The organism is Halorientalis regularis (genome assembly GCF_023698535.1).
Lineage (GTDB): Archaea > Halobacteriota > Halobacteria > Halobacteriales > Haloarculaceae > Halorientalis > Halorientalis regularis.
The window spans coordinates 115,344-168,593 of the sequence record NZ_JALJCL010000009.1 but is presented as its reverse complement, the minus strand read 5'-3'; the positions used below and the strand labels follow the sequence as shown (position 1 = coordinate 168,593).

The 53,250-nt window shown below is 67.1% G+C and carries 66 protein-coding genes (2 of these 66 running past the window's edge); 33 read left to right on the top strand and 33 right to left on the bottom strand.

Translation table 11 applies throughout. The features are described from left to right. Both MU521_RS13375 and MU521_RS13370 read left to right on the top strand, forming a co-directional pair. Positions 1–266 carry the 3' portion of a DUF7521 family protein gene (locus MU521_RS13375; RefSeq protein WP_092691045.1) on the top strand. It extends 37 nt beyond the left edge of the window, so only the last 266 of its 303 coding nucleotides appear in the window; its start codon lies beyond the left edge, outside the window; its stop codon occupies positions 264–266. 84 nt (positions 267–350) lie between these two features. Beyond that, positions 351–2,192: a UvrD-helicase domain-containing protein gene (locus MU521_RS13370; protein ID WP_092691048.1), complete on the top strand. Its 1,842-nt coding sequence runs from the start codon at positions 351–353 to the stop codon at positions 2,190–2,192. On the opposite strand, the gene MU521_RS13365 is transcribed toward MU521_RS13370, so the two are convergent. Beyond that, positions 2,193–2,438: a DUF7533 family protein gene (locus MU521_RS13365; protein ID WP_092691051.1), complete on the bottom strand. Its 246-nt coding sequence runs from the start codon at positions 2,436–2,438 to the stop codon at positions 2,193–2,195. Between the two features lie 89 nt (positions 2,439–2,527). Between MU521_RS13365 and MU521_RS13360 the strand changes: the two genes are divergently transcribed. Together MU521_RS13360 and MU521_RS13355 are read left to right on the top strand one after the other, a co-directional pair. After that, entirely contained in the window at positions 2,528–2,911 is a 384-nt protein-coding gene (locus MU521_RS13360; protein WP_092691053.1) for a hypothetical protein, read from the top strand. 34 nt (positions 2,912–2,945) lie between these two features. Continuing rightward, positions 2,946–3,578, top strand: a complete 633-nt coding sequence (locus MU521_RS13355; RefSeq protein WP_092691056.1) for a riboflavin synthase — start codon at positions 2,946–2,948, stop codon at positions 3,576–3,578. On the opposite strand, the gene MU521_RS13350 is transcribed toward MU521_RS13355, so the two are convergent. Further along, entirely contained in the window at positions 3,575–4,588 is a 1,014-nt protein-coding gene (locus tag MU521_RS13350) for a PrsW family intramembrane metalloprotease (RefSeq protein ID WP_092691058.1), read from the bottom strand. The two genes, MU521_RS13355 and MU521_RS13350, sit on opposite strands and share 4 nt — an antisense overlap. Positions 4,589–4,817: 229 nt before the next feature. Here MU521_RS13350 and MU521_RS21485 point away from each other — a divergent pair, with 229 nt between their 5' ends. The 4 genes from MU521_RS21485 to hisE all read left to right on the top strand — a co-directional run bounded on the left by MU521_RS21485 (position 4,818) and on the right by hisE (position 6,486). Beyond that, complete coding sequence (locus MU521_RS21485; protein WP_281187034.1) at positions 4,818–4,943, top strand: hypothetical protein; 126 nt, start codon at positions 4,818–4,820, stop codon at positions 4,941–4,943. Positions 4,944–5,073: 130 nt separating this feature from the next. Further along, entirely contained in the window at positions 5,074–5,658 is a 585-nt protein-coding gene (gene pdxT / locus MU521_RS13345; RefSeq protein WP_092691060.1) for a pyridoxal 5'-phosphate synthase glutaminase subunit PdxT, read from the top strand. A gap of 59 nt (positions 5,659–5,717) precedes the next feature. Continuing rightward, positions 5,718–6,164 carry a bifunctional nuclease family protein gene (locus tag MU521_RS13340; protein ID WP_092691062.1) on the top strand — a complete coding sequence of 149 codons (447 nt, stop codon included), beginning with the start codon at positions 5,718–5,720 and terminating at the stop codon, positions 6,162–6,164. Between the two features lie 22 nt (positions 6,165–6,186). Continuing rightward, positions 6,187–6,486: a phosphoribosyl-ATP diphosphatase gene (gene hisE / locus MU521_RS13335; protein ID WP_092691065.1), complete on the top strand. Its 300-nt coding sequence runs from the start codon at positions 6,187–6,189 to the stop codon at positions 6,484–6,486. A gap of 495 nt (positions 6,487–6,981) precedes the next feature. On the opposite strand, the gene MU521_RS13330 is transcribed toward hisE, so the two are convergent. After that, the gene (locus MU521_RS13330; protein ID WP_092691068.1) at positions 6,982–8,397 is read right to left on the bottom strand and encodes a hybrid sensor histidine kinase/response regulator; all 1,416 of its coding nucleotides are present in this window, start codon (positions 8,395–8,397) and stop codon (positions 6,982–6,984) included. 197 nt (positions 8,398–8,594) lie between these two features. Here MU521_RS13330 and MU521_RS13325 point away from each other — a divergent pair, with 197 nt between their 5' ends. Beyond that, entirely contained in the window at positions 8,595–9,557 is a 963-nt protein-coding gene (locus tag MU521_RS13325; RefSeq protein ID WP_092691416.1) for an NOG1 family protein, read from the top strand. Between the two features lies 1 nt (position 9,558). Here MU521_RS13325 and MU521_RS13320 read toward each other — a convergent pair whose 3' ends face one another. Further along, positions 9,559–10,854, bottom strand: a complete 1,296-nt coding sequence (locus MU521_RS13320) for a TIGR00341 family protein (RefSeq protein ID WP_092691071.1) — start codon at positions 10,852–10,854, stop codon at positions 9,559–9,561. A 110-nt stretch (positions 10,855–10,964) separates the two neighbouring features. Between MU521_RS13320 and engB the strand changes: the two genes are divergently transcribed. The 7 genes from engB (at position 10,965) to MU521_RS13285 (ending at position 14,419) form a co-directional block, all read left to right on the top strand. Next, positions 10,965–11,582, top strand: coding sequence for a GTP-binding protein EngB (gene engB, locus MU521_RS13315; protein ID WP_092691073.1), 618 nt, complete (start codon positions 10,965–10,967; stop codon positions 11,580–11,582). A 155-nt stretch (positions 11,583–11,737) separates the two neighbouring features. After that, positions 11,738–11,875 (top strand): hypothetical protein, encoded by a 138-nt coding sequence (locus tag MU521_RS13310; protein WP_175452828.1) that lies wholly within the window; start codon positions 11,738–11,740, stop codon positions 11,873–11,875. Positions 11,876–11,899: 24 nt separating this feature from the next. Next, entirely contained in the window at positions 11,900–12,373 is a 474-nt protein-coding gene (rimI, locus tag MU521_RS13305; RefSeq protein ID WP_092691076.1) for a ribosomal protein S18-alanine N-acetyltransferase, read from the top strand. 32 nt (positions 12,374–12,405) lie between these two features. Then, a complete protein-coding gene (locus MU521_RS13300; RefSeq protein WP_092691078.1) occupies positions 12,406–12,894 on the top strand; it encodes a DUF5810 domain-containing protein in 489 nt (162 codons plus the stop codon). Between the two features lie 24 nt (positions 12,895–12,918). Then, positions 12,919–13,347, top strand: a complete 429-nt coding sequence (locus MU521_RS13295; RefSeq protein WP_092691081.1) for a DUF5809 family protein — start codon at positions 12,919–12,921, stop codon at positions 13,345–13,347. Positions 13,348–13,388: 41 nt separating this feature from the next. Next, on the top strand, positions 13,389–13,805 hold the full coding sequence (locus tag MU521_RS13290) for a hypothetical protein (RefSeq protein ID WP_092691084.1): 417 nt from the start codon (positions 13,389–13,391) through the stop codon (positions 13,803–13,805). After that, complete coding sequence (locus tag MU521_RS13285; RefSeq protein WP_092691087.1) at positions 13,802–14,419, top strand: NUDIX hydrolase; 618 nt, start codon at positions 13,802–13,804, stop codon at positions 14,417–14,419. Before MU521_RS13290 ends, MU521_RS13285 begins: the two co-directional genes overlap by 4 nt. On the opposite strand, the gene MU521_RS13280 is transcribed toward MU521_RS13285, so the two are convergent. The 8 genes from MU521_RS13280 to MU521_RS13245 form a co-directional block, all read right to left on the bottom strand. Beyond that, entirely contained in the window at positions 14,416–14,733 is a 318-nt protein-coding gene (locus MU521_RS13280) for a hypothetical protein (RefSeq protein ID WP_092691090.1), read from the bottom strand. The genes MU521_RS13285 and MU521_RS13280 overlap by 4 nt on opposite strands. Positions 14,734–14,790: 57 nt before the next feature. Continuing rightward, the gene (locus MU521_RS13275; protein ID WP_092691093.1) at positions 14,791–14,985 is read right to left on the bottom strand and encodes a hypothetical protein; all 195 of its coding nucleotides are present in this window, start codon (positions 14,983–14,985) and stop codon (positions 14,791–14,793) included. A gap of 112 nt (positions 14,986–15,097) precedes the next feature. Further along, on the bottom strand, positions 15,098–15,349 hold the full coding sequence (locus tag MU521_RS13270; protein WP_092691095.1) for an ABC transporter permease: 252 nt from the start codon (positions 15,347–15,349) through the stop codon (positions 15,098–15,100). A 148-nt stretch (positions 15,350–15,497) separates the two neighbouring features. Then, positions 15,498–15,791, bottom strand: coding sequence for a stress response translation initiation inhibitor YciH (gene yciH, locus MU521_RS13265; RefSeq protein ID WP_092660804.1), 294 nt, complete (start codon positions 15,789–15,791; stop codon positions 15,498–15,500). Positions 15,792–15,871: 80 nt separating this feature from the next. Continuing rightward, entirely contained in the window at positions 15,872–18,055 is a 2,184-nt protein-coding gene (locus MU521_RS13260; RefSeq protein ID WP_092691098.1) for a transglutaminase TgpA family protein, read from the bottom strand. Further along, positions 18,052–19,095 (bottom strand): DUF58 domain-containing protein, encoded by a 1,044-nt coding sequence (locus MU521_RS13255; protein ID WP_092691100.1) that lies wholly within the window; start codon positions 19,093–19,095, stop codon positions 18,052–18,054. The genes MU521_RS13260 and MU521_RS13255 overlap by 4 nt, the downstream gene beginning before the upstream one ends. Further along, on the bottom strand, positions 19,092–20,054 hold the full coding sequence (locus MU521_RS13250) for an AAA family ATPase (protein ID WP_092691103.1): 963 nt from the start codon (positions 20,052–20,054) through the stop codon (positions 19,092–19,094). Before MU521_RS13250 ends, MU521_RS13255 begins: the two co-directional genes overlap by 4 nt. Positions 20,055–20,238: 184 nt before the next feature. Then, a complete protein-coding gene (locus MU521_RS13245; RefSeq protein ID WP_092691105.1) occupies positions 20,239–20,484 on the bottom strand; it encodes a DUF7573 domain-containing protein in 246 nt (81 codons plus the stop codon). 79 nt (positions 20,485–20,563) lie between these two features. On the opposite strand from MU521_RS13245, the gene MU521_RS13240 reads away from it, so the two are divergent. Then, the gene (locus MU521_RS13240; RefSeq protein ID WP_092691107.1) at positions 20,564–20,779 is read left to right on the top strand and encodes a DUF8024 family protein; all 216 of its coding nucleotides are present in this window, start codon (positions 20,564–20,566) and stop codon (positions 20,777–20,779) included. On the opposite strand, the gene MU521_RS13235 is transcribed toward MU521_RS13240, so the two are convergent. Both MU521_RS13235 and MU521_RS13230 read right to left on the bottom strand, forming a co-directional pair. Beyond that, positions 20,748–21,716 carry a 5,10-methylenetetrahydromethanopterin reductase gene (locus MU521_RS13235; protein WP_092691110.1) on the bottom strand — a complete coding sequence of 323 codons (969 nt, stop codon included), beginning with the start codon at positions 21,714–21,716 and terminating at the stop codon, positions 20,748–20,750. The genes MU521_RS13240 and MU521_RS13235 overlap by 32 nt on opposite strands. Continuing rightward, positions 21,713–22,465: a coenzyme F420-0:L-glutamate ligase gene (locus tag MU521_RS13230; protein WP_092691113.1), complete on the bottom strand. Its 753-nt coding sequence runs from the start codon at positions 22,463–22,465 to the stop codon at positions 21,713–21,715. Before MU521_RS13230 ends, MU521_RS13235 begins: the two co-directional genes overlap by 4 nt. Before the next feature lie 327 nt (positions 22,466–22,792). Here MU521_RS13230 and MU521_RS13225 point away from each other — a divergent pair, with 327 nt between their 5' ends. Further along, entirely contained in the window at positions 22,793–23,119 is a 327-nt protein-coding gene (locus MU521_RS13225) for a hypothetical protein (protein ID WP_139171086.1), read from the top strand. A 254-nt stretch (positions 23,120–23,373) separates the two neighbouring features. Here MU521_RS13225 and MU521_RS13220 read toward each other — a convergent pair whose 3' ends face one another. The 4 genes from MU521_RS13220 to MU521_RS13205 form a co-directional block, all read right to left on the bottom strand. After that, the gene (locus MU521_RS13220; RefSeq protein ID WP_217630130.1) at positions 23,374–25,011 is read right to left on the bottom strand and encodes a DUF4393 domain-containing protein; all 1,638 of its coding nucleotides are present in this window, start codon (positions 25,009–25,011) and stop codon (positions 23,374–23,376) included. After that, the gene (locus MU521_RS13215; RefSeq protein WP_092691118.1) at positions 25,008–26,324 is read right to left on the bottom strand and encodes a DUF445 domain-containing protein; all 1,317 of its coding nucleotides are present in this window, start codon (positions 26,322–26,324) and stop codon (positions 25,008–25,010) included. The genes MU521_RS13220 and MU521_RS13215 overlap by 4 nt, the downstream gene beginning before the upstream one ends. A 206-nt stretch (positions 26,325–26,530) precedes the next feature. Next, positions 26,531–27,199, bottom strand: coding sequence for a hypothetical protein (locus MU521_RS13210; protein WP_092691121.1), 669 nt, complete (start codon positions 27,197–27,199; stop codon positions 26,531–26,533). A gap of 346 nt (positions 27,200–27,545) precedes the next feature. Then, positions 27,546–28,043: a metallophosphoesterase family protein gene (locus MU521_RS13205; protein WP_092691124.1), complete on the bottom strand. Its 498-nt coding sequence runs from the start codon at positions 28,041–28,043 to the stop codon at positions 27,546–27,548. A gap of 78 nt (positions 28,044–28,121) precedes the next feature. On the opposite strand from MU521_RS13205, the gene MU521_RS13200 reads away from it, so the two are divergent. Further along, on the top strand, positions 28,122–29,408 hold the full coding sequence (locus MU521_RS13200) for an eIF2B alpha/beta/delta subunit family protein (protein WP_092691126.1): 1,287 nt from the start codon (positions 28,122–28,124) through the stop codon (positions 29,406–29,408). 330 nt (positions 29,409–29,738) lie between these two features. Next, positions 29,739–29,897: a hypothetical protein gene (locus tag MU521_RS13195; RefSeq protein ID WP_175452829.1), complete on the top strand. Its 159-nt coding sequence runs from the start codon at positions 29,739–29,741 to the stop codon at positions 29,895–29,897. A 12-nt stretch (positions 29,898–29,909) separates the two neighbouring features. Here the strand turns inward: MU521_RS13195 and MU521_RS13190 are convergent, their stop codons facing one another. Beyond that, a complete protein-coding gene (locus tag MU521_RS13190) occupies positions 29,910–30,569 on the bottom strand; it encodes a helix-turn-helix domain-containing protein (protein ID WP_175452830.1) in 660 nt (219 codons plus the stop codon). 207 nt (positions 30,570–30,776) lie between these two features. Between MU521_RS13190 and MU521_RS13185 the strand changes: the two genes are divergently transcribed. After that, the gene (locus MU521_RS13185) at positions 30,777–31,238 is read left to right on the top strand and encodes a PaaI family thioesterase (RefSeq protein ID WP_092691132.1); all 462 of its coding nucleotides are present in this window, start codon (positions 30,777–30,779) and stop codon (positions 31,236–31,238) included. On the opposite strand, the gene MU521_RS13180 is transcribed toward MU521_RS13185, so the two are convergent. The 5 genes from MU521_RS13180 to MU521_RS13160 all read right to left on the bottom strand — a co-directional run bounded on the left by MU521_RS13180 (position 31,239) and on the right by MU521_RS13160 (position 37,693). After that, positions 31,239–32,279, bottom strand: a complete 1,041-nt coding sequence (locus MU521_RS13180) for a DUF4352 domain-containing protein (protein WP_092691135.1) — start codon at positions 32,277–32,279, stop codon at positions 31,239–31,241. Positions 32,280–32,480: 201 nt separating this feature from the next. Next, the gene (locus MU521_RS13175) at positions 32,481–34,166 is read right to left on the bottom strand and encodes an aldehyde ferredoxin oxidoreductase C-terminal domain-containing protein (protein ID WP_092691138.1); all 1,686 of its coding nucleotides are present in this window, start codon (positions 34,164–34,166) and stop codon (positions 32,481–32,483) included. A gap of 121 nt (positions 34,167–34,287) precedes the next feature. Next, entirely contained in the window at positions 34,288–35,295 is a 1,008-nt protein-coding gene (locus tag MU521_RS13170; RefSeq protein WP_092691141.1) for a TIGR04024 family LLM class F420-dependent oxidoreductase, read from the bottom strand. Positions 35,296–35,362: 67 nt separating this feature from the next. Next, a complete protein-coding gene (locus tag MU521_RS13165) occupies positions 35,363–35,521 on the bottom strand; it encodes a DUF7331 family protein (protein ID WP_175452831.1) in 159 nt (52 codons plus the stop codon). Between the two features lie 180 nt (positions 35,522–35,701). Further along, a complete protein-coding gene (locus MU521_RS13160; protein ID WP_394327221.1) occupies positions 35,702–37,693 on the bottom strand; it encodes an NAD-binding protein in 1,992 nt (663 codons plus the stop codon). Positions 37,694–37,850: 157 nt separating this feature from the next. Between MU521_RS13160 and MU521_RS13155 the strand changes: the two genes are divergently transcribed. From MU521_RS13155 to MU521_RS13130, 6 genes are all read left to right on the top strand, one after another. Beyond that, positions 37,851–39,491, top strand: coding sequence for a methyl-accepting chemotaxis protein (locus MU521_RS13155; protein ID WP_175452832.1), 1,641 nt, complete (start codon positions 37,851–37,853; stop codon positions 39,489–39,491). 69 nt (positions 39,492–39,560) lie between these two features. Continuing rightward, the gene (locus MU521_RS13150; RefSeq protein WP_092691149.1) at positions 39,561–39,947 is read left to right on the top strand and encodes a hypothetical protein; all 387 of its coding nucleotides are present in this window, start codon (positions 39,561–39,563) and stop codon (positions 39,945–39,947) included. A gap of 82 nt (positions 39,948–40,029) precedes the next feature. After that, the gene (locus tag MU521_RS13145) at positions 40,030–40,416 is read left to right on the top strand and encodes a hypothetical protein (RefSeq protein WP_092691152.1); all 387 of its coding nucleotides are present in this window, start codon (positions 40,030–40,032) and stop codon (positions 40,414–40,416) included. An 84-nt stretch (positions 40,417–40,500) separates the two neighbouring features. Continuing rightward, complete coding sequence (locus MU521_RS13140; protein ID WP_092691155.1) at positions 40,501–40,890, top strand: hypothetical protein; 390 nt, start codon at positions 40,501–40,503, stop codon at positions 40,888–40,890. Between the two features lie 80 nt (positions 40,891–40,970). Further along, positions 40,971–41,354 carry a hypothetical protein gene (locus MU521_RS13135; protein WP_092691157.1) on the top strand — a complete coding sequence of 128 codons (384 nt, stop codon included), beginning with the start codon at positions 40,971–40,973 and terminating at the stop codon, positions 41,352–41,354. A gap of 3 nt (positions 41,355–41,357) precedes the next feature. Next, positions 41,358–41,738: a hypothetical protein gene (locus MU521_RS13130; RefSeq protein ID WP_092691160.1), complete on the top strand. Its 381-nt coding sequence runs from the start codon at positions 41,358–41,360 to the stop codon at positions 41,736–41,738. Here the strand turns inward: MU521_RS13130 and MU521_RS13125 are convergent, their stop codons facing one another. Continuing rightward, positions 41,739–42,650 (bottom strand): MBL fold metallo-hydrolase, encoded by a 912-nt coding sequence (locus MU521_RS13125; RefSeq protein WP_092691163.1) that lies wholly within the window; start codon positions 42,648–42,650, stop codon positions 41,739–41,741. A 106-nt stretch (positions 42,651–42,756) separates the two neighbouring features. On the opposite strand from MU521_RS13125, the gene MU521_RS13120 reads away from it, so the two are divergent. Further along, on the top strand, positions 42,757–42,951 hold the full coding sequence (locus MU521_RS13120) for a cold-shock protein (protein WP_077206686.1): 195 nt from the start codon (positions 42,757–42,759) through the stop codon (positions 42,949–42,951). 80 nt (positions 42,952–43,031) lie between these two features. On the opposite strand, the gene MU521_RS13115 is transcribed toward MU521_RS13120, so the two are convergent. Both MU521_RS13115 and MU521_RS13110 read right to left on the bottom strand, forming a co-directional pair. Continuing rightward, entirely contained in the window at positions 43,032–45,260 is a 2,229-nt protein-coding gene (locus tag MU521_RS13115) for a methyl-accepting chemotaxis protein (protein WP_092691165.1), read from the bottom strand. Positions 45,261–45,342: 82 nt separating this feature from the next. Next, entirely contained in the window at positions 45,343–45,987 is a 645-nt protein-coding gene (locus MU521_RS13110) for a hypothetical protein (RefSeq protein WP_349356961.1), read from the bottom strand. Positions 45,988–46,308: 321 nt separating this feature from the next. Between MU521_RS13110 and serS the strand changes: the two genes are divergently transcribed. Continuing rightward, positions 46,309–47,691, top strand: coding sequence for a serine--tRNA ligase (serS, locus tag MU521_RS13105; RefSeq protein ID WP_092691170.1), 1,383 nt, complete (start codon positions 46,309–46,311; stop codon positions 47,689–47,691). Here the strand turns inward: serS and MU521_RS13100 are convergent. Both MU521_RS13100 and MU521_RS13095 read right to left on the bottom strand, forming a co-directional pair. After that, positions 47,688–48,032: a nuclear transport factor 2 family protein gene (locus MU521_RS13100; RefSeq protein WP_092691173.1), complete on the bottom strand. Its 345-nt coding sequence runs from the start codon at positions 48,030–48,032 to the stop codon at positions 47,688–47,690. The genes serS and MU521_RS13100 overlap by 4 nt on opposite strands. A gap of 48 nt (positions 48,033–48,080) precedes the next feature. After that, positions 48,081–49,373: a redoxin domain-containing protein gene (locus MU521_RS13095; RefSeq protein ID WP_092691175.1), complete on the bottom strand. Its 1,293-nt coding sequence runs from the start codon at positions 49,371–49,373 to the stop codon at positions 48,081–48,083. 52 nt (positions 49,374–49,425) lie between these two features. Between MU521_RS13095 and MU521_RS13090 the strand changes: the two genes are divergently transcribed. Continuing rightward, positions 49,426–49,944 (top strand): DUF367 family protein, encoded by a 519-nt coding sequence (locus MU521_RS13090; protein WP_092691177.1) that lies wholly within the window; start codon positions 49,426–49,428, stop codon positions 49,942–49,944. Between the two features lies 1 nt (position 49,945). Here MU521_RS13090 and MU521_RS13085 read toward each other — a convergent pair whose 3' ends face one another. Both MU521_RS13085 and MU521_RS13080 read right to left on the bottom strand, forming a co-directional pair. After that, a complete protein-coding gene (locus MU521_RS13085; RefSeq protein WP_175452833.1) occupies positions 49,946–50,107 on the bottom strand; it encodes a hypothetical protein in 162 nt (53 codons plus the stop codon). A gap of 63 nt (positions 50,108–50,170) precedes the next feature. Further along, entirely contained in the window at positions 50,171–51,214 is a 1,044-nt protein-coding gene (locus MU521_RS13080) for an enolase-like domain-containing protein (RefSeq protein WP_092691180.1), read from the bottom strand. 83 nt (positions 51,215–51,297) lie between these two features. Here MU521_RS13080 and MU521_RS13075 point away from each other — a divergent pair, with 83 nt between their 5' ends. Beyond that, positions 51,298–51,447: a 50S ribosomal protein L40e gene (locus MU521_RS13075; RefSeq protein ID WP_092691184.1), complete on the top strand. Its 150-nt coding sequence runs from the start codon at positions 51,298–51,300 to the stop codon at positions 51,445–51,447. On the opposite strand, the gene MU521_RS13070 is transcribed toward MU521_RS13075, so the two are convergent. Together MU521_RS13070 and MU521_RS13065 are read right to left on the bottom strand one after the other, a co-directional pair. Further along, complete coding sequence (locus tag MU521_RS13070; RefSeq protein WP_092691186.1) at positions 51,444–51,989, bottom strand: hypothetical protein; 546 nt, start codon at positions 51,987–51,989, stop codon at positions 51,444–51,446. The genes MU521_RS13075 and MU521_RS13070 overlap by 4 nt on opposite strands. A gap of 91 nt (positions 51,990–52,080) precedes the next feature. Further along, positions 52,081–52,749 (bottom strand): MBL fold metallo-hydrolase, encoded by a 669-nt coding sequence (locus MU521_RS13065; RefSeq protein WP_092691189.1) that lies wholly within the window; start codon positions 52,747–52,749, stop codon positions 52,081–52,083. Between the two features lie 79 nt (positions 52,750–52,828). Here MU521_RS13065 and MU521_RS13060 point away from each other — a divergent pair, with 79 nt between their 5' ends. Continuing rightward, the gene (locus MU521_RS13060; RefSeq protein WP_092691192.1) at positions 52,829–53,020 is read left to right on the top strand and encodes a DUF5786 family protein; all 192 of its coding nucleotides are present in this window, start codon (positions 52,829–52,831) and stop codon (positions 53,018–53,020) included. Further along, positions 53,017–53,250 carry the 5' portion of an endonuclease dU gene (locus MU521_RS13055; protein WP_092691193.1) on the top strand. Its footprint extends 330 nt past the window's final position, so only the first 234 of its 564 coding nucleotides appear in the window; its start codon is at positions 53,017–53,019; its stop codon lies beyond the right edge, outside the window. The genes MU521_RS13060 and MU521_RS13055 overlap by 4 nt, the downstream gene beginning before the upstream one ends.

Here is a 53,250-nt window from a genome sequence, read left to right as displayed (position 1 = left end):
TTCTGCTGCGGCTCATCACGTTCGGGTTGACGCTGGGGATCACGCTGATCAGCTTTCAGGCGTACCGAAAGAAACAGTCCGAGAAACTCCAGTCGGCGTTCATCGGCTTCGCGTTCATCAGCATGGGTGTGGCGATCACCAACGTCATCACGCAACTGGGTGCCGGCGGCGGGACCTCTTCGCTCCAGTTCATCTTCCTCCAGATGACCGAGACGATCCCCTTCATCATCGGGTTCGCCATGCTCTATCTCTCGCTGTACCGGTAGCTACCGACGAAGGAAAATTCGTGTGCGGCCGGTTCGGAATCGAAGCCACGTTGCTTATGAGTGAGTAGGTTCATTAGTGGTCTAATGACCGACACGACGCCCGAAGTGGTCCGCCTGTTCGGGGGGCCGGGGAGCGGGAAGACCACGGCCTTGCTGGACCGGGTCGAACAGTTACAGGAGCAGGGGGCAGATGTCCGTGACATTCTCGTCGTCTCGTACACGCGCGCGGCGGCCGCGGAGATCCGCGAACGCCTCGCAGAACGACTGGACACGACGCCCCGGGCCCTCCGTGGCAACGTCTGTACGATGCACGCGAAGGCCTACGAACTCCTCAACCTCTCGCGAGGGGACGTGGTGGGCGAATCGGACAAAGAGGAGTTCTGCGAGGAGTACGGCATCGAGTACGAGGACGAGAACAAGGGTGCGCGCCGCCGGAGCGCCCGCTCGACGACCATCGGCAACAAAGTCATCGCGACCAGCCAGTGGCTCCAGCGTACCCGGCGCGACGTGGCCGACTGGTACGACGTACCATTCAAGTGGAACGTCGAGGAGGTACGGCTCCCGCCGGACGAGGACCCCAACTCACAGACGGGGAACAAGTACACGCCGACCTGGCCGTCCGACGACGACCGGATCGACGTGCCCGAGGCCATCCGCGCCTGGCGCGCCTACAAGGGCGAGAACGGGCTCGTCGGCTTCGCGGATATGCTCGAACGCGTCAAACAGCGCTCGCTCCTGCCCAACGTCGAGTACCTGGTGATCGACGAGTTTCAGGACATCACCACCCTCCAGTACGACGTGTACGAGGAGTGGAAACCCCACATGAAGCGGGTCCTGATCGCGGGTGACGACGACCAGGTCGTCTACGCCTGGCAGGGTGCCGACCCCGATCTCCTGCTGGACGAGGACGTGACCGAGGACGAAGTGTTGCCCAACTCCTACCGGCTTCCCTCGAAGATCCTCAACGTCGTCAACAGGGAGATCAGCCACATCGAGAAACGCCAGGAGAAAGACCTCGAACCGCGCAAGGAGGGGGGCCGCGTCGAGGCCCCGCCCCGCCCCTCGATGCTCGATCTCGTTCGGAACGTCCGGGCCACGCTCGAAGAGGACGAGGAGAGTACGTCGATGATCCTCTTCCGGGCGCGGTACCAGATGTTCCAGTTCATCGACGAGTTCATCGGTGAGGGGATCCCCTTCCAGTGTCTGACCGACCAGCGGATGTGGACCGACCGGCTGACTCAGTACGTCCGGGCGGTCGAGGCACTCGCCGAGGACGACCCCGTCACGGCCCTGCAGGCCCGGCGGCTGGCGGACATGCTCGCGGATTCGGCCTTCGGCACCGGTGAGCGCGACGACCTCTTCGACGCCATCGACGAGGTCCAGGAAGAAGCCGACACCGACGACCTCGCCGAGATCACGGTCGAACCAGACTTCGTGCGCGACCACGCGCCGTTCATGCCCGATCCGCGGTCGGCGGCGGACATGCTCCGGAAGGTCACCAACTTCCAGGAGCGGTCGGTCGACGCCTACTTCTCGGGCGAGTATCAGGGGATGGCCACCGACGCGGTGCGGGTCGGGACGATCCACTCCGCGAAGGGTCGCGAGGCCGATCACGTGTTCCTGGCGACCGACCTCACGGAGAAGGTCGTCGAGCAGATGGCCGCGACCGTCGAACAGGAGGGTCGCGAGGTCGCGGGCGTCGAGGAGTTCACCAAGCACACCGATCCGGTCCCGACGCTGACGGACAACGAGCGACGCGTGTTCTACGTCGGGATGTCCCGCGCCCGCGAACGGCTGGTCCTGCTGGAGAACCTCGTCGACGGCGCGCCGACACTGCCCATCGACGTGTTGCTGGAGAACGAGCCGTCCGACAAGACCGTCGACCAGTTGCTCGACGAAGCGAAAAACGCCATCGCGGTCCAGTAATCACTCGTCGTCGTCCTCGGGCGTCTCGACGACGGAACTGGCCACGTCCTGTGCGGCGTCGGCCGCCACGTCGGTCGGCTTGGTGACGTACTCCTCGGCGGCGATCATCAGCACGGCGACGAGGATGAACCCCCCGCCGACGAGCCGACTACCACTGAGAAACTTGTCCAGACCGAACAACGCGACCGGTGCGGCCAGTATCACCGCGCCCATCAGCCCGAACGTGTCGAGGATGCCCAGTCCCATCTCGTGGGCGACTTGGCCGTCACTGGACAAAAGCCATGTGTGTTCGCCCTCGCGGCAGGTTTTTGCGCCTGCTCCGTCTGGGTTCGAGCATGGTCACCCGTGAAAGCCGCGTCACCCTCGCCGCCCTCTCGGTCGCCGCCGCCGTCGTCGTCGTGAGTCTCGTCCTGAACCTCCAGCAGGCGGTCCCGTACGGGAGCGCGATCCTGTACCTGATCGCGTTCCCCGGACTCGCTTTGCTCGTCCCACAACTGTACCTGGCCCGGACGACCGACGATCCGGGGATGCGCAAGTGGCATCTCCGCGCCGGACTGGGGGCGGCCGGCGTCCTGACGCTGGCCGGGGCGAACGTCGATCCGACGGGCCGGACGGCGATGCAGGTGATCGGCGTGGGGCTACTGATCGCACTCTTCGTCGTCGAGGCCGTGCAGGGCTACTACGAGTCGTCGCTGTTCGAGGACGCCAGCGCGGAATGAAAACGGGTTTGCGGCCGCCCCGCCTAGGAGGGGTATGTTCACCGGTATCGTCGAGCGGACGGGCGAGATTACCGACGTGACCGACGACGAAGGAGGCCGCCGGCTGACGGTCGCGGCCGACCTCGACGACCTGCACCACGGCCAGAGCATCGCCATCAGCGGCGCGTGCCTGACCGTCGAGGAGTTCGGGGACGACTGGTTCTCCCTGTTTCTCTCCGCGGAGACGCTCGACAGAACCTACCTCGGCGAGTTGACCGAGGGCGACCTCGTGAACGTCGAGCGGGCACTGCCGGCCGACGGGCGCTTCGACGGCCACGTCGTGCAGGGCCACGTCGACGGCACCGCCGAGGTGACGGCGATAGAACAGATAGACGACGACTGGGAGTTTCGGTTCGCCGTTCCGGAGGATATGGAGCGCTATCTGGTCGAGAAGGGGTCGGTGACGGTCGACGGGATCAGTCTCACCGTCGCCAGCCTCTCCGATGAGGACTTCGGCGTCGCGGTCATCCCGGCGACCTACGACATCACGACGCTGTCCGAGAAGTCGGTGGGCGATCCGGCCCACCTTGAGGTGGACGTGGTGGCCAAGTACGTCGAACGGCTGCTGGCGGCCGACGCGGACCTGACGGCGACCCAGACCCCGTACGCCGAGCGGTTCGACGACTAGCCCAGGTCGGGACTGTCCGCCGGCTCGTCGTTGCGATTGGCTCGCCGGTAGGCGTCGTTGTACGTCGAGAGCTTCCGGAGCAGGAGGTAGACGAACAGGCCGTCGTAGAGGACGACGAAGCTCAGGAAGACGACGAACGTGTCGACGGCGGTCACGCTGGCGACGATGGGGACCAGGACGGTCGCACAGGTGTTGTACGTGGCGTGGACGAGCGTGGCGATGAGCAGCCCCTTCACGACGATGGGGCCGGCGTCGTCGGGGTTGAACTTCGCGAGGCCGAGGTAGTAGCCGGCGAAGGCCGAATAGATGACGTGGCCGGGACCGGCCAGCGCCCGAATTGTGGCGATGTCCGAGCCGGCCTGGATCAGGTTCATTCCCGGGGCGACCATCTGCAGCGTGTTGGTGATGTAGAGGGCGTTCTCGATGGTGGCGAAGCCCAGGCCGGCGACTGCGCCGTACACCGCGCCGTCGATCACCGCGTCGAACTCCGGCATGCGGTAGGCGTACATCCGGACGGCGAGCAGTTTCACGGCCTCCTCGACGGGACCGACGACGAGGAAGTACAGCGCGAGCAGGCCCAGGATCGGGACGAGGCCGAACCCGGAGCCGACCACGCGCACGACCTGGCCGACCGTGTCGTTGAGGATCCCCGCGAAGTTCGCGAACAGGATCCCGAGCAGGAAGGTGACGACCAGGATTTCGAGCGGTTCGCTGGTCGTCACGTCGGCCCGCCAGAGGTACGCCGCGAGGACGAACGCCGGTACGATCGAGAGCGCGACGAAGGTGCCGACACGGGGGTCGACCAGCAGTCCGAACCCGCCGAGCACCACCTGGAGGCCGAGGATGAGGACCGCGACGACGACGACGGTCCAGCGTACTCCGACGATGGCGGCGTGATAGAGTCCCTGCGCGAATCGGTCGAGTCCCGACCGCGTCTCCCACTCCGAGATCTCGTAGAGGTCCATCGAGCCGTCGTCCATCGACTGGACCGGGTCCCGTTCCTCGTCCATATCCTGGGCTCGTGAGGCTCGCACCTAACGCTTTGCCTCTCCTGCGATCACTCGGGCAGGTGTGGCCAGGTCGAGGCGACGGCCGTCTCGACGACCGCTGTCCGGGCGCGTCGGAGACGCTCGGACCGCGACGATGCTTGCTGGTAATCCTCCTACCACCCGGATAATTAAACAGTATAATTTCGTTTAAGGGGCACCGTTTTACGTGCGTATCGGTCACTGACCGGTAATGACACGCCATAGCGCCAGTCGGGGGATCATGTATTCGGCTCCGCCGACGGAGGAGGAAGACGAGGATGCGGTCGAAGCGGTGACGGCCGCCGAGAAGGAAGACGTGGCGACGGCGGACGACTGAGGGCGCGACCGGAGGGAGCGCCCTCGAACGCGTGAGCGGGGAGGAACGACTCGCGAGCGGCGCGACCGGAGGGAGTGCCCTCGAACGTGCGAACGCAGACGTTTTTCGGTGCAGGGCCTAACAATGAGTAATGACTGTGATTGCAGGCGTCGTCGCCGTGCAGGGCGACGTGACCGAACACGCCGCGGCCATCGAGCGCGCCGCCGCGTCCCACGGGCAGGACGCCGAGGTGCGGGAGATCAGGGAGTCGGGGATCGTTCCCGAGTGTGACCTGCTCCTGTTGCCCGGCGGCGAGTCGACGACGATCTCGCGGTTGCTCCACCAGGAGGGGATCGCGCCGGAGATCGTCGAGCACGTCGAGGCGGGCAAGCCGGTGCTGGCGACGTGTGCCGGACTGATCGTCCTGTCCACGGACGCCAACGACGACCGGGTCGAGACGCTGGGGCTGGTGGACGCGACCGTCGAGCGCAACGCTTTCGGCCGGCAGAAAGACAGCTTCGAGGCTCCGCTGGACGTGACTGGGCTCGACGACCCCTTCCACGCCGTGTTCATCCGCGCGCCGCTGATCGAGTCGGTCGGCGACGCCGCGGTGCTGGCCGAGTGGGACGGGCGGCCCGTCGCCGTGCAGGACGGGCCGGTCGTGGGGACCTCGTTCCATCCGGAACTGACCGACGACGCGCGGATTCACGATCTGGCCTTCTTCGCCGACGACTGATCCCAGTGGGGTTAGACGCCGGTACCGGGGTTTTTGACCACTCACGCCCTCGGGCCGGTATGGACGCAGCTATCGACGCGGTGCGGGTCGCCGGCACACCTACGGGGCCGGTGCCGGTCGTCTTGCTCGCGGTCGAGGGCGAGTCGGATCTGTTGCCGATCTTCGTCGGGTTCGACGAGGCCGCGAGCATCGCCCGCGGGCTCGATGCCGAGGACATCGGGCGGCCGCTCACCCACGACCTCACGCTGGATCTGGTCGAGGAACTCGGCGGGCGGATCGAGCGCGTCGTCGTCAGTGATGTCGAGGACGGCACGTACATCGCGGACCTCCACCTGGCGACGCCGCGGGAGTCGACAGTGATCGACGCGCGGCCGAGCGATTCGCTGGCGCTGGCCGCCCGGACGAACGCGCCCCTGGCGGTCGACGAGTCGGTCTTCGAGGAGGGGCGGCGCGACCCTGACGAGTTCGAGGACATGGACGACATCCGCGAAGTGATGGAAGTTTAGTCGCCCGGCGAGAAGGGCAGGCATGGACGATACCGACACCGACGCCGTCCTCGACGAACTGTTCGCGGTCATCGAGGACCGCAAAGAACGGTTGCCCGAGGATTCCTACACGGCCTCGCTGTTCACCCACGAGAAAGGCGAGAACGCCGTCCTCGAAAAACTCGGCGAGGAGACGACCGAACTCGTGTTGGCGGCCAAAGACGACGATCACGAGGAGATCGGTCACGAGGCCGCCGACATCGTCTACCATTTGCTGGTCTTGCTCGCGATGAAAGACATGGACGTGGCCGATTTGCGGTCGGAGTTGCGCGAGCGGCGGTAACGGTCAGGCGTTGCACCGCTCGCGACCGACGGGAGCGAGCGGCTTTTTCACCCACGTTTTTCGAGGCGGGGTTCGCGACCAGCGGGAGCGAACCCAACGAGAAAAAGGTGGTCACGAGATGGACGTGGCCGATTTGCGGTCGGAGTTGCGCGAGCGGCGGTAACGGTCAGGCGTCGCACCGCTCGCGACCGACGGGAGCGAGCGGCTTTTTCACCCACGTTTTTCGAGGCGAGGTTCGCGACCAGCGGGAGCGAACCCAACGAGAAAACGGTGGTCACGAGATGGACGTGGCCGATTTGCGGTCGGAGTTGCGCGAGCGGCGGTAACGGTCAGGCGTCGCACCGCTCGCGACCGACGGGAGCGAGCGGCTTTTTCACCCACGTTTTTCGAGGCGGGGTTCGCGACCAGCGGGAGCGAACCCAACGAGAAAACGGTGGTCACGAGATGGACGTGGCCGACTTGCGGTCGGAGTTGCGCGAGCGGCGGTAGTCGCTCTTACACCTTGTTGGCTTCCGGACACACGGTGACGCCGGTGAACTCGAAGCGGGTGCCGTCGGACCTGTCGGCCAGCGTCACGTCCCAGCCGTGGGCCTGGGCGATCTCTCTGACGATGGCCAGCCCCATGCCCGTTCCGTCGCCGGTCGTGTAGCCGTACTCGAACACGAGGTCCCGCTCGTCGGGCGGGATGCCGGGGCCGTCGTCTTCGACGTAGAACCCGTCGTCGAGCACGTCGAGTCGGATGGTCACGTTGGGGCCGGCGTGCCTGACGGCGTTCGAAAAGAGGTTCTGGAGGAGTTCAACCAGCCGGTCGGCGTCGGCCTCGATGGCATAGTCGGTCCGACACTGCAGCGTGGCCTCGGGAGCGTCGACGTGGGCCCACGCGGCGTGGGCACAGTCGTCGAGGGCCGTCTCTCCGAGGTCGCCGATGACCCGGCCGTCTCGGGCCAGGGTGAGGACATCGTCGATCAACGTCTCCATGCGGTCGACGGCGTCCTCGATGTGGTCGTGGTGGCCGCTCCGGCTCTCGGCCCGGGCGGCCTCGACGCGGGCGCGGATCACCTGGAGCGGGTTCCGGAGGTCGTGTGAGACGACGCTCGCGAACTTCTCCAGCCGTTCGTTCTGCCGTTCGAGCTCCCGCTGGTACTGCTCGCGCTCGGTCACGTCCCGAGAGTTGACGATCACGCCGGCCAGAGCGGGGTCTTTGAGCCTGTTGTGCCCCACCGATTCCAGGGTTCGCCACGCACCGGCCGCGGTCTGCATCCGGTAGGTGACCCGCCGTCGCTCGCCGAGCCAGTCATTCGGATCGGCGAAAAACGCCAGCACGTCGTCCTGATCGTCGGGGTGGATGCGGTCGATCGGGTTCTGATCGACGAACTCCGACGGGGCGTAACCCATGATGTCTTCGATGATCGGGTTGACGTAGCGGACCGTCCCGTCCTGGCGGTGGATGGTGAGCATATCAGTCGAGAACTCGACGAGTTGCTCGAACCGACCGGCCGGTCCTACCTCGCCGGTCAGGTCCGGTCGGACGCGGGCAAGCGCGTCGGCCAACCGGTCGGCCAGGATAGCCGCGTCCGGGTTCGATTCGACGGGCACGTACTCGGTCACGCCGACCGAGAGGGCCTCGCTGACGAGTCGCTCGTCGCCGTCACGGGAGAACAGGACGAACGGGACCGTCGGGCGCTCGCGTCGTGCCTCCTGAAGTAGCTCGATCCCGTCCATGTCGGCGAGGTCGGCGGCGCTCAGCACGGCACCGACGGCCTCGTCCTCCAACATCTCTAGAGCCGCCGCCCCGTGTGCGGCCGTCTCCACCGACGACACCTCGGTCTTTTCGGCCAGTTCGTCACGCAGCGTGTCCAAATCCGGCTCGGGTGCGACCAGCACCGTTGGCGGGCCACTCCCGTCGACCATTGATCGTCATTTGTCCTTCTATTACTTACCAATTGGTGATTATTTAGATCGCGCTGACCGTTGAAGTGAGCTTTTCTCACATATATATTTCGCAGTCATGGTGTCGTTTTTTACGTCTGGTTGAGCCCTGCCATCCAGTTGATCGAGTCCAGTCCAAAGGACGCGTTTTTATGCACGAACCGTCTACGGACGCCAACATGATTCTCGAGGACCTCCCGACGACGCCAACGTCGGAGGAGCTGATCGACCAGGCGTTCTCCCGGGCGGCCCGCGCGGGCCGAGCCAAATCCGGGTTCGAAGCCCAGCAGTCGATGCTCCAGACCGCCGCGAACGTCGTTTCGGACAACCTCGAGAACGTCGTCACCGCGTGGCCCGACATCGACGACCTCGACCCGTTCTACCGCGAGTTGATCGACGCCCTCGTGGGAGTCGACGACCTGCGCCAGCACCTCTCGGAGATCAGCTGGGCCAGCCGGAAGGCCAGCGACATCCGCGACGAGTACCAGGGTCGGTTCCGCAACGTCGACGCCGACGGGGCCAAGAAGCTCCGCAAGCAGGCGTTCGCCCGGATCGCCGACGTAGTGGAGGAGGTCGACGGTGACCTCGAAGCCGTCAACGAGGCCCGCAACACCCTCCGGGAGTTGCCCGACATCCGCCCCGACGAGCCGACCATCGTCGTCGCCGGCTACCCTAACGTGGGGAAATCCTCCTTCGTCAACCGGGTGACCAACGCTCGCAACGAGACGGCCTCCTACCCGTTCACGACGACCGAGATTCGGGTGGGACACATCGAGCGCGACCACATCCGGTATCAACTCGTGGACACGCCGGGCCTGCTGGACCGGCCGCCGGAGGACCGCAACGAGATCGAGTCCCAGGCGGTCAGCGCGCTGGAACACCTCGCCAACGCTGTGCTGATGATGGTCGACGCCAGCGGCGAGTGTGGGTATCCTCTCGACGTGCAACTCGAACTCAGGGACGCGCTGGCGGCCCGGTTCGCGGACGTGCCCGTCCTCACGGTCTGCAACAAGAGCGACCGCTCGACCGACGTGGAGGCCGACCTGTACATGAGCGTCACCGAGGGCGAGAACGTCCAGGAGACGCTCGACGCCGCCGTCGAGGCGGTCGGGTACGAGCCGGAGTTGCCCTACGACGAGTAGCTCAGGCGGCCTCGATCGTGACGTAGCGGACCTGCGTCTCCACGTCGTGGCCGGCCGCGCGGTCGATGGCGGTATCGATCCGCCGGCTGAGGCCGCCGACCGATTCGCCGTTCCCCGGGGGGACGCCGACGGTCACGACGACGCGCTCCGACTGGCTCAACAGGATGCCGTCGGTGAACTGCACTTCGGTGTCCAGTAGCGTCGCGCGCTCGTTCTCGTCGACGACGCTCTCGACACCCTGGCGGATGTCTTCCTCGCTGGCGGCGTTCTGGAAGGAGTTGTAGGTGACGCCGCCGAGAAAGATCGAGAGGACGGCGATGGCGACCGCCAGGACGGCGACGCGTTTCAGCACCGCGCTCCGGGCCTCGTCGAGTTTGAACCAGTGGCGGGGTCGGTAGCCGTTGTACCAGAGAACGCCGATGGCGGCGACGTTGATCGAGAGGCCGTTGACCAGCGCGAGGACGCCCGAGCCGACACTGACCATCGGGAGGCCCCAGGCGATGCCGATGCCGACCGTGGCGGCCGGCGGGATCAGCGCGACGGCGATCATGACGCCCACGATGGCCGCCGAGACGCCCGAGGACAGCGAGAGTGCCCCGGCGACGCCGGCCCCCAGCGCGACCGCCAGCGAGAGGAAGTCGGGAGCCAGTCGCTCGCGGATCTCGGGAACCTGGGTGATCTCGATGCCCGGCGGGACGAGGCGCGCGTACCTGACGAAGACGGCGAAGGCCGCGGCGCTAACGACAGCAAGGGACATGCCCAGCACCTGGAGTTTGACGCCGCGGACGAACAGTTCGTCTTCGTCCAGCACCGTGCCGACGCTGGCGGCCATCGCCGGGCCGATCAGCGGGGCGATGACCATCGAGCCGACGACGACCGCCGGCGAGTCCAGCAACAGGCCGGCGGTGGCGATGATGGCGCTGATGACCGTCATCGTCGCGTAGGTCCGCAGCGTCGGGGCGAGTTCCTCGGCACGGCTCTGGAGTTCCTCCCGGGCGATTCGGCCCTCGTCGACTTCCTCCTGCTCGGCGTATCGCTCCTCCAGCTCGTCGAACCGTCGGGAGACGACGGTACTGGCCTCGACGACGACGGTGTAGGCCTCGTCGTCGATCCCCGCGTCTTGGAGCCGTTCGAGGACGGGTTCGACCGCGGGGTTGGGCAGCGGCGCGTAGACGATGGCCGTGAACTCGCGGCCGCTGGTCTCGTCGGTGACGACGTAGTCGACGCCCTCGTCGTCGAGGGCACCGAGGACCGTCTCGCGTTTCCCCGTCGGGATGGTCACCTGGAGGAGTCGCACACCGGACACTCCGAGGGGGGTCGGGAAATACGTGGCGGGCCAGTCATCGCGCGATCCGTCCACGGTCGGAAACAGCGACGCTTATCCGCCCCAGTCGTCTAGACGCCTCCATGTTCGATTCGCGGCCGGACCGGAGCGCCGAGGTCGTTCTCGTGGGGCGCTCGAACGTCGGCAAGTCGACGCTGATGCGTGAACTGACCGGCCACACGTTCGATACGGGCCAGCGGCCGGGCGTCACGCGCCAGCCCAACCACTACGACTGGAACGCCGAGGACTTCGTCCTCACCGACCTCCCCGGCTTCGGGTTCATGAAGGGCGTCCCCGACGAGGTTCGCGAGGAGATCAAAGACGACATCGTCGCGTATCTGGAGACCTACGCCGAGCAGATCCTCGTCGCGGTGCTGGTGGTCGACGGCAAAGCCGTGATCGACATCATCGACCGCCACTCCGGGCCCGACGAGATCCCACACGACGTGGAGATGTTCCACTTCTTGCGGGACATGGGCATCCCCGTCGTCGTCGCGGTCAACAAGATGGACAAGGTACCGGATCGGGACGAGCGCCTCGACGCCCTCTGTGACAGGCTCGGACTGCTCCCACCCTGGAAACAGTGGCAGGAGACCATCGCCCCGATCACCGCCAAACGCGGGTCCATCGACCCCATGACCGAGGCGGTCCGACACCACCTCCACGAACAGCAACGCGACGACCTCTTCACCTTTTTCTGAGGGGTTAATTCCGACCAGTTATCGTACGTGGAAAAGTCGGTGGGACGGCTGGCCGGATAAACCAGTCGCTATCCGGCGGCCGAGACCGCCGTTGATCGGTGGTACAGTAGAAAACGGGGGGTAGAGGGGGGATGTTGGGGGGTGGCACCCGAAAAATGGGTGCACCCGAGGTTAAGAGCCTGATAATAATGAAGCTTCCGACTGGCGATCTTCGTGACAGGAGACGGACACAGCTACTGGCGGGGATCGACGACACGCCGCCGTCGCTCGTTCGGGGCGGTGAAAGGGCTTAGTGGGGCCGCGTTCAAGTCACTGCCGTGACCACGCCCGCACCCGACTCCGATACGCCCGCGCCGACCGTCCGGGAGGCGGTCAAGGCGGACCTGCTCGCGGTGTATCGCATCGAGAAGGCCTCCTTCCCCCAGCCGTGGCCCTTTGCCGCCTTCCAGCGGTACGTCGGGGAACCGACCTTTCTCGTCGCGGAGGTCGGCGCTGGCGTCGCGGGCTACATCGTCGCTGACTCGGTGCCCAACCACGGCCGGCCGCTGGGCCACGTCAAGGACCTGGCCGTCCATCCCGACCAGCGTGGCCAGGGCGTCGGGTCTACCCTCCTCCGGCGGGCGCTGGGCGTCATGCGCGCCCAGGGTGTCGCCGAGGTGAAACTCGAAGTCCGGGAGAGCAACGAGACGGCCCGGAACCTCTACGAGTCCTTCGGGTTCGATCACCGGCGAACGGTCCCCCGCTACTACGACGACGGGGAGAACGCGCTCATCATGGTCGTGGACCTGTAAGGTCTATCCGTCCGCGCCCGCTTGGGCAGGACATGGGATACGCCTGCCCGGTGTGTGAGGACCCTCAGGCCGACGCCGAACACCTGGCGAACCACCTCGCCTTCACGGCCTTGCTCGGCGACGACGACCACGAGGCCTGGCTCGACGACCACGCGCCCGACTGGGACCAGGCCGACGCCGACGCCCTGGCCGCGACCGTCACCGAGATCGCCGAGGAGACCGACTATCCGCAGGTCTTCGAGGACACTGTGGAGCACGACCACGACCACGAGCGGTCGGGCGCGCTGTTCGAAGACGAGAGCCGGGCCGTCGAGCGCGGCCGCGAGCGCGCCAGCCAGATGACCGGCCTCGACGACGAGGACGAGGAGATTCTGGAAGAGGCCCGCGAGATGACACGACAGATGCAGGATGGAGAGGACGAGCGGAGCGAGTCCTCGGACTTCGTGAGCGGGGCGGAACCTCCCGCGAGCGAGGGCGAGAGCGACGGCGACGAGGACGCGACCGACTCCGAAACCGAGTAACCGGAGCGGCCCGCAGAGTCGGACATGCACACCGAGGGAGTGTTCGCGCCCGAGACGGCGGCGGAAGCAGGCGAGCTGTACGCGGCCGTCGGCCCGGCCGCACAGACCAGCGTTCGTGAAGTCGCGAAAGCCATGGACTTCGACAGCGAGGAGTACGAGGACCGGGTGACGGGTTCGGTCGTCGCGACCGCCCACGAGGCCATCTTCGCCTCCATGCTCGAAGTGACCGTCGGCACCGACGCCGAGTTCGAGGACTGGTGTGAGGACCACCCCGACTACCAGCGCGAGATGATCGGGAGCGAGAACGTCGACCGGGTGGTCTGGCACGCCGTCCCCTTCGCCGAGACGGTGGTCGCCGCGACCTTTCAGGAACGAGAGGACGCGGCCGTCGGCACCCTCCGCCGGCAGGCCTTCGGCAGCGCCTATCGCGATATCGTTACCGGCGACCAGTAGGATCCGCTATCGTTTTTCGGCCGGCCCCCCGAGTAGTGGCCATGCGACAGATCACGCGTCGGGTCACACTCGCCCTCCTCGCCGCCATCGTCTTGCTGCTGGCGCTCGGTGCCCTCCCGGGCTACCTGAAAAGCGGCGATCCCTACTACATGACGGCGACGGCGACGGACAACCGGACGGCGATCCCGGCCGACTCGCTCTCGGACAACCGGTATCCCTACACGGCGGCCGCGCTGGCCAACGCGACCGCGGCGGCGGGCGACGGGACCGCCAACGCGACGGGCCGGTCGGAGCCGTACTGGAAGGGGCCCGTCGGACTGAAAGGCGCGTTCACCCACTCGCCGTTCGACGAGTTCGACGCGGTCAGACAGCGCAACCAGTCCGGTGCGACCGACAGTGCCATCTTCGTCCGCGAGAACGGCACCGTTTACCGACTGGAGGTGACACAGACCCCATGACCGACGATCCGATCAACCGGCGGTTCGACGCCGACGACCACCCCGCCCGCGAACCCGAGGACTTCGACTGGCCCGTGCTGGAGTCGGCGGTCGAGTACGAGACCGGCTGGTACACCGGCGGCTACGACCGCGTCGGCCAGCCCGACGGCTCGGAGAAACACTACTACTGGGCGGATCTGCCCGCCGCGGCCGTCGTCGTGGCCGTGGCACCGGGCCACGTCGTGGGGGACGGCGACGACGACCACCTCGTCATGGTCGACCAGTACCGACCGACGATCCGGGAGCAGTGTCTCGAACTCCCCGCCGGAATCGTCGAGGACGGCGAGAGCTACACCGACGCCGGCCGCCGGGAACTCCGAGAGGAGACTGGGTTCGACGCCGCCGGTCTCTCTCTGATCGAGGAGTTCTGGTGTTCGACCGGCGTCCTCCGGCACCGCCGGGGCATCGTCTTCGCCGAGGGCCTCGAACCGGTCGACGCCGACCTCGACGACAACGAGTTCCTCAGCGTGACGACCGTCCCCGTCGACGAGGCCCTGGCGGTGGCCCGGCAGGAACCGTCCAACGACGCCACTATCGAAGGGATCCTGCTGGCCCAGGCCGACGACCTGCTCTAGTCGAACGCGACCGTCCGGGTCGTGCGCCGGTCGCCTGCGGCCGTCACGGTCAGCGTGTACTGCCCGTCCGGCAGACCCGTGATCCACGTCTCGAACTCGCCGCCGGACACGGAGGTGTTCGTCCGCAGGACTCGCGTCCCCGTCGCGTCGGCGATCCGGACCACGACGGAGTCGGTCGGACTCCGGCCGCCGACCCGGAGCGTCCCCGACCGGACCGTCGTGCCCCGTTCCGGCGTGTCCAGCCCGAACGCCGCGTCGGCACTCGACGGATACGCGAGCGTCGGCCCCCCGCCGTAGATTCGGAACGATCCCATCGGGTATCCCTCTGATCCGCTCAGTGGCCGCCACGCAGGTCCGCCGACCGCGAGCGGTTACAGCCCACCGCGGCCGTTCTGCAGCAGCGTCACCAGCAGGTCGAGCAGTCGCGCGAACTGTTCGAGCGTGCCGACCAGTCCCTTCAGCTGACTGGCGAAGTCACCGCCCAGCAGACCGCCCGGCTGAAGTACCCCGGCCGGCGCCGCCAGGGCCGGTGGCCAGCCACAACGGCAGCGCCGCCGCGATTGCACTACCGATTCCCCACCCGACAGAGCATCCCCCGCTCATTGTCGACCACTTGTTCGATCTCCCCCATTAAATTTACTAAGAAATTAAATTAAATCAACTCCGAAAAACCGAAGCTCATCCGTTCAGCGCCTCGACCGGGCGTCGATTGGCCGTCTTCCAGGCGGGGTAGAGACCGCTGCGGAGGCTCGTGCCGACGCCGAAACAGAACGCCAGGACCAGGAAGTCGACGTTGCGCTCGCTCGTGCTCATCAACATCACGTTGACGATGCTGACGCCCGCGACGACCAGCGAGATCGACCCGATGGCGAGCAACGCGGCGTTGAGGGGCCCGAAGTACTCCCGGATCCGGTCCAGCAGTGAGGACAACTCGACGACAGTGATGCGGTTCCCGCGGCCGTCGAACGCGGACCGGAGTTCGCTCGCGGTCGTCGCGGCGCTCTCGGGTGAGACGGTCGGAGAATGACCCGACGGCCGCTCTTGGCCCGTCCGAACCTCCGTCAGGATGGGCTCGGTGTCACGCCACGTTGAAGCCTTTGTCGCGGAGGAAATCCTCGACGCGTCCGGTGTGGTTGCCCTGGAGCTCGATCTGTCCGTCCTCGACCGTGCCGCCACAGGCGAACTTCGATTTCAGGTCCGAGGACAGACTGTCCATGTCCACGTCGTTGGGATCGAACCCTTCGATGACCGTTACCTCTTTACCGTATCGGCGCTCGTCGATGCGGATGCTGATTTCCTGGGACTCTTTGGCGACGTCCTCGCAGACGCAGAGCTCCTCGGGCAGCCCGCACGTCGAGCAGACTTCCGACATTACAAGTCGGTCCTACGAAACCGACGTATTAAACACCTTCGGGACCTGCGGAAGCAAGCCCTGCAAGCCGGTCTCGGCGGTCAGCCCAGGGGCCCCGTCCGCTCCCGGACGATCTCGTTTGCCGCTGCCACGGCGTCGTCGGCGAGGCTCACCGTCACGTCTCCGGCGTACCGAGCCCGCTCGTGGAGCCGATACACCCGTTCGACGGGCTCGTCGGCGTCGATAGCCGCCAGATACTGCCGTGGGGTCTCCCCGTCCCGGCGTGGCCGTTCCTCGCGCGCGAGGACGTACTCGACGCGCTCGAACGCTCGCTGTACGTCACTCGCCGGGTCGGCCCGGGGTTGCCAGCGGACCCACACGGCCCGGTAGGCACGCTCGTGGAGACCCAGCCGGCGTGCGCCCGCGGCGACGCCGGCCAGCACCACGAGGATGAGCGCCGCCTCCTCGCGCGACGGCGGTTCGGGCAGCGGAATGCCACCGCGCTCGTCGTTCGCCGTCCGTACCGCGTCCCCGTCGGTCGTCGGCGTCCGGATCGGCCCCACGGTCGACCCCGGCGTCGCCGGGGACGGATTCGTCGTCGGCCGGTCCGGCGTCGACGGCGGTTCGGTCGTCGGCTCGGGGTCGTCGTCGACGTTCCCGAGGTCCCCGCCGCCCTCGATCCGGTCTTGCTCGGCGTCCTGTCGCGGCCCGGCCGGCGTCGGGTCGAACTGCACCCAGCCCACGTCCGGGAAGTAGACCTCGACCCAGGCGTGGGAGTCCAGGCCACGGACCTGATAGGTACCGCTGTCGACCTGTTCGCCCGTCGTGTAGCCGACGACGAACCGCGCCGGGATGTCCTGGGTTCGCAGCATCGTCACCATCGTCGTCGCGAAGTACGTGCAGTACCCCTCGTCCATCTCGAACAGGAAGCTGTCGGCGACCTCGCCGTCGGGGCGGTCCACCTCCAGCGAGTACCCCTTCTCCCGTTCCAGGTAGGACTCGACCGCTCTGGCCGTCTCGTAGGCCGTGTCGGCCCCGGCCCCGTCCTGAATCTGGCGGGTGCGTGTCGCCACCCGGTCGGGCGTACTCGCGGGGAGGTTCGTGTACCGCGACTCGATGCGGCCGGGATAGTCGTCACCGGCCCGCTGGAGGCGCCGCGGCGACACCACGGGCTGGCGGCTGACGACCGTGTAGCTGTCGCCGGGCGTGAACGCCGACGCGGGCTGGAGCCCGCCCAGCGAGGTCACCGACGTGTCCCCGGCCACGTTCTCGCTGACCCTGACTGGCTTCCAGGCCGCGGGCATGGCGTCGAGTTCCGACTCGATGGTCACCGCCTGCTCGACGATCCGGCTCTCGCCCTGCGGGCCGCTCATCTCACCCCGATAGTCGAGTGTCGAGCCGGTTCGGACCCAGCCGTCGCCCGTGTAGCGGTCGTAGGCTCCCGTCCGCCAGTAGGCCTCGCGTGGGCTCTCGACCGTGAACCGGACCGCCGAGGAGAGGCTGATCGATCCCTGGATCGAGACGCGCTGATCGGAGTTGATCAGGCTCCCCTCGATGGTGTCGGTGCCGCCCTCCCCGAACAGGCCGAACGGCGTCCCGGTCCCGCCGGGGACGACGCTGACCAGCATCGTCGCGACCACCATCGCCGCGAGGACGACGGCCATCGTCTCGACGGCCCGGTCGGCCCCGCCGAACCGTTCGAGCCGGCCGAACCCGACCGTCCCGACCGCACCCAGCGCGCCGAGCAACGCGACCAGCGTGTCCACGTCACCCGTGAGGACGAAGAACGTCAGCGCGGCCCCGCCGACGAGCGCCGCCCCGACGTATCGCCGCCGGAGCACCAGGTACCACGTCAGAAAGACCGGGGCTGGCGTGTACGCCAGCGCGAACAGTTCGATCATCTGGAGGCGCAGCACCGACAGGCCCATGAACAGCGACACCACGTCGCCGAGGATGCGGTCCTGCTGGGCGACCACGTCCGCCGGCAGTGCCGAGGCGTACATCCAGAGCCCGAGGACCAGCAGGCCCAGTCCGACGGGTAGCGCCGTCCACGCACCGACGACCCGCGACAGCCCCGTCGCCAGCACGAGCGTCACCGCGACGACCAGCAGGAACGTACTGGGATCACCAACCACGTCGATGATCCCGTACAGCGGGAAGGTGAAGGAAAACAGCAGCAGTCCCGCCGATAGCAGGGCCAGCCCGCGAGGCTCGAACAGCGCCGCCAAGGGCCGTCTCGCCGCGTCGACGGCCCGCTCCGTCGGACCGCCAGTTTCGGTACTCATCGCGACACCTCCTGTTCGGCCGAGGCGTCCCCACTGGACCCGGCCGTTCGCGCCTGCTCGCCGTCACCCTCGGGCGGCTCCGGCGGTGTCGGACCGAGCGAGAGGCGGTGGTCCCGGCCGTCGATGGTCGCGGTCACGCCGTCCTCGTCGGCGGTGAGGACGACATCGGCACCCTCGCGGGCCGGGCGGGCGGGCTGTCCCGGGCCGGTGCGTGCGAGCAGGTCGAGGACGTGTCGCCGGTGGGCCTGTCCGCGGCCGGCCGCCACCTCGCCGGCCGGGCAGATGACCCCGACCGACAGGCCCGCGTCCATCGCCAGCACCGCGAGGCTGGCCGCGGCCGACGCCATCGCGTCGTCGTGGCCCGGCGTGGCTCCTGCCGCGACGGTCAGCGTCGACTCGCGTTGCTCGCTGACGAACTGCTTGACAACGAGGTCGCCGTCGCTGCGCTTGGCGCTGGATTTCCAGTGCACGTCGCGCAACGGGTCGCCCGGCGCGTACTCGCGGATCGTGTCGAAGGCCTGCCGGTCGGTCGCGGTGTCGTATCCGAGCAGGCGCGCGACGGCGTCGTCCTCGCGCAGGTCGACCAGCGGCGGGTAGACCAGCGCCGTCGCGGTTCCTTCCGGTTCGAAGGATCGGACGAACAGGCCGAGTACGTCGGTCACGACGACGCGGGGCGGACCGAGGTCCCACGCACCCCGCGCGCCGAGTTCGATGTCGTACGCGACGGTCGCCGGGAGGGTCACCCGCCGGTCGTATCCCTCGGCTGCGACGCCCGGCGGGACGGCGTCGGTCACGCGCGCGAGCGCGCCGCCGTCGACGGTCAACTCGACGGTTCGTGACTCGCCGGGGTGGCCGGGAACGGGGTCTTCGCGGTCGATTTCCGGCCGGCCAGCGTAGAACACCTGGACGACGCTCACCAGCAGTGCGATCAGTGCGGGCGCGGCCAGTGCGTTCAGCGCGCGCGCGCCCGACGCGGCGGCCATCAGGATCGAGCCGACGGCGACGCCGACGACGCCGACGGTACGCCAGGTCGGTCTCATTCGACTGCGACGGTCTCCAGTGCCTCGCCGACGATCTCCTCGCCGGTCCGGTCGGCCGACGCCGTCCGGATCCGGTGAGGCATGATCGCCCGCGCCTCCGTCTGCACGTCGTCGGGGACGACGTAGTCCCGGCCCGCGAGCGCCGCCCGCGCCTGGGCGGCCCGCAACAGGGCGATGGAGCCACGCGGGCTCACCCCGAGCTGGGCCTGGTCGCGGGTGTACTCCGCCAGCCGGGTGACGTAGGCCCGGATCGGCTCCTCGACGGTGATCTCGCTGACCGCGGTCCGCGCGGCCTGGAGGTCCGCGAGCGTGGCCACCGGCGAGAGGTCCTCGATGGGGTGGTTCCCGACCACGCGCCCGAGCATCTCCGCCTCGTCGTCCGAATCGGGGTATCCCAGGTGGAGTTTCTTCATGAACCGGTCGAGTTCGGCCATCGGGAGTTCGTAGGTCCGGTCGCGCTCGACCGTGTTCTGGGTCGCGATGACGGTGAAGGGGTCGGGCATCTCGTGGGTCACCCCGTCGACCGTGACCTGCTGTTCCTCCATGGCCTCCAGCAGGGCACTCTGTGTCTTCGGCGGCGCGCGGTTGATCTCGTCACCGAGGACGACGTTGGCGAAGACCGGACCGGGCCGGAAGTCGAACTCGCTGGTCTTCTGGTTGTAGACGTTGATGCCGGTGATGTCGGAGGGCAACAGGTCCGGCGTGAACTGGACGCGCTTGAACGAGCCGTCGAAGGAGGCCGCGATGGAGCGGGCGAGCATCGTCTTGCCGACCCCGGGTACGTCCTCCAGCAGGACGTGGCCCCGGCCCAGTACCGCGGTGAGGATGTGCTCGATCTCCGCGTCGTGGCCGACGATCACCTCGCCGACGTTCTCGGCGACGCGGCGAGCGAGGTCGCCGGCCGCTTCCACAGCGTCGTCCGACTCCTGTTCTAGCGTCGATGAGTCTGCGTCAGTCATGAGTAGCGGGGGTGGCGGGCGAGTAACTGGCCGTGCACTGTCGACCGGCAAGTGTCTTGTCCACTCGGCCGAACGAACCGCGGGCTCGAACACTGCACCCGGCCAGACCGCGGCCGTCGGTACCGTTCACATGCGTGGTATGGACCGGTCCCACCTAATATTGCTGTATCACTCGGCTGATGAGTTACCACTCCTTGCAGTCGGCACAGACCAGGTCGTCACCGTCCCGCCAGCGGCGCGCGACCGACTCGCCGCAGGCCCCACACACCGTGCCGTCCCCGGTCCAGGCGTACGTCGACGTGGCCGGGGCGACCGCCTCCGAACCGGTCGCGGGCTCTTCGGCCGGCTCGGGAGCATCGGCGTCCGCTCCGTCGTCGTCGGCGTCATCGTCGCTCGCGTTCGCGAACTCGTCGAGCGAGGCGTCGTCCATGCGGCCGTCTCAGGGCCCGGCGCTCTTAGACCTTCGCCAAACCACGACACACAAGTACGAGCCCCCGAATACATCGGGTATGGCAGGACTCGTCGATATCGTCACCAGCATCCCGAAACTCGTCCAGAGCATCACCGAAATTGCACTCTCAGACCCGCTCAGCGCCGCCCTGATCACCATGGGCGGCCTTCTGATCGCCGGGACGGTCGGCCTGACGGGCTATCTCTTGCTCGGCGTCCTCGTCTCCGCGGTGGTCCCGGACCTCAGCGGAGGACAGCCCCCGCAAGCTCGATAGCTCGCTCCAGGTCCGGGCCCAGCGGCGCACCGACGACGAAACTATCCGCGTACTCCATCACCGCCTCGACCTCGTTTTCGACCTGTGTCTGTGTCCCCGCGATACAGAACGCGTCGATCATCGCCTCGGTCACGAGTCCGAAGGCCTCGCTGAACGATCCCGCTTCGATAGCCGCACCGATTTCCTCGGCGCGCTCCTGGTCGAGGTCGTGGCGATCCAGCACGGGCGGGGCCGCCCCGCCGGCGATGAACGCGACCGGCGGCCGGGCGGCCTCCCGGGCGGCTGCTTCCTCGTCGGCGACGCTGACACTCGCGTAGGCCGCGAAGTCGAAGTCGCCCCGTTCGTCCGGGCGATCCGCCAGCCCCTTTTCCACCTGCTCGGCCGCCCACGCCATATCGCGGGGGTGTGACCCGTTGTAGAGGACGCCGTCTGCGTGTTTCGCGCTCATCCGGATCATGTGGGGGCCCTGCGCGCCGACGTAGACGGGAATCTCGCCCTCGACCGCGTATTCGAGGTCGGCGTCGGCCGCCTGGAACGTGCCGTCCGCGTCGACGGACTCGCCGGCCCAGAGGTCCTGGGCGACTTTGAACGTCTCTAACACGCGCCGGAGCGGGCTGTCGCGCTCGACGCCCAGCGCGGAGAGTGTCGAGCGGTCGCCGGGGCCGACGCCGAAGACGGCCCGGCCGTCGCTGACTTCCTGGATCGTCGCGACCCGGGAGGCCAGCGCGACGGGGTGTGTGTCGTAGGGGTTGGCCGCCGCCGGCCCCAGCGCCACCTCCTCGGTGGCGTCCGCGATCCGGTCGAGAGCGACGTAGGGATCGCGGTTGAAGTAGTGACACGACGCGAGCACGGTGTCGAAGCCCGCCCGCTCGGCGGTGACTGCCAGTTCGGTAACCTCCTCGATCGGATGTTCGGGGGTGAGTTCGATAGCATTCATGAGTCGTAATCCCACGCTTCCAGTGCCTGTCGGACCAGGTCGTCCGCCCGGTCCCGGAACAGTTCGTCGCTGCCGTCGTGGTCGCCGAACTGCCAGTCGCGGACGACGGTCACTGGCGTGCCGCCGCCGCCCTCGCCGGCCACCAGGTTGCTCGCCGCCGCGAGTTCGTCGACCACCGACTGGACCGTCACGCCGAGTTCGCGGCCGTCGCGGTCGGGTTCGCCCCGCCAGTCGCGGCTGGCGGGTATCCCGGCCCAGCCGACCGCGACCCCGCGCTGGCCGTGCCGGAAGGGTCTGCCCGACGTATCCGAGACGACCACCGGCCGGTCCAGCGCCTCGGCGAGCGCCTGCGCGCTCGCACCGGGGTCCTCGGGTAACAGGAGGAGATCGGCGTCGGGCACGTTCGAGCGGTCGATGCCCGCGTTGACCGTCACGTGCCCGAACCGGGTCTTCGTGAGCAGGAACGGTGCCGACAGCAGGAGCGATTCGCTCTCCTCGATGACCGCCTGTGCGAATCGGGGGTCTTTCTCCTCGTCGGTCAGGTCCGCCAGGCGCTCGGCGATCTCCCGGGCGCGTGCGCCCGGATCGAAATCCGAGAGGTCGGCCGTCCGCCCCTCGGCTTTCGAGACGACGGTACTGGCGACCACCACCACGTCGTCGGGCCGGAGCCGGCCCTGGCGCTCGATCAACGCGGCCAGGTCGTCGCCCGGCCGAACCTCCGGCAGCCCCGGGACCGCGAACACCTCCATACCCCCACTGTGGGGTGGCCGACAAAAAGGGACGCGCCACTGGCAAGGCCGGCCACCATCGCGGACGCGTTCTTCGCTGACCGCACCCCCGACTCGCCGCCCGTACTTAAACTGCCGGACGCTTCCGGAATAATTACCAGGAATCAAACACCGGTCGATATTCGGCTATTTTTAAACACTGGTTTAAAATACCGGCTAGATACGTGGACCGATATATCAGATATAGACGAATAGTTGAAGTGCCACAGCGCGGAAGGACCGACCGGGATGACCGATGTGACGACCACGACCCGGACGCGGCGATGGCTGCCGAGGGTGGACCTGACGGTGTTCGTACCGACAGTGGTGCTGATCGCTGCCGAGGTCTCGTTCCTGGCCACGCAGGCGCGGTCGGTACTCCTCCCGCTCATCTGGATGGCACCGATGAACCTGCTCCTGTTGGCATACGCCGTCGAGGAGTCACTCGCACTCTCGATGGTGGCTCTGGTGTTGTTCTTCGCGCGATTCGTCTACCTGCCATTCCTGCTGTTAGCCCCCATGAGCAATTTCCTGTTGTTCTACGCGCTGTTCATGGCGCCGGTCGACGTGCTCATCGTCGGCTACATGACCAGCGCGGCCGGGACGCGAGTCCTCGGGTCGTCGTCGGCCACCTGACCACTCCCCTCCCCCAACACTCCCGTGGAACGCTCCCAACACCACACGCGTTCCCCACGGAACGCACGTCGAAACGACCGACGCTCCCCCGACGGAACGCTCCCCCCACACGCGTTCCCCACGGAACGCACGTCGAAACGACCGACGCTCCCCCGACGGAACGCTCCCCCCACACGCGTTCCCATCTCTCACTCTCGGACCGACCGCTCCGTAGCGCCGCGCATACTTCGAGAAGCAGTCCCACGGACCGTCGCTCAGGGTTCGTCGGCCGACTCGTCGAGGGGCCGGTCGGTCACGTCTTCGGGCATCTCCGGTCGGGCGGGCGCGTCCCGCGACTCGGGTGCTTCCGGTGTCTCGTAGACGCCGGCGGCCGTCTCGACGACGACCTCGATGGGGAGCACTTCCCGGCAGAAGTCGACGCCGAACGGCGTCAGGTGGATACTCCGGCGAATCAGCTTGGCGCGTCTGGCCTCCTCGATGGCGTCCTGCACGTCGGGCTGGGCCTGCAGAACCTGGTACTCGTTCAGGTCCTCGACCGGTTCGTCGGAGAACCAGATCAGCCCCAGCCGCTTGAGGTTGTTCAGGTAGGCGTGGACCCGGTCGAGGTGCTGACACCCCGCCTCGTTGCCGATCATCGTCAGCCCGGCCGCCACGAGTTCGGAGCTGATCGGCACCCAGCCCACGTCGCGCACGTCCATCGATGGCTGGCGACCCTCGGTGGCCAGCAGACGGAGGATGCGCACCTCGTCGGGGGCCACCTGATCGAGGATCGACGCGTACGCCGGATGGACTTCCTCGACGTAGTCCACGTCGGCGGACGCCTCCATCAGCCGCGCGCCACGCCGTTGCAGTCGGTCCTTGTCGGCCGGGAGCGAGGACGTCGGGCGGTCCACCTCCGTCTCGTCGTTCTCCGCGGGCGTGTCGACGCCCAGCCGATCCAGTTCGTCGAGCGTGATCGACCGCACCTCCTCGACCATGTCGACCATCGATTCGGAGGTGGCCGCGGCCCGCACCAGCCGCGGGCCGGTCCGGACGCCCGACCGGACGGAATAGCCCGTCGACCGCTGGAGGGCGGCCGCCCCGATCCGGGCGACCCGGAAGGAATCGTCGAGGTCACCCGGCGTCGTCGACAGCGACGGGTGATCGCTCTCCTCGAGATCCGGCGGCGAGAACTTGTCCTCCTCGGTCTCGCCGGGGTTCAGCAGGTGTGACATCACCCTGTCGACCGACGAGAGCGCGTCCCCCGAGTCGGTCGCCGGGTCCGCCATATCGGCGACGGCGTCGTCGAGCGAGCCGACCAGTTCGTCGGTGTCGACCGACGGGTCCAGCAGGCTCGTGACCGTCGAGTCCAGCGTCGAGAACACCTCCTCGGAGTCCCCCGAGGGATCGGTCAGCGTCGCGAGCGCGGCGTCGAACATGGTGAAGGCCTCCTCGATGCCCTCCTCGGCGACGGTCGGATCGGTCATCGCGGACTCGATCACCGAGAGGACCCCGTCGGTCCGTGTCGCCGAGGCACCCGTCGGGTCGACGATGGCCGTGTTCAGCACCGACAGGGCCTCCTCGGTGGCGTCGGGATCGACCGGATCGACGACCGTCGACTCCAGCACCGAAATGAGGCGTTCGGTCTCGTCGGTGTCCATCGGCGTCGGCGTGACGATGGACGCCTCCAGCACGTCCAGCAGTTGCTCGACCTGATCCTGGCCGAGGTCGCGCTCGGTCGTGGCCACGTCGAGGATGTCGAACAGGCGCACGACCGACGAGGGATCGAGCGCGTCGGCGGTGTCGGCAGTCCCCTCCGTTTCGCGTGCGATCTCCGACACCCAGTCGCTGCTGTCGCCCCCGCCCGGCGCGGCGTCCCCCGATGTCCGTTCGCTGTCGTTGAACTCGCTCATATTGGTACTGTGGTCACCACCAGTAGCTGGACCCACCCCGCGACGAACCCGAGGGCTGCCCCGATACCGATGAGCAGCCACTCGTCTTCTTTGAAAGCAGAACGTAGCGTCATTGTAAAGTCTTGGGGGGGTAGCTCCTGCATCCGGTTCGCGATCAGTTCCTTGACGGGGACCGACCGCTCGCGGTTGAAGTCGGTGTCCTGTAACGGCTCCAGCGCGTACTCGACGCCCTCGGTCGCCAGCGCGTCGCGGATCTCCTCGTACCGCCGATCACCCGTCGCGACACGGATGACCGGCGCGGCCATCCCCAGTGCCTCGTCCAGCGAGGGGCGGATCGCCTCCTCGATCATTCGACGCGTCCGGTCGGAGCGTTTTCCGTACAGCAGGTTCTGGGCGACGTTCTCGACGGTGATGATCTCCTCGGCGACGATCTCGCCGTACCGCTCGGCCACCTCCTCCTGCCGCTGGATGAACAGACCCTGGAGCGTGAACGGGCCGATATCGACGGGCTCCTGCGGGTTGAAGATCGCCTTGATCGCGATGTAGTTGGTGAAATACCCCACGAGGACGCCCGAGACCGGCAGGACCCACCAGGCCTTGTCGAAAAACAGGAACAGCGGGATCGAGAACACGCCCAGCAGCGTCCCGAAGTAAAAGCCGGAGTTGACGAGGAACTTCAGTTCCTCCTCGCCGACCTCCAGGAACATCCGGTTGAGCAACTCGGGGTGGTTGTCGAGGTAGTCGATGACCATCAGCTTGAGGCTCAGTACCTCGTCGATGTTCCGGGCCGTCGACTGCATGATCCGGTCGGCGACCTCCGGGAGTTGTCGTTCGATCCGTGCGTGGACGAACTGCCGTGCCCCGTCCGGAACGGAGTTCCAGACGACCGGCTGTTCCCGGTCCAGCAGGTCGTCGACGTACGCGTGGAAGTCGTCCCGGGACCGCTCGACCATGTGCTGGGCGATCCGGTCGGGGTCGAGCCGTTCGTAGAACTCCTGTTGACTCGCGAGCTTCGCAATCGAGGCGTCGTAGGCGACGCTGCCCATCTTCGCCGACCGTGACGGGATGATTCCCTGCCACCCGATCTTTCCCTCCATCACGCCGGGGATCTGCTGAATCTTCCTCGGGAGCATCGGGGCCAGTTGCTTCAGCCCCGGCATCCTGAACCCGCGGAACTCAAGCGGGTGAAAGAGCAACCGGATCCCGACCCAGTTGGTGATGTACCCGATGATCCCGGTAATCGGCGGGATCAGTATTAGATTCCACTGGAGCGGCGGGAGCGCCGCCAGCACCCAGTCGAGCGACGGGATCATCGCGAGTCACCTGTCGCTCTCTCGGGTCGGCCGGCCGTCCCGCCGATGCCCCCACCGCACGATACACGCCCGACTCCCCCGTCGTCTGTGACTCCCCCACATCCGTCTCGTGCCAGCGTCATCTCTGTGGACGTACGTGAAACCCCTGGTCCGCACTCCCCCTTCGAGTTCGGAAACGATGCGGCGCGGTGCCGCGTGGTCGCCGATCAGGCTTCGGCGGTGTCGTCGTCCTCGGCGCTGACCTCGTCGGGCAGTTCCTCGAACTGCTCCTGGAGGTCGTCGACCTGCTCACGGTAGCGGTCGATCTGGTCGCCAAGGGCTTCCTCGAACTCCTCGGCCTGCTCCTCGAAGCGGCCGCCGAGGTCCTCGGCCTGCTCGCTGACCTCGTCCTGGAGTTCCTCGAACTGGTCGATGAGTTCGTCGAGGGCGTCGATGGTCTGCTGCTCGACGGTCTCGTTGGCGTCGATCAGGACCTCGAACTGCTTGTCGATTATCTCGAGGGTCTGGTCGAGCTGTTCCTCGTAGAGGTCGAGCGTGTCCTCGTAGCTCTCGTCGATGCTGTCGAGTGCCTGCTCGTGCTGGTCGAGCAGTTCCTCGAAGCCCTCGTCGACGGCCTCGCGGATGTCCTCGACCGTCTGCTCGCCCTGTTCGGGCGTGGCCGACTCGACGGTGTCGAGCAGCTGGTCGATGGTGTCCTGGACGAACTTGACGGTGTCCTGCTGTGCCTTCTTCTGGTCGCCGACGGTGCCGTGGAGCGACTCGTTGGCCGCTTTCGGGACCTTGAGCGTCTGCTCGATGACGTCCTGTCCGGTCTCGATTGTCCGACGCTGCACCTCGAAGATCGTGCTGATCGGTGAGTTGTCGTCTTCGCTCATTGTGTTACCTCCATCATGTCGCTGGTTGCGACCGGAATGTCGGACTGGTGTCGCCGACAGTCTCCTCGCGTGGTCCATCCACCGTCTCTACCCCCACAGGGGCCCGGGGTGACGACCCGTCGCCAGTCGCCCCGGCGTCGGTCGGTCCACGTCGACGCTGACGGTCGCCCCGGGCGAGACGAACACCACTCCGTTCCACCGACTGCGTCCAACATTCCCTGTACACGGATAGCTACGTTTCTTTCCCATATTTAGTTGGTGCCATAAATGTGGGTTCCATTAAATACCCTGTCAGAGGCCCGCATACGCTATTTGCGGATGCTCGTTCCCACGAAGGCAAGAAACCTCACCGCTCGCGTTCGTGAACTCTGATGGTGAGACTGCCCTGTTCGACGGCCGCGGTCAGCAAGGTGACCTGTGTCGCCGGCGGTGCGCCGGTCGCACTTCCGGGGTTGAGGAGTCTGACGCCGTCGGTCACCGTGTCGAGGACTCTGTGCGTGTGGCCGCCGACGCCGACCGTCGGGCCGTCGCCGGCGTGGTCCCGGACCGTCTCGGCGACTCGATCCTCGTATCCGACCGGACTGCCGGTTCCGTGCGTGACGACGAACTCGACGCCGCCCAGCGTCACGGTCTCGACCGCGGGCAGGCCAAGCCCCACGTCCGTGTTCCCCGAGACGGCGGTCAGGTCGCTGGCGATGTCCTCGACGGTCGCGAGTGCGTCCGCGGAGTCGAAGTCCCCGGCGTGGACGACGTGGTCCGCCGCCCGCAGCCGGTCGCGGACCCAGTCGGGGATGCGGTCGATTCGGGAGGGAACGTGTGTGTCGCTGACGATGGCGACTTCCATGGGCAGACTTGCGGCGACACCGACAAAAACCGTCGCGTCGGGCGCGGATTTTTGAGTCGTGCCGACTCCACTGACACCATGGACGAGACGCCAGTCGTCACCTGTTTCCTGCGCAACCGGGGAGACGTGTTGCTCATGCGTCGGAGCGACGCCGTCGGCTCTTATACCGGCCAGTGGGGTGGCGTCGCCGGCCACGTCGCCCGCGAGTCCACGGCGGCGACCGATCCCGACTCGACGCCGGACGCGGCCGCGCGCCGCGAGATCGACGAGGAGACGGGCCTGACGGACGCCGTGACCTTCGTCCGCCGCGGCGACCCCTTTCCCGTCGAGGACGCGGACCTGAACCGCCGCTGGCTGGTCCACCCGTACCTCTACGACTGTACGTCCCGGGACGTGACCCTCGACGACGAGACGACCGAGTGCGAGTGGGTCCCGCCCACCGAGATCCTGCGTCGCCCGACGGTCCCGAAGCTGTGGACCTCCTACGACCGGGTGCGACCGACCGTCGAAACCGTCGCCGACGACCGCGACCACGGTGCCGCGTATCTCTCCGTGCGCGCGCTCGAAGTCCTCCGGGACGCCGCCGCCCTCGCGGCCGAGCGCGACGCCGGAGACTGGACCACCCTCGCCGACCGCGCCCGCGACTTGCTCGCCGCCCGACCCTCGATGACCGTCGTCCGCAACCGCGTCAACCGCGTGATGCACGAGGCCGACGACCGGACTCCGACGGCAGTCGAAGATGCTGCCCACGAGGGAATCGAAACGGCCCTCGACGCCGACGCCGCCGCCGCGGATCGCGCCGCCGAGCGGGTGGCCGAGGACGCCATCGTCACGCTCTCGCGGTCGGGAACGGTCGAGTGCGCCCTGTCGTCGGCCGACCCCGAACGCCTGCTGGTCGCGGAATCCCGGCCCGGCGGGGAGGGAGTCGGTGTCGCCGAGCGGCGGGCCGAAATCGGCGACGACGTGACGCTGGCCCCGGACGCGGCGCTCCCCTGGCTTCTGGCCGACGGGGACTACGACGCCGCGCTGGTCGGGGCCGACACCGTCCTCGCCGACGGGCGCGTGGTGAACAAGGTCGGCACCCGCGCGCTCGCGCTCGCCACCGCACGCGAGGACGTGCCCCTCTACGTCGTCGCGGCCCGGGACAAGATCAGTCCCGACTCCGACCCGCATCTCGAACCCGCCGATCCGGCGACGGTCTACGACGGGGACGCCGACCTCGCGGTCGCGGCCCCGCTGTTCGACGTGACACCGCCCGATCTCGTCGCTGGCCTCGTCACGGAGGACGGACTGCTCGACGCCGACGGGGTGAGCGCGCTCGCGGACGAGCACCGCGACCTCGCCGACTGGAACGCAAAGGCTTAGCCGCGGGGTCGGGTAGCCACGCTCGGGCGGCAGTGACGAAGGGTTACCCCCACCGAGCCCCGTGTGACGAGCGTCTTCTCCGAGCCGCCCGTTCCCACGCGCCCAGCGACGGCCCTGGGTCGCGCTCGCATTGGTATGTGTATAAGGTCATACGGCCGACCGAACCCCGTCCGGCGGTTTCACACGTAAAAGGGACTATCTCTATATACGATGTGGCCGTAATTAACCGCACGGCCAGGCGGCTCGCGTGAGGGGAGGGACGCGACCGGGTGCGTGTCACGGCCGGCGACTGAGGCACCCGCGAGCGCGAGCCGCCGACCGGAGTGACTCATGCTACAGCACAAACCGACACCGGACGAGCGATTCGGGAGCGACCACGAGACAGTCTCGACACACGTCACGTCCTGCCCGAACTGCGACGCGACCGTCGTCGACGGGCAGGGCCTGCTCGCCTGCACCGACTGCGACTGGGCCGGCCTCGTCGGCTGATCAGGTTCGAGGTCAGTCCATCGCGGAGTGGATGATCTGTGACTCGATGCGGTTGAGATGTTCGCCGACGGTCCCGACGGTGCAGTCACAGGCCTCGGCGATCTCCTCGTAGGTGGCCTGCCGCGGGACCTCGTAGTAGCCCATCTCGACGGCCGCTTCCAGGACCTCACGCTGACGCTCGGTGAGGCCGGCGATGGCGCGCTCGTCGTCGGGGTTGTACTCGCCCATCTGGGTGGCCTGGGCGTCGATGGTCTCGGGGACGTTCCGGAGGGCCTGCTGGATGTTGTCGTCGCTCCCGATGACGGTCACGCGGAGGTACCCTTCACTGGTGAACCGCAGTGGGAGTTCCAGAACGAGTCGGTACTCGTCGAGCAGTTTCAGCAGGCCGACCGCGGGTTCGCGGCCGACGAAATGAATGTAGGCGTAGTAGCCGTCCTCGTCGTTGCCGGGGATCAACTCCCAGTCGACGACGTCCTCGACGGAGTCTAGAACCTCCGCGGCGGCTTCCGGGTCGCCACGGCCCCCCAGCAGGACGACGCCGGTCTCGTCCTCGAACAGGTTGATGTACTTCATCTGTTCGAGCGTGATGTCGGGGTGCTCCCGCGCAGCGACCAGCGACGGGTGGAAGTACCGGTCGGCCAACGGGACGAGCGTGAACGTGAAGTAGCGCATCATGGGCCCTGCCACCTCGTCCGTTCCGGTGACTCCAAGGCGGGTACTGCGTGGTCGGCGAGCGGTCGAGCGTCGTGTGTCTGGTGTTGCGTGATCATCTCTCGACACTGCCCCCCTAACGGGACGCGGCGATCTGGATCCGACCGCGTATCTACTCCCGTCGTTTTGCTTCTGAACCCTTATTTTGCGGTGGTTGTATGGAGGCGTATGGACGTAACAGAAATCTTCTCGTACATGCCGTTTACGAACCTCGTCGGCATCGAGTTGACCGAGGCCGAGGACGGCTACGCCGAAGGACACGTCGAGATGCGCGAGGAACTGGCCTCCGTCCCCGGCGGCGACGTGGCCCACGGCGGCGTCACCTACTCGCTGGCCGACACCGTCGGCGGCGCGGCCGTCATCTCGCTGGCCCACGACGTGACCCCCACCGTCGACATGCGCATGGACTACCTCGCGCCCGCGACTGACGACCTCCACGCCGAAGCGGAGGTCATGCGGATGGGCGGGAGCGTCGCCGTCACCGACATCGAGGTCTGGGACGCCGACGATCACCACGTCGCCTCGGCCCGTGGCGTGTACAAAACGGGCGGCGACAGCGAAGGCACACCCTGGGTCCGTAGCGGTGACGGCGCGCCGGAAGACGTCCCCCAGGACGCCGGCGACGACTGATCAGCGGAGCTGCCAGATCGACTTCTGCTCGGCCCCGCTCGTCGTGAAATCGAAGGCGAAATACAGCGGGCTGTCCCCGGCGTCGACGAGGTACGGGATCTCCCCCTCGACGTGTTCGCCGGACGGCACGTTCGGATTCAGCGGGAACGAGCCCTCGAGTTGCTGTTGGGCCCCCAGATCCAGCGCCCGTGGCGTCCCCCGCGGGCCGGTCAGCAGCGTCTGCCCGGTCAGCCCGAGGTAGGCCGTCCGGTCTTTCCCGTTGTCGACCCGGACCGTAGGCAACAGGAACTCCTGGCCCTCGCCGGCTCGGGATCGGCCGACGCTGTCGGCTGTTCGGACCTCGGAAACCGTCACGGTGAGATCGGCCGCGGTGACGCTGTCGCCCACGTCGTTGACCGGGACGCGCAGCGACTGTCGGAACAGCCCGTCGGGCTGTTGGGGGTCGGCGTCGAGGTCGACCGACAGCCGTTCGAGGTCCGTCTCCAGGGACTCGATATCGACGACGAACGTCCAGCCCGTGCTGTCGCTCGCCACCTCGAAGGCGACGAATCCCCGAATCGTCTCCCCGGGCACGAGCAGTCCCTCGGTGAACTGACTCCCCGTCTGTGTCACCAGATCGACCCGCTCGCGCGTCGTTCCGTCGCCGTCGATCAACCGAAACGCGTTCAGGTCCCCCATCTCGATGACCTCGTCGCCGCGGTTCTTGACCGACAGCACGACGACGAGGTACTCCCGACCGTCCGGAGCCTGCCCCGGTCCGGGGAGTTTTCCGTAGCGCGTGGTCCCCTCGACGAGGAACCCGATCGATTCGCGGAGGACTCGCTGTCCGACGACGACCGACGGCCGGTCGGTGTCGCCAGTCGGCCCGTCGTCGGTCTGTCTCCCGTCGCCGGTCGTCGTTCCCGGGTCGGTCCGACCGAAGAGCCCAGACGGCGTGGGCGTGCCTGTCGACTCGTTCCCGGAACAGCCCGCGAGCAAGAGCGTCCCCGCGGCCGCACCGGAGCGAAGGAGGGCGCGTCGCGAACGACGGTTGTCGGTCATGGCGTCGGCGCTACGCCGACCCCCGGCATAAGCTTCCTGACCTGGGACCGCGGCGGCGCTCCCTGCAGTCGTTCGTCAGGCTCACGGCTCCATTCGTCGCCGTTCGCCAGTTCGGCGGCGCTCCCTGCAGTCGTTCGTCAGGCTCACGGCTCCATTCGTCGCCGTTCGCCAGTTCGGCGGCGCTCCCTGCAGTCGCGCCGCCTAGTCCCCAGCGGCTTCTGCACCCTCGACGTTCTCGTCGGGGACCGTCCCGTCGTCGTTCCAGCCGCGCTGTTCGTAGTAGCTGTCCAGTTCGTCCGAGAGCCCGTCCAGATCGTAGGGCAGCGCCTCGTCGTCGCTGCGGTCCTTCCCGCGCTGGTTGTGGAAGTGGCGCTCCATCTCGACGATCCGACTCCCTACGTCCATCAACTGCTCGTAGTCGGCCTGGAACACCTTCTCGTAGCGTTCCTCCTCGGTGTACGACGAGGAGAACTGACAGAGAACGCCGCTGTCCCTGATGGCTTTCAGGTTCTCCAGTTCGATGATTTTCTCCGATTTGCCCGCGACGCCTTCCTTCTCCATCGCCTCGGCGGGCGAGACCAGCGGGTACTCGTAGTCGTAGGCGACCGAGTACATGTGGTCGGCCCCGCGGTTCGAGGTGGCGTAGGAGAGGCCCTGGCCGTTGAGGGTGCGGCCGTCGTGGGCGGCGAACTCCATGCCCTTCATCGTCCAGTTCTCGACGCCGAGCTCGTCGTGGATGCGGTCGATCCCCTCCGCGAGCATGTCGCCCTCCTCCTCGCGGCGAGCGATCTTCTCGACCAGTTCGAGCATGAGTTCCTCGTTGCCGAACTCGTCGTTCGCGGCGAGGTACGCAGAGACCGTGTCCCCACAGGAGATGGTGTCGAGCCCGAGGGTGTCACAGAGTTCGTTGGCCTCCATGATCGTCCGGAAGTTGTCCACGAGGGCGTTCGACCCGAACGCCATCACCGTCTCCCACTCGGGGCCTTCGGTCGTGAACCCGTCCGATTCGTCTTTCGTGGGGAGCTTGCACGCGAACGCACACGACGAGCAGGTCCCCTTCTTGTACTTGTGGTCGATGACCGCCGAGGACCCGATGTCTTCGAGTTTGTCGTAGGACAGTTCCTCGAAGTACTTCGTCGGGACGGCCTCGACGGCGTTGGCGAAGGAGGAGACCGACACCGTGCCGGCGTCTTTCATCGGGCTGTCGGAGGTCGCTGCCTCCTGGTGGATCGCCTGGGTCACCTCCTCGTCGAGTTCGATCTCCGGCCGGGAGTCGCCGTCGAAGGTGAGGAACTTCACGTTCTTCGAGCCAAGTACCGCGCCGAGGCCGCCGCGGCCGAACGCGCGGGACTCGGAGGTGATGATCGCGGCGAAGCGGACGAGGTTCTCGCCGGCCGGGCCGGCGATGGCCGCGTGTTCGTTCCCGAGGTCGTGCTCCTCGTCGAGATAGTCGATGGTCTCGGGGATCGTCGCCCCTTCGAGGTCACCGACCGACTCGAAGGTGACGCCCTCGTCGGAGATGTGGACGCCCACTAACTCGTCGCTCGCGCCGGTGATTTCCACCGCGCCGTAGCCAGTGTCCGCGAACGGCCGGGACATGAACCCGCCGGCGTTACTCGACAGCAGGCCGTCGGTCAGCGGCGACAGGCCGGTGCAGTTCATCCGCCCCGTGAAACTCATCGTCGAGGTCTGGAGCGGCCCGGTCGCGAAGAACAGCGAGTTCTCGGGGCCGAACGGGTCCGCGTCGAACGGAATCCGCTCGTGGGCGAGTTTCGTGCCCACGCCGCGACCGCCGATGAACGACTCCAGCACGTCGTCGATGTTCTCCGCCTCCGTCTCCTGAGTTCCCACGTCTACTGTCAGCAGTGGGCCCTGCCCGTGTATCATTGAATGTGGCAATGGCTGGCAGCCTAATAAATCAATAGCCACTGGACACGGATGTTTTTAACAGGCTTTCCGAGTGGAAATCGATTCTCCCGTTCGGGCTTCCACTGGTCGGTCCAGACCCTCAGTCGTCGGTCACGGCGGCCATCGTCGTCTCCTTGTGGTCCTGGCTCATCCCGGAGACGAAACCCACACGGACCGAATCCACGCCGTCGACGGCGGCGAAGGCTTCGACTTTCTCCCGGACCTCCTCTGGCGTGCCGACCGCGGCCACGGCGTCGAGCAACTCGTCGGGCAGGGCCGCCGCCATCGCCGCCGTGTCCCGGTCTTCCCACGCGGCGCGGATCTCTTCGACCTCCTCGGCGTAGCCCTGTTCGGCGATGGAGTCGCCGTAGAACGGACCGTACGCACCGATCAGGAACGCGATCATCTGGCGGGCCATCGTGCGGGCGGTGTCGCCGTCCTCGGTCGCACAGCAGCGGACGATGGGGCTGACCCGGAGGTCGTCGGCATCGCGGTCGCCGAGGTCGGCCCCGCGCCGGAGGTCGTCCATACGCTCGTCGAGGCCGTCGAGGGTGAACAGTTGGGGGACCCAGCCGTCGGCGAAGCGGCCAGCGAGTTCGACGGCCTTGGGGCCCAGCGCCGCCACGTCGATGGCCGGCGGGTCTTCCGGCACTTTCCCTTCGTAGCTCATCCCGCTCAGCTCGTAGAACTCGCCGTCGTAGTCCACGTCGTCGCCGGCACAGACCTGCCGGATCACGTCGATGGTCTCCCGGAGGCGGCGCAGCGGACGGTCGAACGCCTGGCCGTGCCAGCGCTCGGCGATGGCAGGCGAACTCGTTCCCAAACTGAGGCGGAAGCGACCGTCGCTCACGTCGTGCATCGTGAGTGCAGTCTGGCCCAGCACCGTGGGTGCCCGGGAGTACGGCGAGATCACGTCGTCGGTGATCCCGATCTCGTCGGTGCGTTCCGCCAGCACGGTGAGGACCGAGACGATGTTGTAGCCGGTGGTCTCGCCCATCGTGACGTGGCTGAAACCGTACTCCTCGGCGCGCTGGGCCTGGTCGGCCAGCGAGTCGACGCTGTCGTGATCGCGGCTCATCAACACGAGGTCACAGGTCGGGGCTGTCATGGGCCGACAGAACAGGGGGATAGGCTTAAGCGTTGGAGGCCACGCCTCGCGTCGTGTGCCGGGCCGTTCACCGCATGTCGGCCAGCGAGACGACGAGTTCGGACTGGAGCCACCGGGCGGTGTCCTCGCGGTCGTAGACGACGAGGGCGTCGCCGGCTGTGAACTGCCCGTATCTGCGCTGCGGTTCGTCACAGTCGTCTGCGGGGTCCGTTTCGGGCTGGGTCATCTTCGCTTCACTCTTTGCACCCCAGCCACGTATAAACCCGAGACCGTATCGTTCGTTACAGGCCATTTAACGCGTGTTCGTCGCTGTACTGTCGACTGAACGGTTCGAAACGTCGTGAAACGTCGTAAAACGTCGCTGGCGCTCGAAACGAGCGGAAAACTGGGGGACGGCGAGCGGTCGCTACTCGTAGTTACACATCGCCATGGCTTCCCGGACGGCCTCGCGCTTGCCGAGCAGGGTCACCCGGTCGCCGGCTTCGATGCGGAAGTCCGGGTCGGGGACCTCGACCTCCCCGTCCCGATCCACCAGCGCGATCAGGCAGGTGTCGGGCAGTTTCGGGCCGATCTCTTCCACTGTCAGGCCCGCGAGTTCGCCGTCGGGGGAGACTTCGACCTCCTGTACGTCGCCTTTGCGGCCCACGTCGGTCATCCAGTGGGCCAGCGCGGGGCGTTCGATCTGGTTGTCCATCGCCCACGCGGTGGCCATGGCCGAGGAGATGGTCCGGACGCCCAGTTCCTCGAAGGCCTCGACGTTGTCGGGGTTGTTCGCTCGCGCGATCACCCGGTCGGTGTCGAACTTCGAGGACGACAGCTGAGCGATCAGCAGGTTGGCGTCGTCGTCCCCGGTGGCGGCGACGACCGTCTTGGCGTTGGCGGCCCCGGCCTCCCGGAGCACGTCGGTGTCGGTGCCGTCGCCCCAGACCACGGAGTAGCCCTCGTTGCGGGCGCGTTCGATTGCCTCTTCCTCTTCCTCGACGATCACGACGTTCTCGCCGCGATCCTCGAGCCGTTCGGCCAGCGCACGGCCGACCTGACCGCCGCCGACGATGATGACTCGCATTGGTATCACATCCAGGTATTCCGCGATGTAGCGCGCGAAGCCGCCCTCGAGGGCGACCGTCGCGAAGATGACCAGAAAGACCGTCCCGACCAGGATCTGGGCCTGGCTACTGAACGTCGCCGCCTCGGCACAGAGCTGTGCTGCCTCGCCCGTCACTGCGGAGCCACAGACCGCCCCGGCAGTCGTGCCGCCGCCGACCAGTTCCGCCGCCTCCGCCCGGAGTTCGCTGGCGTGGCTCTGCAGTTCGACGGCAAAGAGCGTCGCGACCGAGGCGGGGATGATCCCGCGGGGCCCGACGAAGCTGATGAACAGTTTCTCCGAGCGCGTGAAGCGGTCGCCCCGAGCCGAGACGAACACCAGCAGGGGTCGGATCACGAAGATGACCACCGCGACGACGACCAGCCCCGCTCCTCCCAACCGGATCAGGTCCTCGATCTGGAGGAGTGCGGCCAGCGCGATGAAGACGAACGAGAGGACGATCAGCGTCACGTCGCCTTTGAACGCCTCGATTTCGTCCTCGTAGGGCACGTCGAGGTTCCCCAGCACCAGGCCGGCGGTGGCGACCGCGGCGACGCCGGCCTCGCTGGCGATGGTGTCCGCGGCCGCGAAGGCCACGAGTGCGCCCGCGAAGGTGAGCAACCGGGCGTTTCGGGGCGCGTTGCCGGGCGAGAGGTCGACGTACCGGAGCAGGTAGTAGACGATCACTGCGACGACCAGCCCCACGAGGAGGCCGATCCCCAGTCGGGAGGCGAAATCCCGGAGGAAGGCGACGCCGGCCTGGCCCTGCAGGATGATCACCTCGAAGATGACGACGGCGATGATCGCCGCCGACACGTCGTTGATGATCCCCTCGGTTTCGAGGGCGGCGGCCACCCGGTCCCGGACCGGCACGACCTGCAGGATCGGGGTGACGACCGTCGGGCCGGTCGCGACCAGCAGCGCGCCGATCAGGAAGGAGAGGTCCCACGGCTGGCCCAGCGCATACCTGATCGTCAGGGCGGTCCCCACGAGGGCGATGGCGGCCCCGACCGTGACGAGTCGGAGCGTCGCCGCCGGGGCCTCCTTGATGCGGTCGATCCGGAGGTGGAAGGCCCCCTCGAAGACGATGATGGCGACCGAGAGCCCGACGATGGCCGGAAGTGCGTCCGCGCCGAACGTCGCCGCCGAGAGGATCCGGCTCCCGAACAGCAGGCCGGAGAGCGGTCCGAGTATCAGGCCCGCGGAGATGAGAAAGATGATACTCGGGACCTGAAACCGGGCCGCGAGTAGCTGCGCACCCACGCCGAGCCCGATGATAGCGGCGACCAGCGGAATTATCTCGCCGGTGGCCACGTCCAACCCTCCATACACCCGGGCCGACGAGCGCGCGGGGCTTAAACGCACTCACTCGCCGTCGTCGAAATTATCACCCCGTCCCGCCAGTATCGGAATATCGGCGACGATAATTTTACCCGCACCTATTTATGCCGCTCTGTATCAAACTATGATAATGAGCCTCGCGAGCCGTGTCTCGGCGCTCCTCCGGTCGGCCACGTCCGACTCCGGCGACCCGGACGGTGGGCCGGCGACCGACGGAGCGACGGGACGCGCGGAGACGGCGGAACGGGATTTGGAAACGGAGACGGACGGACAGGCCGGCGAGAGCGACGCGTCGGCTTCGACAGCGTCGGTGGACGGTGCCGAAGGGACCGAACTCGAGGCGGACGATGCCGAGACGGACGGAGCCGACGAAGAATCCGTCGATGGCGATGCCGAGGCGGACGGTCCCGAAACAGCACCCGACGACGGTGAATCCGAGCCGGTCGCAGCGGACGGGGGCGCACAGGCCGCCACGGCACCGCTCGAAGCGACGGCACGGGAGTTCCGGGACGCGATGCAGGCGGCTGCGGGCGGCGACTTGGGCCAGCGCCTCGACACCGACCGCGAGAACGAGGCCATGGCCGAGGCCGCGACCGCGTTCAACGAGCTGCTCGCCGACCTCTCGGAGACGGTCGACGACCTCGACGAGTTCGCCGACGAGGTCGACGACAAGACCGAAGAGATGAGCGCCGCGACCCGGGAGGTCCGGGACGCCAGCGAGGACGTGGACTCCTCGATGGACGAGATCACCGAGAACGCCGCCGAGCAGGAGGAACTGCTCGAACGCGTCGCCAACGAGATGACGGACCTCTCGGCGACGGTCGAGGAGATCGCCTCCTCGGCCGACGAGGTCGCAACCATCTCACAGGAGGCGGCCGAACACGGGAAAGAGGGCCGTGACGCCGCCACCGAAGCTCTCGACGAGATGCACGACATCGAGTCCCACGCCGACGCCACCATCGATCAGGTGTCCTCGCTCGAATCCCGGATCGAGGACATCAGCGGCGTGGTCGAGGTGATCGACGACATCGCCGACCAGACCTCGATTCTGGCGCTGAACGCATCCATCGAGGCCGCCCGCGCGGGCGAGGCCGGCGAAGGGTTCGCCGTCGTCGCCGACGAGGTCAAACAGCTGGCCGAGGAGGCGGGCCAGGCGACCGAGGAGATCAGCGAGATGATCGAGGACGTGCAAGAGGAGACGGGCGAGGCCGTCGACGAGGTTCGGGAGATGGGCGACCGCGTCTCGACGGGGACCGAGACGGTCGAGGACGCCCTCTCGGCGCTCGACGAGATCGCCGACCGCGTCGAGGAGGCAAACGACGGCGTCCAGTCGATCAACGACGCCACCGACGAGCAGGCCGCGAGTACCGAGGAAGTGGTCGCGATGGTCGAGGACGTGGCCGAGTTGAGCGAGGAGACCGCCGCCGAGGTCGAAGACGTCTCCAAGGCGACCGGCACCCAGACCACGATGCTCTCGGAAGTGGCCGTCCAGATGGACCGACTGGCCGACCAGGCCAACACCCTCCGAGACCTGCTGGCGGGCTACGAAGACGAGAGCGACGACGGTGACGACGAGTTGTCCTGGGACGACGCGAAAGTCCACGACGGTGCGGACGAAGACACCGACGGTGGCGACGACGACGGTGACGACGAGTTGTCCTGGGACGACGCGAAAGTCCACGACGGTGCGGACGAAGACACCGACGGTGGCGACGACGGCGGTGACGACGAGTTGTCCTGGGACGACGCGCAGGTTCACGACGGAACCTGAGCCCCTCTGTTCCAAATGTTGACAACTGGCGGCGAACATTGATCCTGGTCTGTGAGAACAGTTCACGCCATGGTGGATTGGAGTGTCGACGCCGACGAAGCACAGAACGGACTGTACCTCGATCTGGGTGGCCATTTCGGCCCCGAGGAGGCCAAGAAGGCAAACGAGGCGGCCAGGGAAGCGGTCCAGCGACTCGATCCGGGGTTCGAAGTGATCACCGACCTCTCGGAGTTCGTCCCCGGCGATCAAGACGCCGTCGAGTGCATCGAAGAGGGCAAACAGGCCGTCCGCGAGGCGGGGGCCTTCGCCGCCGTCCGCGCGACGGGCGAGCGGTCGGCGACGGGCCGGATGCACTTCCAGCGCGTCGGTGAGGACGAAGAGGAGTACACCGTCGCCGTGGCCGACACCGTCGAGCAAGCCGAGAAATTCCTGGACAAGCGGACGGCCTCGCAGTAACACGGTTCGACCGCGACGCCCGACTATCAACCATGAAAACTGGCAAACAATTCTTATTGTGGGTTGGTAACAAACCTGGAGTATGGCGGACTGGAGTGTCGACACAGACGAAGCACAGAACCGACTGTACATCGAACTCGTCGGGAGTCACGATCCGGAGATGGCCAAGGAGTCCTCGGAGGCGGTCAAGGCGGCGGCCGAACGGCTCGATCACGGGTTCGAGGTCATCACCGACATTTCGGAGTTCATGCCGGGCGATCAAGAGGCGGTCAAGTACATCGAGGAGGGCAAGAAGGCCGTCCGGGAGAACGGTGCGGCGGCGGCCGTCCGTGTGATGGGCGAGGGGTCGGCGACGGGCCAGATGCACTTCGAGCGCGTCGGTGAGGACGAAGAGGAGTACGCCGTCGCCGTGGCCGACACCGTCGAGCAGGCCGAGAAGCTGCTCGACAAGCGCGCGGCTTCGCAGTAACACGGTTCGACCGCGAGCGCCCTGGCTATCAACCGTGAAAACCGTGCGGCAATTCTTATCGTGGATTGATAACGACGCACGTGTATGGCGAACTGGGACGTAACAGTCGACGAAGCGAAACAGCGTGTCGCCCTGAAACTGGGCAGCGGTCTCTCCGTCGAGGAACAGGCCGCGGCGTCGGACGCCTGTATCGACGCGGCGAAACGACTCGACGACGGGTTCGACCTGGTCAACGACATGCGAACCTTCGAGCCCACGAGCGAGGAGGCCCTGCAGGAAGTCGAACGCGGCAAGCGCGGCCTCGCTCAGAACGGCATGGGCGCCGCGGTCCGCGTCGTCGCCGAGTCGACGGTCACGCAGCTGCAGTTCGACCGGGCCGGCGAAGACGCCGAGGACTACGAACTCGCCAAAGCCGAGTCCGGCGAGGAAGCCGAGAAACTACTCGACAAGCGCCGCGAACAGGCGTCGCAGTAGTCCGTCGCCAGGTCCACTCGCCTATCAGTGCTGAAAACGCCGCGGCAATTCTTAAGCACCGGTGGGTGTCAACTCCGGGTATGGGCAGTTGGAACATGGAAATCGACGAGGAGAAACAGCGCGCCTACCTGACACTGGCGGGCGACCTGGGCCCCGAAGGGCACGCCGAGGCCGCCGACGCCTGTGAGCGGGCCGCGGAACGACTCGACGAGGGATTCGACCTGATCAACGACATGCGGACGCTCAAGCCGTCCGACGAAGAGGCCATGCGCGAGACCGAACGCGGCAAGCGGGCACTGGCGAAGGGCGGTATGGCGGCGGCCGTCCGGGTCGTCTCCGAGTCCACGACGGGCCAGATGCGGTTCGACCGGGCCGGCGAGGGCGAGGAGTCCTACGCCGTCGCGAAGGCCGAATCCGTCGAGGAGGCCGAGCAACTGCTCGACAAGCGTTCACAGGAGGCCTGACCCATGGGTGACTGGGACGTGCGGATCGACGAGTCGAAAAACCGGCTCTACCTCACGCTGGACGGGCAGTTGAGCGTCGCGGAAGCGGAGGCTGCCGCTGACGAGGTGATCGAGAAGACCGGACGGCTGGAGCCGGGGTTCGACGAGGTAAACGACATGCGGACGTTCAAGACGACCGACGAGGCGGCGCTGGAACACATCGAGCGCGGGAAACGCGGCATCGTCGAGAACGGTGTAGCGGCCGTCTGTCGCGTCGTCTCCGAATCCGTGACGGGCCAGATGCAGTTCGACCGGGCCGGCGAGGGCGAAGAGGAGTACCCCGTCGCCAAAGCCGACTCCGTCGAGGAGGCCGAGAAACTGCTCGACAGCCGGCGATCGGGGTAGCTACGCCGTCCGACTGTCGAGGTAGGTCAGCACGCCACGCGTGTTCATCCGCTCTTCTGCGGTCCCTTTCCGCTCACCCCAGGTCTCGACCATCGACGTGTGTTCGCCGAAGTACTCGATCACGGCGTCGTCGTCCCCGAGTTCGTCGCGTTTCCGTTCGACCGCCCCGACCCACTCCGTCAGCGCGTCGGCGTACTCGGCCAATCGGTCGTCGGTCGCGGCCGGACCGAAGTGCGCGTAACAGAGGACGGCAGGGTCACAGTCCCGGATCGTGTGGAGATCGGCGAGACACTGCTCCAGGTCGAAGTTCGGCGGCGGCGTCGTCTGGCGGACGCTGTCGAGTTCGGGGACGTAGATCCCCGCTGCGTCGGCGGTGAACACGACCGACTCGTCGGACTCTTCGAAGACGACCTGATGGGGCGCGTGCCCGGGCGTGTGGTGGATCCGTAGCACGCGGTCGCCGAGGTCGACGGTGTCGCCTCCGGTGACCTCCCGGATGCGGTCCTCGGGGATCGGCTTCGGGTCCGCGTAGAACTCCCACTGGTCGCCGACGGCCTGTTTCGTCCCCGCGACCAGCCGCGAGGGGTCGACGAGGTGGCGTGCGCCCCGCTCGTGGACCACCACGTCCGCGTTCGGGCAGGCTTCGGCGAGATAGCCCGCGCCGCCGGCGTGGTCGAGGTGGACGTGCGTCAGCGCGATGGTCGCCAGGTCCTCGGGCGCGATTCCCCGCTCGGCGAGGCCGTCGAGGATCGCCCCGTAGTTGGTGCCGATGCCCGAGTCGACGATGGCCGGGTCCTCGCCCTCGACCACGTACACCGCGCCGTACTCCGCGGTGCCGTACATACCCGTATCGACGTAGGAGATACCATCGACGCCGCCTACGGTCACTTCGAAGGAGTCACCGATTGCCATAGCGACAGTCTGACGCTCGTGGTGCAAAGCCGTTCCGGCGGTCGAGAGCCGTGGTAACTCGACTCTCGCCACCTTTATCCATCCACCCGGATTGTATACAGAGGCAATGGCAAACGGTACGGTCGATTTCTTCAACGACACAGGCGGCTACGGTTTCATCGAGACTGACGACGCGGACGAGGACGTGTTCTTCCACATGGAAGACGTCGGCGGCCCGGATCTCGAAGAAGGACAGGAAGTCGAATTCGACATCGAACAGGCCGACAAGGGCCCCCGCGCGACGAACCTCGTTCGTAACTGAACGGATTCGGACCGCGATTTTTCAGTGACGCTCTCCGGTGAGCGACGGCTGTGTCCGGACGCCGGTCTGCCGCCCCTTGCTCACTGCTCCCGGCCACCGTCGGCGACGGTCGCGTCCGCCGGTTGCTCGGCGGTGTCGACCTGGAACGTCGAGAGCATCCGCCGGAGTTCGCGGGTCCGTTCGGCGAGTTGTCCCGCGGCGTCGGAGACCTCGTCGATGGAGTCGGTCGCCTCCCCGGCGGCGTCCGTAACGGTTTCTGCCTGCTGGGCCGTCTGCTCGGAGACGCTTGCGACCTCGTCGACCATCGCGACGATCCCCTCCGCGGAGTCGGCCTGGTCGTCGGTCGTCCGGGCGATGCTCTTGAGGCCGGTGTCGACCTCGTCGACGCCGTCGACGATCTCGTCCAGTGCCTCGGTCAACTCCGCGACCGACTCGACGCCGTCCGTGATCTGTGACTCGGTGGCCCGGATGTCGTCGGCGCTCTCGTGGGCCTGGGCCTGGACCTCCTCGACCTGTGCCTGGATCTCCGTGACGACGTCTTTGGTCTCGCTGGCGAGCTCTTTCACCTGGTCGGCGACGACGGCGAACCCGTCGCCGGCGTCCCCGCTGTCGTCCCCTGCACGGGCCGCCTCGATGTTGGCGTTCAGCGCCAGGATGCTCGTCTGCTCGGCGATGTCGTCGATCAACGCCGTCGCCTCGCTGACCTGCTCGATCTCGGCGGCCAGCTCCTCGATGGCGGTAACGGCCTCGGCGATCCGTCCCTCTACTTCGCGCATCTCGGCGATGGTTTGCTCGGCTTGGTCGCGGCCGTCTTCGCCGAGTCGTGCGACACGATCCGACTCCGTAGCGATCTCGTCCGTCGTGGCCGCGACCTCTTCGATGGCCGCCGACAGGTCGTTGACCTCGTCGGCCGTGCGCTGGAGGTCCTCGGTCTGCTCGCGCGCGCCAGCCGAGATCTGCGTGACCGAGTCGTTCACCGCCGCGCTGGCCTCCCGGACCTCGGCGGCGCTCTCCTCCACGTCCGTGCTGGACTCGGCCACGTCGTCGGTGAACTCCTCGACATCGGCGACGGTCGCTTCCAGCGACGCGATCATGTCGTTGAACGACGTGGCGATGGCGCGCATCGCCTCGCTGTCGGCCTCGGGGTCGAGGCGCTCCGTGAGATCCCCCTCCGCGCAGGCAGCCATGACCTCGCTGTATCGTTCGGCTTCCGCTTCGAGTGCCTCGTTGAGTCGCTGGGTCTGCATCTCGGACTGTTCGGCTTCCTCGCGTGCGCGCTCGGCCTCGGCGCGGGCGTCCTGGGCCTCGTCCAGGGACTCCTCCAGGGAGTCCCGCATCGAGTCGAACTCGTCGTACAGCACGCCGACCTCGTCGATCCGGTCGGTCGACAGTTCCACGTCGAGGTTTCCGGCACCGATCTCTTTGGCCCGGTCGGCCAGCCGCTGGAGCGCCAGCGCGAGGTTGCCGCCGACGGTGACACCGAAGATGCCGAGGTTCAACGCGACGACGTATATGAGCGCGACGATTGCCGCGGTCGCGACGTTGCGGTCGGCATAGACCGTCCCGGCTGGTGCGTGGCTCACGACGTGCCAGCCCGTCCCGGGGACGGCCGCTGTCGTCGCGACCAGCTCGGTCTCGCCGACAGTCCCGGTCGCAGTGCCGTTCGCCGCCAGGGCCGCGGCACCCGCGGCACGTTCCCCGTCGTCGGTCGCGAGCACGACCTCGCCCTCCGCCGCGAGCGTCGTGTTGTAGCGCCCGTCCGTGAGTCGGTCACGGAGCGTCTCGGCCGCGCCCGCCACGACGACGTACCGACTCTCGCCAGCCGTGGCGACGACTGGAATCACCGAACTGTCCCCGGCCACGGCGGTCCGCGAGTCACCGACGGCGACCGAACCTCCGCCGCTCGGTGTCGCCACCGAGAGTGACTGGCCGACCGCGCTCGACCGCGAACTCGCCGCGATCTGCCCGTCCTCGACGTAGTGGATCGCGCCGACCCGGTCGGAGCCAGCGGCGGCCGCGGCGAGGTAGTCGCCGATTCGCGCCGTATCGCCGCTTTCGACGGCGTCCGTGGCCGCGACGCTCGTCGCCAGGTCGGCGTTGGCGTCGATCCACAGCGCGGCGGTGTCGGCGCTCTCGTTCGCGTCGGTCGCGAGTGCGGCGTCGGCGGACGCGCCGAGTTCGCCCGCGACGTTGCCGTAGAAGAAGACGGCGGACACGAGCGTGACGGCGAACACCAGGGCGAGCGTCGCCGCGATCTTCAGGCTGTAGCGCGATCTGATCCGGTCGGGGACGAGTCGGTCTGCGTTCATCGGTAGCTCCCTCCGGTGAAGGCGTGACGGTCGGTGACGGGGCGGCAGGCGAGTTCACGGCGGGATGTGGTCACCGTCATGGTCAGTCGTCGGCTGGTGTTTCCGCGGTGTGTCGATCCGTTTCCGATCCCGTCAGGAACGTGAGCGGCGAGGGGTGGGTCCCGGTCAGTGACCTGATTGCCGGTTCCGAGCGCAGGATCAGCCCGGTGAGGGCCACGTGACTGAACAGGTCCAGATAGGCGGAGACGTAGATGCCGGTGAACGCACCGAGCAGGCCGAGCGCCTGTCGCGTCGTCAGCGCGACCAGCAGGTAGGTGATCAGCATGATGAGCTGGACGTTCCGGAGTTTCCCGAAGAGCAGTCGTCGGTCGTCGGACACGGACGCGGCCGCCCGCGTGTACGGCCGGAGTAGCAGCCACAGCGAGTAGGCGAACCCACTGAGTACCAGCAGACTCGCGATGCTGTCGAACGGCGGCGGCGCGAGATGGCGGATCATCGCCCCGAAGGAGAACGCCCACAGGCCGAGGACCCCGGAGAGGATGACCCCTCGGTCGGCGTTCGCGATCTGACCCGTGTACGCCGCGATGAACGCGTATATGATCCCGTAGTCCAGAAACCGGGTGACGTACACCGGCGCGCCCGCCGGCCCGTGAAACAACAAGATCCCGGCCGCCATTCCGGCGTAACTCACCGTGAGCGACGCCATAGCGGCCGGTGCGAATAGCATGTGTCGGCGCGTCGCGCCCTCGAACCGGCGAACCCAGGCGACCAGTACGATTGTCAGTAGTAGCGCTACGATGGCAACTGCCGCGTAAAGCGTCTGTTCTTCGAATAGCATCGTCTCAGTCCTGTCGTCGGCCGCCGTCGCGTGTCCACGACCTACCCCGTAGCGACGGGTCGACCGCTGTTTGGCCAGTTCAGAGGGTCAAAGCGGTTATAAATTCGCGGGCGGTTTCACGCGTCGAACCACGTGTCGCTCCGATGGACGCCACGCCAGCGCCGCCGAGAGCGACACGGTTTTGCCACGGCACGGAAAAATTCCGAGCAAATGATCAGCAGGCAGTTCCTCCGGGAGAATCCCGACACGGTCCGGGAGGCTCTGGAGACGAAGGGCGTCGACGACGTGGACCTCGACCACATCCTCGAGATCGACGCGGAGTGGCGTGAGCTGAAAGCCCGCGGTGACGACCTGCGCCACGAGCGCAACGAGGTCTCCTCGAAGATCGGCCAGCTCAAACAGGAGGGCAAGGAGGAACAGGCCCAGGAAGCCATCGACCGGTCGAGCGAACTCAAAGCCGAACTGGAGGACGTCGAGGACCGCGCCGACGAACTGGAGTCGGAACTGGAGGCGGCCCTGCTGGAACTCCCGCAGATCCCCCACGAGGACGCCCCCGTCGGCGACGACGAGAGTGACAACGTCGAGGTCGCCCGCGAGGGATTCGACGACCTGCGTGAGCTCCCCGCCGAGGTGATCCCCCACTACGACCTCGGTGAGGAACTGGACATCCTGAACTTCGAGCGCGGGGCGAAGGTCTCCGGTGGGGGCTTTTACTTCCTGCAGGGTGAGGGCGCGCGGCTGGAACACGCCCTGATCCAGTTTATGCTCGACCTGCACCGCGAGCAGGGCTACACCGACGTGTTCCCGCCGATCCCGGTCAACAGCGCGTCCATGGAGGGGACCGGTCAGTTCCCCAAGTTCGTCGACGACGCCTACCGCGTCGGCGGCGACAACGACGAGCCCTACGACGAGGACGACCTCTGGTTGCTCCCGACGGCGGAGGTGCCGGTCACCAACATGTACCGCGATGAGATCCTGCTGGACGACGACCTCCCGCTCAAACACCAGGCCTACACGCCGAACTTCCGGCGGGAGGCGGGCGAACACGGCACGGAAACCCGAGGGATCGTCCGCGTCCACCAGTTCAACAAGGTCGAACTCGTCAACTTCGTGCGCCCGGAGAACAGCTACGACCGCCTCGAAGACCTCCGCGGCGAGGCCGAGGCCGTCCTCGACGAACTCGGCTTGCCCTACCGCGTGCTGGAGATGTGTACCGGCGACATGGGCTTCACCCAGGCCAAGAAGTACGACATCGAGGTGTGGGCCCCCGGCGACGACATGGACGACGGCCCCGAAGAGGGCGGCCGCTGGCTCGAAGTGTCGTCGGTCTCGAACTTCGAGGCCTTCCAGGCCCGGCGCGCCGGTATCCGCTTCCGGCCCGAGCGCCACGAGTCCGCGGAGTACCTGCACACCCTGAACGGCTCCGGGCTGGCCGTCCCCCGCGTGATGGTCGCCATCATGGAGTACTACCAGAACGACGACGGCACCGTCACCGTCCCCGAATCTCTCCGGGAGTACATGGGCGGCCAAGAGGTCATCGAGGGCCACGAACCCGTCGGCGAGAGCGCCGTCGGCGCGGGCGAGAAGGACTAGGCCTGCGTATACGTGTGGATCGACCGGACGTTTTCGCCGTCGAAGGCAAATACGTCCACGAACGAGACGACCGGCTCGCCGTCGGGGTCGAGTAGCCGACCGCGGACGGCGATTTCACTCTCGCCGCGTTCGGGAGCAGTGGCGTAGACAGCATCCAGCGGATGGCTCGTCGCTTTCATCGGTCGTTCCTCGCGCATGAAGGCCACGAACCGGTCCCGGCCCTCGATGGTGCGGTCGGGGCGGTAGTGGACGAAGTGGGGGGCCAGCAGGTCGGCCAGCGTCTCGTAGTCGTCTTCGTCGAGCGTCCGGTAGTACTCTCGGGCGGTCGCCTCGCGGTCCATGCCCGTCCTTGGGAGGCGGGGGCCGAGAAAGTGTGGGCCCCGGCTCGTTCACTCCGTCGGATCTTTCAGGTCGAGTTCGATGTCCTCGTCCTCGTCGTCGTCGCCGTCCTCGCCGTCCGCGTCGTCGGATCCCGTATCCGCCGACACTGGTTCCTCGGACGCTGGTTCGTCGTGCCCGTCGTGTGGAGTCGCGTCCTCGTCACCGCCGTCGTCCACCACGTCGAATTCGACGGCGCTGGAGACGCCGTCGGCGCTTGCCCCCTCTACGGTACCGTCCGCGCTGTCGCTTTCGGCCGTGTCCTCGTCGTCGACGGACACGTCTTCGACGGCGGCGTCCACGTCGTCCTGTTCGCCGGGGTCGCCGTCGGCGTCACCGCCGGGTTCGGACGTGTCCTCGTCCTCGGCGGGGTCGGTCGGCGCGTCGAGCGCGTCCTCGTCGGGTTCCGTGGCGGACCGCTCCGTCGCCGCCCCGTCCGCGTCGAGCGTGATGTCGTCGGGGTCGGGCGGTTCGCCGATGTCGCGGGCGGTCTCCAGTGGTGTCTCGGCGTCCTGCCGGAGTTCGTCGGCCTCCTTCCCGTCGCCGCTGGCGTACTCGCTGGCGGACTCGGCCAGCCATTCGGCGGCCTGCCAGAGCGCCGTGGCCTTCTCCTGGGCGCGCTCGAACCCCTGTTCGAGCGGTTCGGACTCGGCGAACCGGACGGCGCTCTCGAACTGGTCGGCCGATTCCTGAAACTCCTCCATCGCCCGCTGGAAGTCGCCCTGCGCGATCAGCCAGTCCCGATCCTCGAAGCTCTTCATCGCGCTGGTGAAGGCCCGCCGGGCCTCGATGTAGTGGGCGTGGCCGACGCGGTAGCGCCCGACGGCGGTCGAGTCGCCGCCGATGGACGAGACTGCCTCCCGGACCGCGTCGATGTCGGGCCGCTGTTCGAGGTCGGCGGTCGACCACGCGTACTGGATCACGCCCTCCTGATCGATGACGAACACCGCGCGCTCGGACAGCAACTGGTCGCTGTCCAGGGCCACGTCGTAGGCATCGATGGCCTCGCCGTAGGTGTCGCTCAGGAGCGGGATCGACAGGGAGTACTCCTCGGCGTACGCGCGGTGGCTGAACACGCTGTCGGTGCTGACGGCGAAGATGTCCACGTCTCGCTGCATGGTGAACAGGTCCAGTTCCGTCAGGTCACAGGAGTCGTCCTCACAGGCGGGGTTGAAATCGGCCGGATAGAACGCCAGCACGACGATTCCCTCGCCAATGTAGTCCTCGAGGGAGACGTCTCTCGGCGCGCCGTCGACCACGCCGGGCAACGTAACCGTCGGGGCCACCGTCCCTTCCGATAGCACATCCGAAACTCTACTGCAAGGGACTTAAAGCCTGACTGCGTTTGTCCAGTCGATGGGCGCATACGGCCTGCACGTCCGCTACGAGGGCGACGACGATCCCGACAAGTGCAGCGCCCGGAAACTCGCGCGGTTCGACCTCGCGGAGTTACACCGGGCGACCCGGTCGACACCACCAGGTATCGTTCTCAACCCCTTCGCCGACCGGGTCCTCTCGCCAGAGGACGGCGTCGGATCCGGCGTGCGCCACGACCGCCTCGTGGCACTGGACTGCTCGTGGGAGACCGCCGAACGCGAGGCCTTCGATCTGGAAGGCATCCACCGGGCCCTGCCCTTCCTCGTCGCGGCCAACCCCGTCAACTACGGGACGCCCTTCGAGTTGAACACCGTCGAAGCCTTCGCCGGCGCACTGTGTATCCTCGGCCAGCGCGACCACGCCGAGGAACTCGTGTCGAAGTTCACCTGGGGCCACACGTTCCTCGAACTCAACGACGAACCGTTGCGTCGCTACGCCGAATGTACGAACTCCGCGGAGATTCTGGACGTGCAGGACGACTACCTCGACCGGGAGTAGCTCACGGCTCCTGCCGACCGTGGAACTCCTCGGAGAGGAACATACTGTTGCCGTCGCCGTAGAACGTGTCGAGCGCGCGGAGGGTACCGATGTACGCGCCGATGGCGATGATGCTCACGGTGACGACGAGGCCGAACGCGAACCAGAAGAACTCGAGGACCATGCTCCGACTAGTTTGCCGACCGTCTTCAAATCCAGTGATCGTGTCCAGGCTCGATTCTGCCCGTCAGGACCACCGGAACCCCACAGGCTCGGCCGGCGGGTCGAGCGGGCTCGGTGCCAGATCGCCCTCGAAGTCGGGGTCGTTGTACCCGCCGGGAGCCACGTCGTTCGGACTGTCGGGATAGAACAGCGCAGCCAGCGCCTGGATGTGGCCCCGACCCACCCCGAGCTCGAACTGGCCGCCGCCGTACATCCGGACGTCGTGGTCCATGCAGTACTCGATGCTCGCGAAGAGCGATTCGACGCTGCCAAAGCGAGAGGGCTTGATGTTGAGCCAGTCGGGCTCGAACGGCAGGGCCTCGATGCTCTCGACCCCGGTGATCGGGGCGTCCCAGGAGACGCGGCCCTCGCGGCCCTCGAACAGCGGGCGCGTCTGGTCGGTGAGATTTGGATCCTCGATCACGGCGTCGGGGAAGGTCTCCAGTACGAGTTCGTAGAGGTCGGGATCCGGCGGCGCGTCCACGTCGGTCCCCGAGTACTGGCCTTTCAGGTCACAGATGCGGACGGGCGCGAGGTCGGCGACCGCGGCGGCCAGCTCGGCGGGCCAGTCGGTCGTCGGGTCGAGTTTGAACTCCGTGCCGGGACGCACGTCGAGGACCTGCTCCAGCCGATCCGTCGTGGGTGGCTCGCCCAGCCGCGTGCTGACGACGAACTGGACTGGATCGTACGTGCGGTCGAGCGCCGACGCCAGGTCGAGGTCGTTCTGGCGGAGCGCCAGGTCGAGCGCGGCGCTCTCGACGCCCCACCGGCGGTAGTGCCGGAAATCCTCGCGCTCGGGCGGCGTCGGAAACAGGTCCAGTTCGCCAACCTGCTCGGAGAACTCGGCGAACGTGGACTCGCCGGTGAGATCGGGGAAGCCCGCCTCGGCGATGTCGTGGTGGCGGTCGGTCTCGTAGGTCACGTCCTCGCCGTTCCCCGTCTCGCCCGCCCCCGAGAGCGCGACGGTCGTGGTGGCGCGAGCGAACCCGCTGGTGGTGTCTCGCTCTTGGAGTGTCAGGTCGATCTCCTCGACGACGAGGGGTAGGTCGGCGACCCGGTCGTAGAACATAGTGTGGATAGGGTGGGTGGGATAAAAAAGCCAGTCCGGGTCGTCTCGGAACACTTAACCACGACGACGGGGAACAGGCGCTCATGGCTACGTTCGAGAAAGCGGAAGACCGCATTCTGGCGAAGATGATCTGCATGCGGTGTAACGCGCGCAACCCGAACGAGGCGGACCGCTGTCGGAAGTGTGGCTACGGGAACCTGCGACCGAAGAACCGCGAACGCAACGCGGCCTAGAGTTCTCGTAACGCCGCTCTGGCGGCGTCGCTGACCGTCGGCTCGGAGTGGCGTCGCAGTCGCTCCAGCAACGGTTCCGCGTCGTCGATCCCGGCGGCGGCCGCGGCGTGGCAGAGCCCGGCCGCCTTGTCGGGGTCGATGTACACGTCGCTCCCCGGTTTCTTGTCGGCCTCCAGTTCGGCCTCCAGCGAGTCGACCAGCCGAGCCGCCTCGGGCGCGACGACGCTGGGGTCCTCGTCGGCGACGTGTTCCAGCGCCCGCGCGAACGCCCCGCGCTGTCTCGAGCCGACACCCTCCAGGACCGTCGTACCCTCGATCAGTGCCGGAACGTGATCGAACAGGCGCCCCGGTCGCTGTTCGGCCAGCGCGGTGATCCCGTCGGCCGCGGCGCGTGACACCGCGTGTTCCTCGGATTCGGTGGCCAATCCGACGAGCCGGTCAACGTCGACCTCGTCGGGCGATTCCTTGGCGGTTCCACGGAGCCGGTTGGCCGTCTCCAGCGCCGTCTCGTCGCCACCGAAGACCCAGTCTCGGAGTCCCACGGTTGGTATTGGGGGGTGTCATCCCAATCTCTTATAAACTGTGTGGATTCGGATACACACGTCTTTTTATGTGGTCGGGTCGCTCGCGGTGTTACTCGTCTGGGTACTTCGGTTCCCGCTTCTCCGCGCGCTCCAGTGCCGTCTCCACAACGTCGCGCACGTCACCCTCGAAGGTGTCGCCGTGCCCGGCGTACATGTGTTCGACGCCGGCAGACTCGCTTCGCTCGGCTCCCGAGGCCGCGCTCGCATCGCTCGCGCGACCCCCCTCGGGCATGCGGTCGAGCAGGTCGCGGATGCTCTCGATCAGCCGGTCGCGTGACTGGCCGGCCATGTCGGTCCGCCCGAACGAACCGTAGTCGAACGCGCCGTCGTCGTGGACGACGACGTCGCCACTGAACAGTGTCGTTTCGCTGACCAGCGACACGTGGTCGTCGGCGTGACCGGGTGTGTACACCACGTCGAACGCCTCGTCGCCGATCATGACCTGATCCCCGTCGTCCAGTTCGACGGTCCGGCGGTCGTGGGGAGCGTAGGCGTACAGCTCGGCGTCGAACTCGTCGAGGACGGCGTCCAGCTGTGCGACGTGGTCGCCGTGCTGGTGGGTGAGGATGACGGCGTCGATGTCCCGGGTGTGGGTCCGAATTTCGTCGACGACGCCGTCCACCGCGCCGGCGTCGACCAGGACGGCGCGCTCGCCCAGCGCCAGGTAGGCGTTGCAGGTGAACGTCTCCGCGTCGGCCGTGACGTTGTACACGTCCATGTTCCCGTGGTCGGTCGGGGGGCGTATCAGGGTACCGGGCGGCGAGATACTTTTGACGCTGCAACTCAAATGAACGCACATGGGGTTCGGGAGCTACGACGAGTCCGAACAGGAAAATCAGGACTACGACACTGATTTTGAGGACGACGACGGCGTATCAACATCCGAGAACACCCACGACGGCGACGTCGAGTACGAGTTCAGCGCGTCGAACGACGAACTCCTCGACAAACTCAAACACATCAAAGAGGACGAAGACGAGAACACGTGAAGCGAGGGGTCCGTGCCCTCGGGGTCGCCGAGTCCTTTCGCGAGGACTGGAGCACGCTCGCCGGTGTCGTGACCCGCGCGAGCAGCGTCGTCGACGGCTTCGCGTTTACCACCTGCACCGTCGGCGGGACCGACGCCACGGACGCCATCTGTGCGCTGTTCGACGATCTCGGCCGCGACGACGTGCAGTACGTCCTCGTCGCCGGGATCGCTCCCGCCTGGTTCAACGTC

Bases quoted from the DNA above. Each gene is read 5' to 3' on its own strand.
- MU521_RS13140 (WP_092691155.1), top strand. From the start codon at position 40,501: ATGGCGAACTGGGACGTAACAGTCGACGAAGCGAAACAGCGTGTCGCC.
- MU521_RS21485 (WP_281187034.1), top strand. From the start codon at position 4,818: ATGACACGCCATAGCGCCAGTCGGGGGATCATGTATTCGGCTCCGCCG.
- MU521_RS13230 (WP_092691113.1), bottom strand. From the start codon at position 22,465: ATGGAGGTGTTCGCGGTCCCGGGGCTGCCGGAGGTTCGGCCGGGCGAC.
- MU521_RS13330 (WP_092691068.1), bottom strand. From the start codon at position 8,397: ATGGTCGACGGGAGTGGCCCGCCAACGGTGCTGGTCGCACCCGAGCCG.
- MU521_RS13240 (WP_092691107.1), top strand. From the start codon at position 20,564: ATGGCAGGACTCGTCGATATCGTCACCAGCATCCCGAAACTCGTCCAG.
- MU521_RS13170 (WP_092691141.1), bottom strand. From the start codon at position 35,295: ATGACAGCCCCGACCTGTGACCTCGTGTTGATGAGCCGCGATCACGAC.
- MU521_RS13235 (WP_092691110.1), bottom strand. From the start codon at position 21,716: ATGAATGCTATCGAACTCACCCCCGAACATCCGATCGAGGAGGTTACC.
- MU521_RS13245 (WP_092691105.1), bottom strand. From the start codon at position 20,484: ATGGACGACGCCTCGCTCGACGAGTTCGCGAACGCGAGCGACGATGAC.
- MU521_RS13110 (WP_349356961.1), bottom strand. From the start codon at position 45,987: ATGCTATTCGCACCGGCCGCTATGGCGTCGCTCACGGTGAGTTACGCC.
- MU521_RS13075 (WP_092691184.1), top strand. From the start codon at position 51,298: ATGGCTACGTTCGAGAAAGCGGAAGACCGCATTCTGGCGAAGATGATC.
- pdxT (WP_092691060.1), top strand. From the start codon at position 5,074: ATGACTGTGATTGCAGGCGTCGTCGCCGTGCAGGGCGACGTGACCGAA.
- MU521_RS13115 (WP_092691165.1), bottom strand. From the start codon at position 45,260: ATGAACGCAGACCGACTCGTCCCCGACCGGATCAGATCGCGCTACAGC.
- MU521_RS13085 (WP_175452833.1), bottom strand. From the start codon at position 50,107: ATGGTCCTCGAGTTCTTCTGGTTCGCGTTCGGCCTCGTCGTCACCGTG.
- MU521_RS13300 (WP_092691078.1), top strand. From the start codon at position 12,406: ATGGGATACGCCTGCCCGGTGTGTGAGGACCCTCAGGCCGACGCCGAA.
- MU521_RS13175 (WP_092691138.1), bottom strand. From the start codon at position 34,166: ATGATACACGGGCAGGGCCCACTGCTGACAGTAGACGTGGGAACTCAG.
- MU521_RS13135 (WP_092691157.1), top strand. From the start codon at position 40,971: ATGGGCAGTTGGAACATGGAAATCGACGAGGAGAAACAGCGCGCCTAC.
- MU521_RS13215 (WP_092691118.1), bottom strand. From the start codon at position 26,324: ATGATCCCGTCGCTCGACTGGGTGCTGGCGGCGCTCCCGCCGCTCCAG.
- MU521_RS13155 (WP_175452832.1), top strand. From the start codon at position 37,851: ATGAGCCTCGCGAGCCGTGTCTCGGCGCTCCTCCGGTCGGCCACGTCC.
- MU521_RS13205 (WP_092691124.1), bottom strand. From the start codon at position 28,043: ATGGAAGTCGCCATCGTCAGCGACACACACGTTCCCTCCCGAATCGAC.
- MU521_RS13285 (WP_092691087.1), top strand. From the start codon at position 13,802: ATGACCGACGATCCGATCAACCGGCGGTTCGACGCCGACGACCACCCC.
- MU521_RS13360 (WP_092691053.1), top strand. From the start codon at position 2,528: ATGGTCACCCGTGAAAGCCGCGTCACCCTCGCCGCCCTCTCGGTCGCC.
- MU521_RS13210 (WP_092691121.1), bottom strand. From the start codon at position 27,199: ATGAGCGAAGACGACAACTCACCGATCAGCACGATCTTCGAGGTGCAG.
- hisE (WP_092691065.1), top strand. From the start codon at position 6,187: ATGGACGATACCGACACCGACGCCGTCCTCGACGAACTGTTCGCGGTC.
- MU521_RS13120 (WP_077206686.1), top strand. From the start codon at position 42,757: ATGGCAAACGGTACGGTCGATTTCTTCAACGACACAGGCGGCTACGGT.
- MU521_RS13260 (WP_092691098.1), bottom strand. From the start codon at position 18,055: ATGAGTACCGAAACTGGCGGTCCGACGGAGCGGGCCGTCGACGCGGCG.
- MU521_RS13090 (WP_092691177.1), top strand. From the start codon at position 49,426: ATGGGCGCATACGGCCTGCACGTCCGCTACGAGGGCGACGACGATCCC.
- MU521_RS13220 (WP_217630130.1), bottom strand. From the start codon at position 25,011: ATGAGCGAGTTCAACGACAGCGAACGGACATCGGGGGACGCCGCGCCG.
- MU521_RS13130 (WP_092691160.1), top strand. From the start codon at position 41,358: ATGGGTGACTGGGACGTGCGGATCGACGAGTCGAAAAACCGGCTCTAC.
- MU521_RS13065 (WP_092691189.1), bottom strand. From the start codon at position 52,749: ATGGACGTGTACAACGTCACGGCCGACGCGGAGACGTTCACCTGCAAC.
- MU521_RS13310 (WP_175452828.1), top strand. From the start codon at position 11,738: ATGGGTGCACCCGAGGTTAAGAGCCTGATAATAATGAAGCTTCCGACT.
- MU521_RS13165 (WP_175452831.1), bottom strand. From the start codon at position 35,521: ATGACCCAGCCCGAAACGGACCCCGCAGACGACTGTGACGAACCGCAG.
- MU521_RS13290 (WP_092691084.1), top strand. From the start codon at position 13,389: ATGCGACAGATCACGCGTCGGGTCACACTCGCCCTCCTCGCCGCCATC.
- MU521_RS13185 (WP_092691132.1), top strand. From the start codon at position 30,777: ATGGACGTAACAGAAATCTTCTCGTACATGCCGTTTACGAACCTCGTC.
- MU521_RS13190 (WP_175452830.1), bottom strand. From the start codon at position 30,569: ATGCGCTACTTCACGTTCACGCTCGTCCCGTTGGCCGACCGGTACTTC.
- MU521_RS13250 (WP_092691103.1), bottom strand. From the start codon at position 20,054: ATGACTGACGCAGACTCATCGACGCTAGAACAGGAGTCGGACGACGCT.
- MU521_RS13195 (WP_175452829.1), top strand. From the start codon at position 29,739: ATGCTACAGCACAAACCGACACCGGACGAGCGATTCGGGAGCGACCAC.
- MU521_RS13145 (WP_092691152.1), top strand. From the start codon at position 40,030: ATGGCGGACTGGAGTGTCGACACAGACGAAGCACAGAACCGACTGTAC.
- MU521_RS13370 (WP_092691048.1), top strand. From the start codon at position 351: ATGACCGACACGACGCCCGAAGTGGTCCGCCTGTTCGGGGGGCCGGGG.
- serS (WP_092691170.1), top strand. From the start codon at position 46,309: ATGATCAGCAGGCAGTTCCTCCGGGAGAATCCCGACACGGTCCGGGAG.
- MU521_RS13295 (WP_092691081.1), top strand. From the start codon at position 12,919: ATGCACACCGAGGGAGTGTTCGCGCCCGAGACGGCGGCGGAAGCAGGC.
- engB (WP_092691073.1), top strand. From the start codon at position 10,965: ATGTTCGATTCGCGGCCGGACCGGAGCGCCGAGGTCGTTCTCGTGGGG.
- MU521_RS13150 (WP_092691149.1), top strand. From the start codon at position 39,561: ATGGTGGATTGGAGTGTCGACGCCGACGAAGCACAGAACGGACTGTAC.
- MU521_RS13355 (WP_092691056.1), top strand. From the start codon at position 2,946: ATGTTCACCGGTATCGTCGAGCGGACGGGCGAGATTACCGACGTGACC.
- MU521_RS13180 (WP_092691135.1), bottom strand. From the start codon at position 32,279: ATGACCGACAACCGTCGTTCGCGACGCGCCCTCCTTCGCTCCGGTGCG.
- MU521_RS13060 (WP_092691192.1), top strand. From the start codon at position 52,829: ATGGGGTTCGGGAGCTACGACGAGTCCGAACAGGAAAATCAGGACTAC.
- MU521_RS13200 (WP_092691126.1), top strand. From the start codon at position 28,122: ATGGACGAGACGCCAGTCGTCACCTGTTTCCTGCGCAACCGGGGAGAC.
- MU521_RS13325 (WP_092691416.1), top strand. From the start codon at position 8,595: ATGATTCTCGAGGACCTCCCGACGACGCCAACGTCGGAGGAGCTGATC.
- MU521_RS13350 (WP_092691058.1), bottom strand. From the start codon at position 4,588: ATGGACGAGGAACGGGACCCGGTCCAGTCGATGGACGACGGCTCGATG.
- MU521_RS13255 (WP_092691100.1), bottom strand. From the start codon at position 19,095: ATGAGACCGACCTGGCGTACCGTCGGCGTCGTCGGCGTCGCCGTCGGC.
- MU521_RS13100 (WP_092691173.1), bottom strand. From the start codon at position 48,032: ATGGACCGCGAGGCGACCGCCCGAGAGTACTACCGGACGCTCGACGAA.
- MU521_RS13080 (WP_092691180.1), bottom strand. From the start codon at position 51,214: ATGTTCTACGACCGGGTCGCCGACCTACCCCTCGTCGTCGAGGAGATC.
- MU521_RS13280 (WP_092691090.1), bottom strand. From the start codon at position 14,733: ATGGGATCGTTCCGAATCTACGGCGGGGGGCCGACGCTCGCGTATCCG.
- yciH (WP_092660804.1), bottom strand. From the start codon at position 15,791: ATGTCGGAAGTCTGCTCGACGTGCGGGCTGCCCGAGGAGCTCTGCGTC.
- MU521_RS13340 (WP_092691062.1), top strand. From the start codon at position 5,718: ATGGACGCAGCTATCGACGCGGTGCGGGTCGCCGGCACACCTACGGGG.
- MU521_RS13365 (WP_092691051.1), bottom strand. From the start codon at position 2,438: ATGGGACTGGGCATCCTCGACACGTTCGGGCTGATGGGCGCGGTGATA.
- MU521_RS13125 (WP_092691163.1), bottom strand. From the start codon at position 42,650: ATGGCAATCGGTGACTCCTTCGAAGTGACCGTAGGCGGCGTCGATGGT.